Below are 57671 nucleotides of genomic sequence, written 5' to 3' on the forward strand. Positions count from 1 at the left end.
CTGCTCACGACCGGCGGGCGCACGATCTGAGGCTAGAGCTCACAGCCCTGTCGGCCAGAGTGCTGACCCGCCGGCCGCTACCAGCGCCGAGCCTTCCATGCGAACCCGGCACCCCCCATTAGTCGGCGTAGTCCGGGGCCCGGCCCTGGGCGAAGGCGGTGACGGCCTCGGTGAGGTCGTCGGAGATCAGCGCCGAGGCGTTCCACGTCGCGATCTGGTCGAGGCCGTCGGCGATCGTGTGGTCGCGGGCGTAGGTGATGGCGTGCTTGGTCCCGCGCAGGGCCAGCGGCGACTTGGCGGCGAGGCCGCGGGCCACCTCGGTGACGTGGGCGAGGAGGGCCTCGGGGTCCTCGGTGTCGACGCACGCGTTGACCAGGCCCATGGTCTCGGCCTCGCCGCCGCGCACGTCACGGCAGGTGTAGGCCATCTCGCGGGCCCGGCCCTCACCGACGATCCGCGGCAGGCGCTGGAGCACGCCGACGTCGGCGGCGAGCCCCATGTCGACCTCCTTGAGCGAGAACTTCGTGCGCGGGGTGGCGTAGCGCAGGTCGCACACCACGGCGAGGTCGAGCCCGGCGCCGACGCACGCCCCCTGGATCGCGGCGAGCACCGGCACCCGGCAGCGCTCCACGGTGGTCAGGACGTCCTGCAGGTCGAGGATCAGGCGGCGCAGCGCCTCGCGCGCCCGGCCCGGGTCGGCGCCGGCCGGGGCCATGCCCTGGATCTCGGCGAGCATCGAGAGGTCGATCCCGGCGCAGAAGTGGCGGCCCGCGCCGGTGAGCACCACCGCGCGCACCCCGGGATCGTCGTCGAGCGCGCGGAAGGTCGCGCGCAGCTCGTGCCACAGCGTGCGGTCCAGCGCGTTCGCCGCCTGCGGGCGCTCGAGGCGCACCGTCGCGACGCCGCCGTCGCGGGTGACCGAGAGTGCCGTCGTCGCGTCCGCGTCCACCGTGCTCACGTGCCGTGCTCCCTTCGCCGTTCACCCGGAGTTCGCCGAGCACGTTCTCACGTCCGGAACGCCGGGGCCCGGTCCGAGGTTGAGCAGGTGGACGCCACCCCACCCCGGAGGAGCCCGATGTCCGTCGCACCCTCGCGCACCGCCGACCGCACGGGGCGGGCGCTGCTGGTCCTCGCCGCCGTCGCGTCGGTCGGGGCGTTCGCCGACGGGCTCGCGGCGATCGCGGCGGCGTCCCCGGTGCTCTGCCGCGGCTGGCTGTCGTGGACGGTGTGGCGCGAGGCGCCCGCGCGCGGCGTCGCGTGACCGTGGGTGGTGGGATGGTGACGCAGGTCTCGCCTCCGTAGCACAACGTACGTTATGGTCGCCCGCGCGGCCCGGGGCGAGAGCTGCCCACGAGGACACCACCCGCGAGGAGGCACCGATGAAGATCAACGTGGACTGGGACAGGTGCACGGGGATGGGCATGTGCGAGTCGCTCGCCCCCGACGTGTTCGAGGTCGACGACGACGGCTCGCTGATCGTGCACGCCGAGGAGGTCCCGGAGGGGATGGAGAGCGACGTCCGCGAGGCCGTCGCCGCCTGCCCGACCGAGGCCCTGTCGCTCGAGGGCGAGTGAGCGCGTGACGCACCTGGTGGTGGTCGGGGCGTCGCTGGCCGGGCTCCGGGCGGTCGAGGCCGTCCGGCGCGACGGCTTCGACGGCGACGTGACCCTGGTCGGGGCCGAGGAACACCTGCCCTACGACCGGCCCCCGCTGTCGAAGGAGTACCTCTCCGCCGACGAGATCGCCGACCCGCGCTACCGCGAGGAGGAGACCTTCGCCGGCGACCTCGACGTCGAGCTGGTGCTCGGCACCCCGGCCACCGCCCTGGACACCGCGGCCCGCACCGTGACCGTCGGCGACCGCATGCTGTCCTACGACGGGCTGGTCGTCGCCACCGGCGCCCACGCCCGGACCCTGCCGGGCACCGAGGACATCGGGGGCGTGCACACCGTGCGCACCCTCGACGACGCGATCGCCCTGCGCGCGGCCCTGCGCGCGGAGCACGCCCGCCGGCTCACCGTCGTCGGCGCCGGGTTCATCGGCTCCGAGGTGGCGGCGGTCGGGCGGAAGCTGGGCCTCGAGGTGACGATCCTCGAGGCGCTCGAGACCCCGCTGGCCCGCGCGGTCGGCGAGCGGATGGGCCGCGCGCTGACCCACCTGCACCGCAAGCACGGCACGGACGTGCGCACCGGCGTGGCGGTGGAGGAGGTGCTGGCCGAGGACGGCCGCGTCGTCGGTGTGCGTCTCGGCGACGGCACCGAGGTGGCGACCGACGTGCTCGTCGTCGGCATCGGGGCCCGGCCCGCCACCGACTGGCTCGAGGGCTCCGGGCTGACGATCGACGACGGCGTGGTCGCCGACGAGACCCTCGCCGCCGCACCGGGCGTGTACGTGGCGGGCGACATCGCGCGCTGGCCGAACGCGCTGTTCAGCGACGTCGCACCGGGCACCATGCGCCTCGAGCACTGGACCTCGGCGGCCGACCAGGGTGGACGCGCCGCCCGCCACGCCGTCGACCCGGGCGCCGCGAAGGCCTACGAGACCGTCCCCTACTTCTGGTCGGACTGGTACGACGGCCGCGTCCAGTTCGTCGGGATCGCGGCGGGCGACCACATCGAGGTCGTGGCCGGCGACGACACCGAGGGCGGCCCGTTCACCGCCATCTACCGCGCCGGCGACCGGATCGTCGGCGCCCTGGCCGTCGACATGCCGGCCGAGGTCATGAAGTACCGGCGCCTCATCGGCGCGCGCAAGACGTGGGACGACGCGCTGGAGCTCGCCGAGCAGCGCCGCGCGCAGCGCGCCGAGAAGGCCCGACAGCGAGCCGAGGGAGCCAGCACGTGACCACCACGGCCGACCGGCCCGACCTCGATCCCCTCGACCTGTCGTCCCTGGACTTCTGGGGCCGGCCGATGGCCGAGCGGGACGCCACGTTCGCCGAGCTGCGCCGCGAGCGCCCGGTCTCCTGGCACCGGCCACCGGAGGGCATGCTCATGCCCGGCGAGGACGACCCGGGGTTCTGGGCCGTCGTGCGCCACTCCGACATCGGCCACGTCAGCAAGAACGCGAAGCTCTTCTGCTCGGGGCAGGGCGTGCAGTTCCAGGACGCGCCGCCGGAGCTCCTGGAGGCGACCCAGTCGTTCCTCGCGATGGACGCGCCTCGCCACACCAAGCTGCGCAAGATCGTCAGTGCGGCGTTCACCCCGAAGCAGGTCGCCCGCGTCGAGGACCGCATCGCGGCGCGCGCCCGCACGATCGTCGACCAGCTCCTCGAGCACCTCTCCGACGGCTCCGACGGCGACTTCGTGCAGCTGGTGGCCAAGCAGCTGCCCATGGGCACGATCTACGACCTCATGGGCGCGCCCGAGGAGTACCAGGACTCGCTGGCCGAGGCCGCCGACCTGCTCGTCGCGACCAACGACCCGGACGTGCTGGAGCACCTGGGCCTCGAGGACCCGCTCGCCGCCGCCGGGCAGGCGCTGGCGAACCTGCTGGGCCCGGCGACGGAGCTGATCGAGGCCCGGCGCCGGGACCCCCGCGACGACCTCATGACCAACCTCGTGTCGGCCGAGGTCGACGGCGAGAGCCTCACCGACCAGGAGATCGGCGCGTTCTTCGTGCTCCTGTCGGTGGCCGGCAACGACACCACCCGCAACACGATCGCCCACTCGATGCTGCGGCTCACCGAGCACCCCGACCAGCGGGCGTGGCTCGCCGAGGACCTCGACGGCCGGATGCGCACCGCGGTCGAGGAGTTCGTCCGGCACGCCTCGCCGGTGCTGACGTTCCGCCGCACCGCGCTCGAGGACACCGAGCTGCGCGGGCAACGGATCGCCGCCGGCGACAAGGTCGTCATGTTCTACGAGTCGGGCAACCGGGACGACGAGGTCTTCACCGACCCGCAGCGTTTCGACCTGTCGCGCGACCCGAACCCGCACGTCGGCTTCGGGGGTGGCGGACCGCACTTCTGCATGGGCAACATGCTCGCGCGCACCCAGTTGCGGCAGATCTTCGCGCAGCTCCTCACGCGGGCCCCGGGCCTGACGGTGGGGCCGCCCGAGATGCTGCGCAGCAACTTCGTGCACGCGGTGAAGACCATGCCCTGCTCGCTCGGGGGCTGAGCTCGTCCCCCACGGGGCGGTGAGGGGACGCGGAGTGTCGTCAGTGGTGCCGACGCTGGTCCTGTCCGGGGCACGGTCCCGGGTGGAGCGCGAGCTGGTCCGACGCTGGGCGGAGTCGACGTACGGCGACGATCCCGTCCGGGTCGTCCCCGACGACGGCCGCGAGCTCGCCGGCGCCCTCGACGGCGCCGGGCCGGACACCACCGTCGTGCCCGTGCGCGTCGTGTGGCCGCCCGCCGAGCGGGACTCCTCGGACTCGCCGGCCCTCACCGACCTGCTCTCGCTGAGCGCCCGGCGCCGGACGCTGCGGCACGCGCACGCCCGCGTGCGGGGCTGGTCGGACGCGCGCGGGCGGGTGGTCGCGGGCGACGCGGCGACGCTGGCCCAGCTGCGCCGCGAGGGCGACCGCGAGCTCGGCAGCCCCGACGGCGCCGGCTTCGTGGCGTTCGTGCGCCGCCGCGCCACGCTGGCGTGCGACCGCGCGGAGCGCCGGCTCACCGGCGACCGCTACAAGGTCCCGCGACTCATGGCCGAGCAGATCGTCGCGTCGGCCGCGGTCCGGGAGCGGGCGGCGGCGCTTGCCGGCGAGCTGGATCTGTCGGTCGACGAGGTGCTCACCCGCACGTCGTCGTGCCTCACCGAGATGGCCGCGGTCCAGAGCCCGCCGGCCATCGAGGCGTTCCGGTCGGTGATGAGCCCGCTGCACCGGCGGGCGTGGGAGCTCGACGTCGACACCACGAGCCTGGGCGACCTGCGCGAGCAGGGCCGCGCCCGCCCGCTGGTGTTCCTCCCGTCGCACCGCAGCTACGCCGACCCGCTGGTGCTCGCCGAGGTGCTGCACGCCCACGACTTCCCCCGCAACCACGTCCTCGGCGGCAACAACCTCGCGTTCTGGCCGCTCGGCACGCTCGGGCGCCGGGCCGGGATCGTGTTCATCCGGCGCAGCTTCGGCGACGACGCCGTCTACAAGTTCGCGGTCCGCGAGTACTTCGGTCACCTGCTGGACAAGCGCTTCAACCTCGAGTGGTACATCGAGGGCGGCCGCACGCGGACCGGGAAGCTGCGCCCGCCGAAGTACGGGCTCCTGCGCTACCTCGTCGACGCCGCCGACCAGCTGCCCGGGGACTCGCCGGGCCGCGACCCGCTGCTCGTCCCGGTGTCGCTGCACTACGACCAGCTCCACGAGGTGGGCGCCCTGGCCGCCGAGCAGGGCGGCGCGGGCAAGAAGGCCGAGGGGCTGGGCTGGCTCGCCGGCTACATGCGCGACCAGCAGCGCCGTATCGGTTCGGCGCGCATCCGTTTCGGCGAGCCGATCGCCCTGCGCGAGGCGCTGCGCGACGCCGGCGAGGGCTCGGCGCAGCTGGAGAAGGTCGCCTTCCGCGTCTGCCTGGGGATCAACCGCGCCACCCCGGTGACGCCGACCTCGGTGGTCACGTTCGCGCTGCTCGGCGCGGGCGGGCGCGCGCTGACCTTCGAGCAGGTCCGCGACGTCGTCGCGCCGGTGCAGGGGCTGCTCGCCGACGAGCCCGCGACCGGCGATCTGGACACCGACGACGGGGTCGCCGAGACCCTCGACCGCCTCGTGTCGGTCGGCGTCGTCGAGCGCTTCGACGGCGGCCCGCAGACGGTGTGGTCGATCGGGCCCGACCGCCACCACGTCGCCGCGTTCTACCGCAACGGCGTGCTGCACCACCTGCTCAACCGGGCCGTGCTGGAGATGGCGCTGCTCGCCGTCGTCGACTCCGGGCGCGAGCTCGCCCACGACGAGGTGCTGGAGGCCAGCTGGGAGGCGGCGCTGGCCCTGCGCGACCTGCTGAAGTTCGAGTTCTTCTTCCCCCGCAAGCGCGAGTTCCGCGACGAGCTGCTCGCCGAGCTCGACCGCCTCGCGCCCGGCTGGGCGGGCACGCCGGCCTCGGCCGGCGGTGCCGCGGCGCTGCTCGGGCAGGCCGACCTGCTCGTCGCGCCCCGTACGCTGCTGCCGTTCGTCGAGTCGCAGTGGGTGGTGGCGACGGTGCTGGCCGACCACGCCGGAGCGCTGGAGGACCGCGGCCCGTTCCTCGACGCGTGCACGGGGCTGGGCCAGCAGTGGTGGCGCCAGCAGCTGCTCCAGGGCGCCGACGTCGTGTCCCGCGAGCTGTTCACCACGGCGCTGCGGGCCGCCGACAACCGCGGGCTGCTCGGCGCCGACGCGACACCGCAGGCCCGCGCGGCGTGGCGCGACGAGGTTGCCGCCGTCCGCGACCGGCTGCGCCGCGCCGGCCGGCGCGAGGGCGAGCTGCGGGCCGACGTGTTCGGAGGGGTGCCCGGTGCCGCGCAGCAGTGAGCTGGACGCCCGGCGCGCCGCGATCCGGGCCGCGCCCGCGGGCAGCGTCGCGGTGGTCGACGAGACGGCGTTGCTGGCGAGCTCCGCGGTGGCCGCGCACGCGGGCGAGGCGCTGCGGTCGGGGCGCACCGCGTGGCGCGCGGTGCCCGGCGACGTCGCCCTGCTCGCGGGGGCCGGCGACGACGAGGACGCGGTCCGCCGGCTGGTCGCGGGCTGGGCCGGCGAGGACGAGGAGACCCTCGCGCGCCGCGCCCGCACGCTCCTGCGCGACGAGCTGGGCGCCTCGCTGCGCCCGGAGGTCTGGTCGCTGGTGCTCGAGCACCGCCGCGCCGGGCACCACGTCGTGCTCACCGGGCACGCGCCGCGCCCGGTGCTCGCCCCGATCGCCGACGACCTCGGCGCCGACGAGCTGGTCGCGACCGAGGTGGCGCTCGGCGAGGGCACGCTCACCGGCGAGGTCGCGGGGCCGGTGCTCCTCGACGGCCGCGGCGAGCGCAAGGCGGCCGCGCTGGGCGGGCGGACCGTGGCCTTCGCCTACGCCGGCCCGAGCTCGGAGGCCCTGCTGGCCACCGCCCGGCACCCGCTGGTGGTGTCGGCGACCCCGCACCAGGGCGGGCACCCGGTGCTGCCCGTCGAGCCCCGCGGCGGCACGCTCGCCACGCCCGGCGACGTCCTGCGCACCGCCGGGTTCTACGGAGCGCTGGTCGGCGCCGCGGGCACCGCCGCCGCGGTCGGGCTCGCCCGCCGCTCGCGCCGGCAGATGGTCGACCTGACGTGCTCGGTCACCGGCGACCTCGGGCTCGCGCTGGCCGGCATCGACGTCGAGGTCACGGGCGCCGAGCACCTGTGGTCGGCGCGGCCCTGCGTGTTCGTGTTCAACCACCAGTCCAAGATCGACGTCGCCCTGCTCATGAAGCTGCTGCGCGGCGGGTTCACCGGCGTCGCCAAGGCCGAGGCCGCGTCGATCCCGCTGTGGGGCGCGATGTTCAAGCTCGCCGGGGTGGCGTTCGTCGACCGCGGCAACACCAGCCAGGCGAGGGAGGCCCTCGAGCCCGCCGTGCGCAAGCTGCGCGACGAGGGCTGGTCGCTGGCGATCGCGCCCGAGGGCACCCGCTCGCCCACCCCGCGGCTCGGGCGGTTCAAGAAGGGCGCGTTCCACATCGCGATGCAGGCGGGCGTGCCGATGGTCCCGATCGTCATCCACGACGCCGGCGAGGTGATGTGGCGCGGGCACCAGACGCTGCGCGGCGGCACCGTGCACGTCGACGTGCTGCCGCCGATCGACACCTCGGACTGGACCGTCGCGACGATGACCGAGCACGTCGAGGACGTCCGGAACCGCTTCGTCGAGGTCCTGGAGGGGGCGCGATGAGTCCGGACCCGACCCCGCCCCGCAGCGACGACGGCCGCCTCCTGTGGTCGCGCTCGGAGGAGCTCACCGGCTTCGAGGCCCTGATGTGGCGCGTCGAGGCGGACCCGCGGATGCGCTCGACCGTCGTGCTCGTCGAGACCCTCGACCGCGAGCCGGACTGGGAGCGCTTCGTCGCCGCCACCGACTGGGCCTCGCGGGTGGTGCCCCGGTTCCGGGAGCGGATCGTCACCCCGTTCCTGGGGGCGGGCACGCCGCACTGGGCGCTCGACCCCGACTTCGACCTGCACTACCACCTGCGCCACCTCGCGCTCCCCGACGGCGCCGGGACGCCGGGGCTGTTCACGCTCGCCGAGCAGCTCGCGATGACCCCGCTCGACCCGTCCCGGCCGCTGTGGGAGGCGACGCTCGTCGGTGGCCTGCCCGACGGTGGGGCGGCGCTGCTGTTCAAGCTCAGCCACGTCCTCTCCGACGGCATGGGGCTCGCCCAGCTACTGGCCGGGCTGCACTCGCGCACCCGGGAGCCGATGACCGACAAGCCCCAGCCCCCGCCGCCCGAGGCGGCACCGCGCGGGCTGCCGGGCGAGGTGGCGCGCCAGGTCCGCAGCGACATCGGCCTGGTCGGCGGGGCGGCGCGCAGCCTGCTGGGCGTGGCGGCGACCCTGGTGCGGCCCGACCACGCGGTCCGCGACGCCGCCGCCTACCTGGTCTCGGCCGCCCGGGTGCTCTCGCCGCCGCCCGCGCCGCCGCTGCCGGTGCTCGCCCACCGCAGCCCGTCGTGGCGCTTCCGCACGCTCGACGTGCCCTTCGCCGACCTGCGCGCGGCCGGCAAGTCGGTCGGCGGCTCGGTCAACGACGCCTACGTCGCCGGCCTCCTGGGGGCCTTCCGTCGCTACTCGGAGCGCCGCGGCGAACCGCTGCCGCCGGACCGGCTCATGCCCGTCACGCTGCCGGTGTCGATCCGCCGCGAGGAGCACGAGCCCGGCGGCAACCACTTCGCGCCGGCCCGCCTGTCGGCGCCGGTGGGGATCGTCGACCCGGCCGCGCGGGTGATCGACGTGCGCCGGCGGATGAAGGTCGCGCTCGGCGAGCCGGCCCTGGAGAGCGTCGAGATCGTCAGCGCGTGGCTCGCCCGGCTGCCCGGCGCGGTCGTCGCGAACCTCGGGGGCGGCGCGACGAGGAGCAACGACCTGCAGGCCAGCAACATCCCCGGGCTGCGCGAGGACGCGTACCTGGCCGGCGCGCGGATCCTGCGCAGCTACCCGTTCGCGCCGCTGCCCGGCTGCGCGGCGATGATCGCGATGGTGACCCACGGCGACACGTGCTGCGTCGCCGCGAACCTCGACGCGGCGTCGTTCACCGACCTCGCCGGCTTCGAGCAGGACCTCGCCGACGGGTTCGCCGAGGTGCTCGCCCTGGGGGCGGGCGCATGAGCGGCGAGCCGCTGGTCCTGCTGCACGGGGCGAGCATGTCCGCGCGCGCCTGGGACCCCGTCCGGTCGGCGCTCGAGGCGCACCACGAGGTGCTCGTCCCGACGATGGCCGGGCACCGCGGCGGGTCGAGCTGGCCCGACGGCGAGCCGGTCGGCGTCGCCGGGATCGTCGACGACGTCGAGACCCTCATGGACGACGCGGGCATGCCGACCGCGCACCTCGTCGGCAACTCCCTGGGCGGCTGGGTGGCGCTCGAGCTCGCACGACGCGGCCGGGCCCGCACGGTGGTGGCGCTCTCGCCGGCCGGCGGCTGGGGCTCGGCGTGGGACCTGCGCCGGCTGGTGTGGTCGTTCCGGCTGGGCTCGGCGCTGGCCGGCTCGGAGACGCTGCGCGCCGCGGCCCGCCGGCCGTGGGTGCGCCGGGTGCTGCTGTCCCGGGTGCTCGAGCGCGGCGACCGGGTGCCGACCGCCGACGTCGGCGAGCTCTTCGACGACCTCGCCGGCTGCGTGATCCTGCACGAGCTGCTCGACGGGGCCGCCGAGCACGGCGGCGTCGCGCCCTTCCCCGACCTGCCCTGCCCCGTGCGCGTCGCCTGGTCCGGCCGCGACCGCCTCATCCCCTGGCGCCGCCACGGCGTCGCGCTGCGCGAGCGCCTGCCCGGCGCCGAGTTCGTGCGCCTGCCGCGCGTCGGCCACGTGCCGATGTGGGACGACCCCGACCTGGTGGTCGACACCGTCCTCGGTGTCACCGCCGCTCACCGAGCCCTGGAGACGCCAGCATGATCGGCACCGAGACCGACCTCGAGATCGACGGCACCCGCGGGCGCGTCGTCGTGCGCCGCCGCGACCCCGACGGCGCGCCGCGGCGGGTCGTGCTCGTCGCGCACGGCTACGGCGAGCACTCCGGGCGCTACGCCCACGTCCTCGACCGCCTCGCCGGCGACGGCTCCGTCGTCTACGCCCCCGACCACCAGGGCCACGGGCGCTCGGAGGGCGAGCGGGTGCTCGTGCACGACATCGAGGAGGTCGTCGAGGACCTCGACCAGGTCCGCCGCGTCGCCCGCAACGAGCACCCCGACCTGCCGATCGTGCTGCTCGGGCACTCGATGGGCGGGCTCATCGCCGCGCGCTACGCCCAGCGCTACCCGGACGTGCTCGCAGGGCTGGTGCTCACCGGGCCGGTCGTCGGCGGGAGCCCGGGCATCTTCGGGCTGCTCGAGTACGACCCCATTCCCGAGGTGCCGATCGACCCCGCGGTGCTCTCCCGCGACCCCGCCGTCGGCGAGGCCTACGCGGCCGACCCGCTGGTGTGGCACGGGGCGTTCAAGCGCCCGACGCTCGAGGCGTTCGTGGCCTCGGTGGAGGCGATCGCCGCGGGCCCGGGGTTCGGCGAGCTGCCCGTGCTCTGGGTGCACGGCGAGGACGACCAGCTCGTGCCGCTGGACTCCACCCACCCGGTGATGGAGAAGCTCGCCGGCAGCGACCAGACGACCCGGATCGACCCCGGCGCCCGCCACGAGATCCTCAACGAGACCCACCACGACGAGGTCCTCGACGACGTCGTCGCCTTCGTCGCGCGGGTCACCTAGGCCGGCGCGGGCTCGCCCTCGCCGGTGAGCGCCCGGCGCAGCAGGTGCATCGCGAGCACGACCGAGCGCTCGCGGATGTCGCCGCGCTCGCCCGGCAGCACCGGGTCGCGGGCCAGCGTGCGCCCGTCGGCGGTGCGCACGCAGAAGCAGACGTAGCCGACGGGCTTGGCCTCGGTACCCCCGCCCGGCCCGGCGACACCGGTGATCGCCACCGCGATCGTCGCGCCGAAGCGGGCCAGCGCCCCGTCGGCCATGGCCTCGGCGACCTGCGGCGACACCGCGCCGTGCTCCTCGATCAGCTCGCGGGGCACGCCGAGCACGTCGGCCTTGGCGTCGTTGGAGTACGAGACGACGCCGCCGGCGACGTGCGCGGACGCCCCGGCCGGCGCGGTCAGCCGCCCGGCGAGCAGCCCGCCGGTGCACGACTCGGCGGTGGCGACGACCTGGCCGTCGAGCAGCTCGAACAGGAGCTCGTCGATCGTCTGCCCGGTGCGGGAGAAGATCGTGCGCCCGTGGCGGCGGTCGATCTCGGCGACCACCGCGTCGCGCGCCGTCGCCGCGGCCGTCGAGCCGGGGGCGTGGCGCAGGTCGACCTCGAGGGTGAAGTCGCGCAGGCACGTGGTGATCTCGAGCGGGGTGAGGTCGGTGCCGGCGCCGACGTCGCGCAGGGTCGCGGCGATCTCGGACTCGGGCACCCCGAACAGCCGCAGGTGGGTCTCGGTCCACGGCGAGGTGCGCGCGAGGACCTCCTGCACCGGCGCGCTCGCGAGCGCCTCGTCCCACATCGCGCGGACCTCGCGCGGCGGGCCGGGCAGCACCAGGATCGTCGGGCCGCCGCGCTCCGGGTGCGGCGGCACCGCGAGCCCGGGTGCCGTGCCGGCCGGCCGGATCGGCGTCGCCCCGCGCGGCACCATCGCCTGCTTGCGGTTGGCGGCGGCGAGGGCGTCGGCGTCCCACCGCAGGCGGTCGGCGAACTTGCTGATGATGTCGCCGACCACCTTCTCCATGTGCTCGTCGAGCTCGAGCGGCCGGTCGGTCTCGGCGGCCACGACCTCGGCGGTGAGGTCGTCGGCGGTGGGACCGAGCCCGCCGGTGGTGACGACGAGGTCGATGCCGTCACCGGCGAGGAAGCGCAGCGCCGCCGCCATGTCCTCGCCGCGGTCGCCGACGAGCACGAGGTGGGACACCTCGACGCCGAGCTCGCCGAGACGTTCGGCCACCCAGGGCCCGTTGCGGTCGGTGATCCGCCCGGTCAGCAGCTCGCTGCCGGTCGCCACGATCCCGGCCCGCACCCCGTTGACCGTCCCGCGCCCCTCGTCGGCCACGTCGCACTCCGCTCCTGGTCCGCTGCCTGCCCTGCCCCGTCATCCCACCAGAGCGGGGCGGTCCCGGCCTTCCGGCGGGGGACGGCGATGGGCCGGTCGGGTGGTTCTCCGCCGAACGACACCGAAGGAGTGCGTCGCTGTGCACATCTGTACCGGTGGGTCATCGTTGGAGGGGGTACAGGGTGCATAGTGGTCCGGGCGAGTGACTACTCGGCCGTCAAGTGATCACAGTTCGTCGCCGACCGTGAACGCGGCGAGGATGCGGTCGGCGGCGCCGCCAGCCACGCGACGGCGTGGCCCGGGTCCGGCGACCGTCGGGGGACGACCGGGAAGGGGAGTGGTGCCGTGAGCCACGACCCCGTGGCGTCCCTCTCGCTCGCCGCGCCCGGCGAGGTCTCGTCCGCGGCCGTGTCCGTCCTCGGCGTCCTGCTCGTCCTGGTGGTCGTGGGCTCGGTGGCCGGCCTGCTGGTCCAGTGGGTCCGCCGCCGCCGGCACGACCTCGCCGCCGCGGAGCTCGCCGACCGGCTGCGCCGCGACGCCCACCGTGACCCGCTGACCGGGCTGCTCAACCGCGAGGGCTTCCTGCACGCCGACCCCGCTCCGGGCAGCGCGGTGGCCGTCGTCGACCTGCGCCTGCTCGGCCAGGTCAACGACACCCTCGGCCACGCGCGCGGCGAGGTGTTCGTCCGGCTCGCGAGCGAGCGCATGGTCAGCGTGCGCCTGCCCGTCCTCACCGGCGACGCGCCCGTGGCGGCCCGGCTCGAGGGCGACACCTTCGCCGTGCTCCTGCCCGGGGTCGACGGCCACGAGGCCCACACCGCCGCGGAGGACCTGCGCGAGCGCCTCCTCGCCCCCTACCTCGTGGAGGGCGTGCGCTTCGAGCCCCCGGTCGTCGTCGGCGTCGCCGCGGACGGCCCGTGGCTCGCCGACGTCCCCGCCGGCCCCGAGCGCACGGCCGCGCTCCTGCGCCGCGCCGACGTCGCGCTCGCCGCCACGCGCGACGGCGGCGACCCGGTCCGCTGCTACGAGCCGAGCATGGGGGAGCGGGCGGCGCGCCGCCTGCGGCTCATCCGCGGCTTCTCGGCCGCCGTCGCCCGCCACGACGTCCGCGTCGACTTCCAGCCCGTGGTCTCGCTGGGCGAACGCACCGTGATCGGCGTCGAGGCGCTGGCGCGCTGGGACCACCCCGAGCTCGGCCTGCTGCTGCCCGACGAGTTCGTCCCCGTCCTCGAGGCCACCGGCCAGATCGCCGAGCTCACCTCGTTCGTCCTCGATGAGTCGCTCGCGGCCGCCCGCCGCTGGCTCGACCGCGGGATGCGCCTGTCGGTGGCGGTCAACGTCTCGGTCGGCAACCTCGCGGCGGCCGACTTCCCCGACGAGGTGGCGACGCTGCTCGCCGCCCACCGGGTCCCCGCCGAGCTGCTGACGCTCGAGCTCACCGAGTCCGGGGTGTCCTCGGAGCGGGAGGTCGCGCTGCCCGTGCTGCGCCGGCTGCACGCGCTGGGCTGCCACCTCGCCGTCGACGACTTCGGCACCGGACAGTCGTCGCTGGCCCACCTGCGGCGCCTCCCCGTCGACCAGGTCAAGATCGACAAGAGCTTCGTGCTGGGGATGGGCACCGAGTACGGCGACGTGGCCGTCGTCCGCGCCATCGTCGAGATGGGCCACACGCTCGGGCTGACGGTGGTCGCCGAGGGTGTCGAGCAGGCGGCCGTGCGCGTCGCGCTCGCCGAGATGGGCTGCGACGTCGCGCAGGGCTACCTGGTGTCGCGCCCGCTGCCCGCGCGGTGCTTCGAGCGCTGGCTCGACTCGCTCGACGTGCACCCGGGCGAGCCCGGCGCCGCGGCCGGACCCCGGACGCTCATCGCGTGACGGGCCCTGTAGTCTTGTCCGTGGCCCTCCGGGGCAGGCCCCTTTAGCTCAGTCGGCAGAGCGTCTCCATGGTAAGGAGAAGGTCTACGGTTCGATTCCGTAAAGGGGCTCTCGGTGAGCAGGCCGGCGAACTGATGGTTCGTCGGCTTCGTCGTGTGACGGGCGCTCGCCGCGGCGGTGTAGCTCAGTCGGTAGAGCAAACGGCTCATAATCGTTGTGTCGCCGGTTCAAGTCCGGCCACCGCTACCACCAAGATCGCGGGTTCCGTCCCGCGGTCGCGGCTGCAACACCGTGACGAGAGGAACCTCCGTGGCCACCACCGACATCCGTCCGAAGATCACGCTGGCCTGCGAGGAGTGCAAGAACCGCAACTACATCACGCGGAAGAACCGGCGGAACGACCCCGATCGCCTCACGATCAAGAAGTTCTGCCCGCACTGCGGCACCCACCGCGGCCACCGCGAGACCCGCTGACGCTCGCCCGTGCCGCTCGACGCGTCGTTCGTGGGCCGGACCTGGCCCGCGGAGACCTACGAGGTCTCGCTGGAGAAGATCCGGGAGTTCGCCACGGCCATCGGTGCCGACGACCCCGTGCACCACGACCGTGACGCCGCCCGGGAGGCGGGCCACCCCGACGTCGTCGCCCCGACGACGTTCCCGGTGGTCTTCACCTGGCCCGCGACGCGGCGCGTGGTCGACGACCCGGCGCTCGGCCTCGACTTCACGCGCGTCGTGCACCGCGACCAGTCCGTCGAGGTGACCCGCCCGCTCCACGCGGGCGACGTCGTCACCTCCGTGGTGGCCGTCGACGACATCCGCGACCTGGCGGGCAACGACGTCATCACCTTCCGCGTCGACGTCACCGACGCCGACGGCGCCACGGTGCTGACCACCCGCGCGACCCTCGTCGGGCGCGCCGAGCCCGAGGGCGCTGCGTCGTGAGCGCCCTGACGGACGCGGGCGCCGGCGACCAGCTCGAGCCGCGCACGGTGACGATCACCCGTGCCGACCTCGTCGCCTACGCCGGCGCCTCCGGCGACCTCAACCCGATCCACTGGAACGAGCGCGTCGCGCTCGAGGTCGGGCTGCCGGGCGTCATCGCCCACGGCATGTTCACGATGTCGCTGGCGGCCCGCTACGTCGGCGACCTGGCCGGCGACCCCGCCGCCGTGGTGGCCTTCTCCACCCGCTTTACGCGCCCCGTCGTCGTCCCCGACGACGACGCCGGCGCCACCGTCGAGCTCGGCGCGAAGGTCACCGACGTCGCCGACGACGGCACGCGCACCGTGAGCGTCACGGCCACCCACGAGGGCAAGGGCGTCCTGGGCAAGGCCGTCGCCACCGTCCGCCCCCGCTAGGCACCCCCCCTCCGCTCGCCCCCGCCCTTCCCGCAGCGAACGCGCTGTTCGCTGCTTCTAGGCGCGCGAAGTCCCCGTTCGCGAACGGACGAGGCGCGCGTCGCGATCGCGAACGGGGAGTTCGGACGCCTAGAAGCAGCGAGATACCCGTTCGCTGCAACGTGGGGGACGGACTCAGGCGGGGGTCGGGACGCCCAGGGTGGCGAGGACCGCGCGGGACATCGCCGCCGACCCGAGCGCGTTGGGGTGCACCGGCGCCGCGGGGGCGGTCGGGACGAGGCCCTCGATCCAGCGCTCCCCGGGCAGCGCGCACACGTCGTGGCCCAGGGTCGGCGTGCGCGTGTCCACGTAGGTCGCGTCGCCGTCGGCCGCGGCGTCGGCGATCTCGCCGTTCAACTGGTCCAGCACGCCGCGCAGGTACTCGACGTCGCCCGGGGTGTAGGGCACGACCGGGTAGCAGCCCGGGCCCTGCGCCGGCAGCACCGAGGGGTAGCCGACGAGCAGGACGCGGGCGTCCGGGGCGCGGCGGTGGACCTCGTCGAGGACGTCGTCGAGACGGTCGCCGAGGTCGTCGATGCGCGCCGCGAGCTCGTCGTGGGGACCCTGGGTGTAGCGGTCCCGGCAGGGCGTGCCGAACGGCGTCGGGCTCACGCAGGCCTGCACGATCTCGGAGAACCCGATGTCGTTGCCGCCGATCCCGACGGTGACGAGCTGCGTGCCGGCCCCCAGCGCGTCGTACTGCGGCGGGTTCTCGCCGCCCTGCACCGGCTGCGGGGCGGCGAAGTCGCGGGTCCGGGCGCCGCTGCAGCTGACGTCGGTCAGCTGTGCGGCGGTGCGCTCGGCGACCAGGTGCGGGTAGTTGTTCGCCGAGCGCAGGCACCCCGGCGGCGGACCCGCCGGGGCACCGGTCAGCGGCGAGGCCGTGTAGGAGTCGCCGAGCGCGACGTAGGCCTGCCCGGCGGCCGTCGGGGCGCCCAGCGCCACCGGCGCGAGGACGACTCCGAGGAGCCCGACGGTGAGGGCGACGAACAGGCGCAGGACGATCGGCGGTCTCCAGGGTCGAGTTCTGCTGCGCTGCATCTCCCGGCCGACCACCGGCACTCCTCGGATGAGTTCGAGGTCCCGGCGGGACCGACGCGTCGGATGATGATCCCCGGTCCTACTTCGCCTCGGCCAGCAGGTCGGCCATGCGGGTGACGCCGGTGCGCAGGTCGTCGTCGCCGAGGGCGTAGGACAGCCGGAAGTACCCGGGGGTCCCGAACGCCTCGCCGGGCACGACGGCCACCTCGGCGTGCTCGAGCACGAGCGCGGCGAGGTCGACGCTGGTCCGCGGGCGCTCGCCGCGGATCTCCTTGCCGAGCAACCCGGCCACCGACGGGTAGGCGTAGAACGCGCCGCGCGGGACGGGGCACGTGATGCCGTCGATGCCCGAGAGCAGCTCGACGATGAGCCGGCGGCGCCGGTCGAACGCCTCGCGCATCTCGGCCACCGCGTCCAGCGGGCCCGTGACGGCCGCGAGCGCCGCGCGCTGGGCGACGTTGCAGACGTTCGAGGTCAGGTGCGACTGCATGTTGATCCCGGCCGCGACGACGTCGGCGGGGCCGATCATCCAGCCGACCCGCCAGCCGGTCATGGCGAACGTCTTCGCGACGCCGTTGAGCACCACGCAGCGGTCGGCGATCTCGGGCACCGCCACCGGCATCGAGACGTGCTCGGCGCCGTCGTAGACGAGGTGCTCGTAGATCTCGTCGGCGATCACCCAGATGCCGTGCTCGGCGGCCCAGCGCCCGACGGCCTCGACGAGCTCGCGCGGCGCGACCGCCCCGGTGGGGTTGGACGGCGAGCACCACAGCAGCGCCTTGGTGCGCGGCGTGCGGGCGGCCTCGAGCGCCTCGACGGTGGGCAGGAAGTCGGTCGACTCGTCGGTGTCGATCTGCACCGGGTTCCCGCCGGCCATGCGCACGGCCTCGGGGTAGGTCGTCCAGAACGGCGCGGGCAGCAGCACCTCGTCGTCCGGGTCGATCAGCGCCGCGAACGCCTCGAACACTGCCTGCTTGCCGCCGTTGGTGACGAGCACCTGGCGCGCCTCGACCTGCCACCCCGAGTCGCGGGCGGTCTTCGCGGCGATCGCGTCGCGCAGCTCGGGCAGCCCGGCGGCGGGGGAGTAGCGGTGGTTCTTCGGGTCCGAGCACGCCGCGATCGCGGCCTCGACCACCGGCTGCGGCGTGGGGAAGTCGGGCTCGCCGGCGCCGAAGCCGATCACCGGGCGCCCGGCCGCCTTGAGCGCCTTGGCCTTCGCATCGACCGCCAGCGTCGCCGACTCCGCGATCCCGCCGACGCGGGCCGAGATGCGGCGGTCGGTCGCGGAGGGGTGCAGGGAAGCCGAGGACGACGACGTCATGTCCCGGTATCCTAGGAGAAGGCCCCAGCTCGTCTCGCCGCCCGGGCGCCGCTGCTGCCCCGGCGCCGTCGACGTCTCGGCCTTGACGTAGCATTGCTCACCGGGACGGATCGTCCGTCGCTCCCGCGCGCTCGTCGCCGTGTGGATCGACCTCGGCCCGGCCCACGGCGTCCTCCCGGGGACGCCACAGGGGCGTAGCTCAATTGGCAGAGCAGCGGTCTCCAAAACCGCAGGTTGCAGGTTCAAGTCCTGTCGCCCCTGCACCGCGACGGTGAGGCCCGCCGACCAGGCGGGGTGTGGACGAGGACGGTGAGGACGGCGCAGTGAGCGAGGACAGCAGCCGGCGTCGGCGCGCGAGCGACGACGACGACGCGCGTCCGGTCACCGCCGCCGGCCGTCGACGGCGCGCCGACGCGGCCGGCAACGGCAGTGGCGGGGACGCGACGGACACCGACGGCGCCCGCTCGTCGGGCAAGGGCTCGGGCAAGGGCACGGCCACCCCGACGCGGGACCGCACCCAGGAGTCGCAGGGGTCGCTGTTCGCCCGCCTGCGGCGGTTCCTCCGCGAGGTGGTGGCCGAGCTCCGCAAGGTGCACTGGCCCACCCGCCGGCAGATCGTGGTCTACACGTTCGTCGTCCTCGTGTTCGTGTCGTTCATGGTGGCGCTGGTGGCAGGCCTCGACTGGGTGTTCGCCAAGGCCGTGTTCGCCCTCTTCGGCTGACCGTTCCGCCGAGCGGCCGGCCGGGCACCGCGCCGCGGTGCCCGCCGTGCAAAGGAAGTGAGTGAGAAGTGACCTCCGCAGGATCCGGCGCAGAGCCCGAGAACGGCACCCCCGACGGCGGCGAGCCCGAGCTCGTGGCCGAGTCCCGCACGCGCGGCGTCATGGTGCGTGAGGGCAGCGGCACGTACGGGGACCTCAGCACCGAGGAGAACCCGGCCACCCTCAGCGACGCCGAGGTGGCCCGCGCGGCCCAGGAGGCGCGCGAGGCCGAGGACGCCGGGGCCTCCGACGGCGACGACGACTCCGACGACGCGGTCGACCCCGAGGCCGACCTGCAGGCCGCCCGCGCCGCCCTCGGCGCCCCGGCGGACGAGGACGACTCCGACCTCCCCGAGGAGTCGGCGGGCGCGGGCGACATCGCGGCCCGCGACGACACCGAGGACGACCTCCGCGTCGACGAGGCGCCGGTCGCCGAGGAGGCCGCCGAGGTCGAGGAGGAGGAGGTCGACCCGGCGCAGGCCCTCAAGGACTCGCTGCGTCTGGCCCCCGGCGACTGGTACGTCGTGCACTCCTACGCGGGCTACGAGAACAAGGTGAAGGCCAACCTCGAGACCCGTGTCCAGACGCTGGACGTCGAGGAGTTCATCTTCCAGGTCGAGGTGCCCACCGAAGAGGTCACCGAGATCAAGAACGGGCAGCGCAAGCAGGTCCAGCGCAAGGTGCTGCCCGGCTACATCCTCGTGCGGATGGACCTCAACGACGCCTCGTGGAGCGCGGTGCGCAACACCCCGGGTGTCACCGGTTTCGTCGGCGCCACCTCGCGCCCGTCGCCGCTGACCCTCGACGAGGTCGTCAAGTTCCTCCTGCCCCGCCAGGAGACGCCGAAGAAGGCCAAGGGCGCGGAGAAGGCCGGCGCCGACGACACCGCCGGCAAGCCCGCCGTCGAGGTCGACTTCGAGGTCGGCGAGTCGGTCACCGTCATGGACGGCCCGTTCGCGACGCTCCCGGCGAGCATCTCCGAGGTCAACGTCGACGCCCAGAAGCTCAAGGTGCTCGTCTCGATCTTCGGCCGGGAGACCCCGGTCGAGCTCGGGTTCAACCAGGTCTCCAAGATCTAGAACCCGGAAACCACCAGCAACAACGAGGAAGTCATGCCCCCGAAGAAGCGACGGCTCTCCGCGGTCGTCAAGCTGCAGATCAGCGCCGGTGCGGCGACGCCGGCCCCGCCGGTCGGCCCGGCCCTGGGCCAGCACGGCGTGAACATCATGGAGTTCTGCAAGGCCTACAACGCGGCCACCGAGGCGCAGCGTGGTCAGGTCGTGCCGGTGGAGATCTCGGTCTACGAGGACCGGTCCTTCACCTTCGAGCTCAAGACCCCGCCGGCGGCCAAGCTGCTGCTCGCGGCGGCCGGTGTGAAGTCCGGCAGCCCGACGCCGCACAGCAAGAAGGTCGGCTCGGTCACCGCCGAGCAGGTCCGCGAGATCGCGCAGACCAAGATGCAGGACCTCAACGCCAACGACCTCGACCAGGCGTCGAAGATCATCGCCGGCACCGCCCGGTCGATGGGTCTCACCGTCTCCGAGTGACCGCGTCGGCCGACCTCCGTCGGCCGGCACCCGTGGGAGGGCCGCGCAGCCCTGACCACACCTGATCCGTTCGAGAAGGACAGAGAATGAAGCGCAGCAAGGCCTACCAGAAGGCCGCCGAGAAGGTGGACTTCGACAAGCTCTACAGCCCCCTCGAGGGCATCGGCCTGGCCAAGGACACGACGACCACGTCGATGGACGCGACCGTCGAGGTCGCCATGCGGCTGGGCGTCGACCCCCGCAAGGCCGACCAGATGGTCCGCGGCACCGTGAACCTGCCGCACGGCACCGGCAAGACCGCCCGCGTCATCGTGTTCGCCACCGGCGACAAGGCGCGCGAGGCCGAGTCGGCCGGAGCCGACGTCGTGGGGTCCGACGACCTCATCGAGCGCATCCAGGGCGGCTGGCTCGAGTTCGACGCCGCCGTCGCGGCGCCCGACCAGATGGCCAAGGTCGGCCGCGTGGCCCGCATCCTCGGCCCCCGCGGGCTCATGCCCAACCCCAAGACCGGCACCGTCACCCCGGACGTCGCCCGCGCCGTCGGCGACATCAAGGGCGGCAAGGTGAACTTCCGCGTCGACAAGCAGGCGAACCTGCACCTGATCATCGGCAAGGCCAGCTTCGACACCGAGAAGCTCGTCGAGAACTACGGTGCCGCGCTGGACGAGATCCTCCGGGCGAAGCCGGCCGCCGCCAAGGGCCGCTACGTCAAGAAGATCACCGTCACCACGACGATGGGCCCGGGCATCCCGGTCGACCCGAACCGCACGCGGAACCTCCTGGCCGCCGAGGGCTAGTCGCGACGGTCCCCCTGGTGCGCAGGCGCTCCGGGGGGACCGCGTAGACTGATCCGCAGATCGAACCCCGATCCACCGAAGACCGCAGGTCGCCGCCCGAGCCCCGCTCGGACGGACGAAGGCCCCGCACGGGGCGCCCGCGCAGGAGGACGAGGGTCGTGACGCCCCGCCGGGCCCTTCGTGCCCGCGCCGTCCGACGCCCCGTGCACCTGTGCACGGGGCGTTTCGTCGTTCCGGGCCCCTGAGAGCACCACGCGGTCGCCCGAGTACGAGAGAGGAGGCGCGCATGGCTGCAGATGAGACGAGAGCTCCGGCTGCCGACAAGGTGGCCGCGGTCGCCGAGATCGCCGCGGAGTTCCGCGACGCCTCGGCGATGGTCGTCACCGAGTACCGCGGCCTGTCGATGAAGCAGATCTCGCAGCTGCGTCGTTCGCTGGGCTCGGACGTGACCTACACGGTCGCCAAGAACACCCTGGTCAAGCGGGCTGCCGCCGACGCCGGGGTCGAGGGACTCGACGACCTGCTCGTCGGCCCGACGGCCATCGCCTTCGTCAGCGGGGAGCCCGTGGACGCCGCCAAGGCGCTCCGCGACTTCCAGCGCGACAACAGGGCCCTGATCGTCAAGGGCGGGTACATGGAGGGCCGCGCGCTCTCCGCCGCCGAGGTCACCCAGCTCGCGGACCTCGAGTCCCGCGAGGTGCTGCTGGGCAAGCTGGCCGGCGCCATGAAGGGCAACCTGGCCAAGGCCGCCGGGCTGTTCAACGCCCCGGCCTCGCAGATCGCCCGCCTCGCGGCCGCCCTGCAGGACAAGCGTGCGTCCGAGGGCAGCGCGAGCACCGAGGAAGCCGTCGCCGCCGTCGAGTCCGCCGACGCCGAGGCCACCGCCGAGGCCTGACGGCCTCACCGATCCCCACCCCCTTTACCTGATAGGAGCCGCCACCATGGCGAAGCTGTCCACCGACGAGCTGCTCGACGCCTTCAAGGACATGACCCTCATCGAGCTCTCCGAGTTCGTGAAGAAGTTCGAGGACACCTTCGAGGTCACCGCGGCCGCGCCGGTCGCCGCCGCTGCCCCGGCCGCCGGCGGCGCCGGCGCGGCCGCCCCCGCCGAGGAGGAGAAGGACGAGTTCAACGTCGTCCTCGAGGGCGCCGGCGACAAGAAGATCCAGGTCATCAAGGTCGTCCGCGAGGTCGTCTCGGGCCTGGGCCTCAAGGAGGCCAAGGAGCTCGTCGAGAGCGCCCCGAAGCCCATCCTCGAGGGCGTCAACAAGGAGGCCGCCGAGGCCGCCAAGGCGAAGCTCGAGGAGGCCGGCGCGAAGATCAGCCTGACCTGATCTCGCGCGCGAGCGCAGCACCGCACGCACGGGGCGGGGACCTTCGGGTCCCCGCCCCGTCGTCGTCTCCGGGCCCTCCGGCCGGAGGGTGACGCGCACCACACGGCGCCGTTCGCGGACGGGTGTCCCCCGGCGGAGCGGCGAGGCGCCGTGCCGGGCCGTGAGCGGTCGCCGGGGTTCCACCGAACGCGTGGCAACAGCCGTTCGGCGCCACCCGAGAGATGCAACGCGGCGCCGTGACCGGCCGAGAGGGACCCGGCGGCTGCGCTGGTTTCCGGGTCAGTAACCTCCGCTGTCGGACGTCGTTGAGGACGTGATGCTCCCGACGGGGAGCGCCGCCTCTATGACGTCGACAACAGGCGTCGCCCATGACGCGTCGACATCACGGCGAGCGGAGGAAGTGCATGGCCGGCGTCGAGGTCGGGATCAAGAACCTGTCGAAGTCCTTCGGCAGCTCCAACATCTGGTCCGACGTCACGCTCACCCTCCCCGCCGGCGAGGTCAGCGTCCTCCTCGGCCCGTCGGGTACGGGTAAGTCGGTGCTCCTCAAGTCGATCATCGGTCTCCTCAAGCCCGAGAAGGGCTCGATCTTCATCCACGACACCGACCTCGTGCGGTGCTCGGAGTCGAAGCTCTACGAGATCCGCAAGCTGTTCGGGGTGCTGTTCCAGGACGGCGCGCTGTTCGGCTCGATGAACCTCTTCGACAACATCGCGTTCCCGCTGCGCGAGCACACCCGCAAGGGCGAGTCCGAGATCAAGGACATCGTCATGGAGAAGCTCGACCTGGTCGGGCTCGGCGGCGCGGAGGACAAGCTCCCCGGCGAGATCTCCGGCGGGATGAAGAAGCGCGCCGGCCTGGCCCGCGCGCTGGTGCTCGACCCCGAGATCATCCTGGTCGACGAGCCCGACTCGGGCCTGGACCCGGTGCGCACGGCGTACCTGAATCAGCTGATCGTCGACCTCAACGCCCAGCTCGACGCGACGATCCTCATCGTCACCCACCACCTGGGCACGGCGCGGTCGCTGCCGGACAACATCGGCATGCTGTTCCGCAAGAACCTGGTGATGTTCGGCCCGCGCGAGGTCCTGCTGACCTCCGAGGAGCCCGTCGTCCAGCAGTTCCTCCAGGGCCGTCGCATCGGCCCGATCGGCATGTCCGAGGAGAAGGACTCGGCCCAGATGGAGGCCGAGATGGAGGAGCTGAAGAAGAAGGGCGGGACGGCGGAGTCCGAGGAGTCGTTCATCGACCCGCAGCTCGAGGTCAGCGAGGGCGTCCCCGAGCGCAAGGCGGTGCAGCGGCGCAAGGACCGCGTCATGCAGGTCCTGCACACCCTGCCGCCGAAGGCGCAGACGGCGATCCTCGAGCAGCTCACCGAGGCCGACCAGGAGCGCTACGGCATCTCCCGGGACCAGGACCGCACCGAGCTCATCGAGATCACGCGCAACCAGCCGCCGGAGGACGCCGACCCGTTCGGCTACCAGGCGATGGCCGAGGCCGAGGACAACTCGCTCGTCGAGGGCGGGTCCCGCGAGGGCGAGGGCGAGGGCAGCCAGGCCGGCAGCGGCGACCCGGACGCCGACGCCGAGGCGCGCAAGGCCCCGCCGGCCGACCCGGAGTCCGACGAGCCGCTGGTGGGCGTGCCGGTCGACGAGGACGCCGGCGGCACCGTGGTGCTCCCGCAGGCCGGTGAGCACACCAAGGAGGACGGCGAGCAGTCCGACGAGTCCGGCCAGTCCCCCGAGCAGCAGGACCAGCAGGACCAGGACGACCCGCCGACCGAGCAGTTCCAGGCCGTCGACGACTCCGGTCAGCAGCAGGACCAGCAGACCGAGCAGTACCAGACCCAGGACCAGCAGACCCAGGATCAGCAGGGGAGCGGGCAGGCTGCCGCGGCGGGTGCCGCCGGCGCGGCCGGCGCCGCGGCCGCGGGTCGCCACCGCTGGCGCGACGACCCGCCGCAGCAGCCGGAACAGACCGGCGAGCAGGGCGTCGCCGGGCTCGTGCCGATGGCCGCCCGTCCCGCCCGGGAGGGCGACGAGCAGCAGGGCCAGCAGCAGCAGGCTCAGCAGCAGTCGAGCCCTCGCCAGCCCTCGCGCTCCGGCTGGACCGCGCCGAACCCCGGCCAGGACGCCGCGCCCGACCCCCAGGGCGACGCCGCCGCCGACCCGCCCGCCGAGGGTGGCCCGGGCTCGCAGGAGCAGGCGCCGCCGGCCGGTGACGTCACGGGTCGCGGGCCCTCCGACCAGCAGCAGGGCGTGCCGCGCGGGCGCGAGGACAACGACGAGGGCGTCCTCGGCGGCCTGCGCCGCATGTTCCGGCGGGGCGACTCGTGAGCAACCGCATCGCGGCCGGCAACTTCCCCGGTGCGGGGGCGCTGTCGTCGACGGGCAAGCTCTTCGCCCTGGGCCTCGACGTCGTCGTCGGGATCTTCCAGCGGCCGTTCCAGACCCGCGAGTTCATCGACCAGTGCTGGTTCATCTCGCGCGTCTGCATCCTCCCCGCGGCGCTCGTGTCGATCTCGTTCGGTTCGGTCATCTCGCTGCAGCTGGGGTCGCTGATCCGGCAGTTCGGTGCGCAGTCGTTCTCCGGCGCGGCGAGCACGCTGGCGGTCATCCAGCAGGCGGCCCCCGTCATCTGCGCGCTCCTCGTGGCCGGGGCGGGCGGGTCGGCGATCTGCGCCGACCTCGGCGCCCGCACCATCCGCGAGGAGATCGACGCGATGGAGGTGCTGGGCATCAACCCCATCCAGCGCCTCGTGGTGCCCCGGGTGCTCGCGTCGATCCTCGTGTCGGCGCTGCTGTTCGGCCTCGTCTCGATCGTCGGCGTCGCCGGCGGCTACTACTTCAACGTCGTGCTGCAGGGCGTCACCCCGGGCGCCTACGTGCAGGGCTTCTCGGCGCTGTCGAAGCCGACCGACCTGCTGGTCGGCTTCATCAAGGCGGCCCTGTTCGGGCTGGCCGCCGGCATCGTCGCCGCCTACCGCGGGCTCAACCCCGCCGGCGGGCCGAAGGGCGTGGGGGACGCGGTCAACCAGGCCGTCGTCATCACGTTCATCCTGCTGTTCGCGATCAACGTGATCGTGACGGCCGTGTACCTCAACCTCGTTCCCCCGACCAAGTTCTGAGTGCCCCGACAGTTCTGACCAAGGTCTGACCAGTTCTGACCGCCGCTCCCCAGGCCAGGATTCGATGACGATCACTTCTCGCGCACGTCGTGCCGTCGACGCGCCGCTCGGTGTCCTCGACACCCTCGGCGACCAGGCGTCCTTCTACGCGCGCACCCTCGGGTGGATCCCCAAGTCGGTGACCCGCTACCGGCGCGAGGTCCTCCGGCTGCTCACCGAGGTGGCGTTCGGGTCGGGCGCGCTCGCGCTCATCGGCGGCACGGTCGTCATCGTCGCGACGCTGACCTTCTTCACCGGCTCGGTCGTCGGCCTGCAGAGCTACTCGGCGCTGAACCAGATCGGCACGTCGGCCTTCTCGGGCTTCGTCACCGCGTACTTCAACACCCGCGAGGTCGCGCCGCTGGTGTCGGCGCTGGCGCTGTCCGCGACGGTCGGCGCCGGCTTCACCGCGCAGCTCGGCGCGCAGCGGGTGTCGGAGGAGATCGACGCCCTCGAGGTCATGGCGGTGCCCTCGCTGCCGTTCCTGGTGACGACGCGCGTGGTCGCCGGCTTCATCGCGGTCATCCCGCTCTACGTCATCGGCCTGGTGGCGTCCTACCTGGCGGCGCGGCTGCTGGTCACGAACTTCTACACGCAGTCGCCGGGCACGTACGACCACTACTTCAACCTGTTCCTGCCCCCGCAGGATGTCCTGTACTCGTTCGGCAAGGTGCTGGTGTTCGCCCTGGCGATCATCCTCATCCACTGCTTCTACGGCTACAACGCGAGCGGCGGGCCCGCCGGCGTGGGCGTCGCGGTGGGCAACGCGGTGCGGAACTCGATCGTCATCTTCACCGTCCTGGACAACCTGCTGACCCTGGCCATCTGGGGCACGACGACCTCGATCCGGATCGCCGGATGAGCGCCCCGACCCAGGTCCAGGAGCGGCCGGACCCGCCGCAGATCAAGGACAAGCGCCCGCCGCTGAGCCCGACGCGCCGCCGGCTCATGGGCGTCGCGATGCTGCTGGTGATCGCGCTGGTCGTGGGGATCTGCCTGGCCAACTTCAACAAGGTCTTCAAGTCGACCGAGACCGTCTACCTGCGCACGGAGACCGTGGGCAACCAGCTCTCCAAGCAGGGCGACGTGAAGGTCCGGGGCGTCATCGTCGGCGAGATCACCTCGGTCGACTCCGACGGGTCGGGCGCCGTCGTCGAGATGGCGATGGACCCCGACTTCCTGCCGACGATCCCCAGCAACACGACGGCGACCCTCATCCCGAAGACGCTCTTCGGTGAGCGCTACGTGTCGCTGGCGATCCCGCCGAACGCGAGCTCGCGGCCGCTGCAGGAGGGCGACACGATCGCCCAAGACCGCTCGGAGAACGCCACCGAGACCGAAGAGGTCCTCAACAACCTGCTGCCGGTGCTCACCGCGGTGCAGCCGGAGAAGCTCTCCGACACCCTCGGCGCGATCTCGCAGTCCCTGTCGGGCCGCGGCGAGCAACTGGGCGACACGCTGGTGCTGCTCAACCAGTACGTGGAGGGCCTCCAGCCGGCGCTGCCCGACCTGCAGGCCAACCTGCGGGCCCTGGCGCCGACGGCGGACATCTACAACCAGGCGGCGCCGGATCTGATTCTGGCGCTGGACAACCTGGTGACGACGAGCCGGACGCTGGTCGAGCAGCGCGCGGCATTCGAGGCGACGTTCCGGTCGGTGACCTCGGCGTCCAACGTGACGACCGACTTCCTCCGCGCGAACCGGGACAACATCATCGCGCTCGCGGCGTCGGCGCGGCCGACGCTCGAGACCCTCGCGCGGTACAGCTCGGAGTTCCCGTGCCTGCTGCGCCAGCTGACCGACGTCACGCCGGACATCAACAACGTCCTGAGCCCGACGACCGGTGTCCTCATCGAAGCCGAGATCACGATCGACAACGGCAAGTACGTGCCCGGCGAGGAGCCGCAGTACCTCGACGACCGCGGTCCGCGCTGCTACCAGATCGAGGGCCAGGCGCCGCAGTTCCCGCCCGGTGGCCCGATCCGTGACGGGTCGATCCCGCCCGACCCCTCGCGCGGGACACAGGACGCGTACGCGGGCGGTCAGGCCGGTGAGATCGACGAGGACTCGCAGACCGGGGACGACACGCAGGCCTCCGCGCGCCGGTCCTCCGGCGGCGGGCAGACCACCGGCCAGGCCGCGTCCGGGCGCGTCGACGGCGCCAACATCGGCCTGCCCAACACCCCCAACTCGCCCGAGGAGCGGCAGCTGGTGACCGAGGTGACGGCCATGCAGATGGGCGTGCGCCCGGCCGAGGTGCCGTCCTTCGCGCCCTACCTGTCCGCGGCGACGCTGCGCGGTGCCCAGGCGGTGGTCCGGTGAGGGGGCTGGCCGCACCGCTGATCAAGCTGGGCATCTTCACGGTCGTCACCATCCTGTCGGTGGCGCTGCTGCTCACCGCCATCCAGAACACCTACTTCGGCAGCACCGAGGACTACACGGCGCGCTTCACCGACGCCTCCGGCCTCATCGCCGGCAGCGACGTCCGGATCGCCGGCGTCCGCGTCGGCCAGGTCACCGACGTGCAGCTCGTCGACCGCAACGTCGCCGAGGTGTCGTTCAAGGTCGACGAGACACGGCGCCTGCCGGTCGGGTCGATCTTCTCGATCAAGTACCAGAACCTCGTGGGCCAGCGGTACCTCGAGGTCGCCCGCGGCAACGGGCCGATGAACGCGATGCTGCAGCCCGGCGCGACGATCCCGGTGAACCAGACGCGCCCGCCGCTCAACCTCACCGTGGTGTTCAACGGCTTCAAGCCGCTGTTCCAGGCGCTGAGCCCGAACGACATCAACCAGCTGTCGTTCGAGATCATCCAGGTGCTCCAGGGCGAGGGCGGCACGGTCAACTCGCTGCTCTCGCGCACCGCCTCGCTGACCGCCACGATCGCCGACCGCGACGCCGTGATCGGCTCGCTGATCAACAACCTGAACGCGGTGCTGGACACGGTCAACGCCCGCGACGAGCGCCTGTCCGGGCTGATCGTGTCGCTGCAGCAGCTGGTCAGCGGGCTCGCGGCCGACCGCGTGCGCATCGGCGAGACCCTGCAGCCGATCGCGGACCTGACGACGGCCACGGCCGGGCTCCTCGACGAGGCGCGGCCGCCGCTGCGGGACGACATCGTCCAGCTGGGCCTGCTCTCGGACAACCTCAACGACAACCGCGGGCTCGTGGAGAACTTCCTGCGCCTCACGCCGCAGAAGGCCAACAACTTCGGGCGGGCCGGCAGCTACGGCTCCTGGTTCAACTTCTACCTCTGCGCTGTGGGCGGCACCGTCAGCTTCGACCCGCTGCCCCTGCCCCCCATCGACCTGGGATCCACCATCCAACTCCCGGATACGGCGAACCGATGCAACGGATGAAGCCGTTCCGCAAGCGGAACCCCCTCCCGATCGGCGCCGCCAGCATCGTGATCCTGCTGCTGCTGACCGCCGCGTCCCTGAACATCAGGGACCTGCCCCTCATCGGTCAGGGCGCGACCTACACGGCGCGCTTCAGCGAATCGGCCGGCGTGCAGCCCGACGACGACGTCCGCATCGCGGGCATCCGGATCGGGACGGTCACCGACCTCACGCTCGAGGGCAACGACGTCGTCATCTCGTTCAAGGCCCCGGACGCCTGGATCGGCGACCGCACCACGGCCGCCATCGAGATCAAGACGGTGCTCGGGCAGAAGTACATCGCGCTCGAGCCGGCCGGTGACCGTCCGCTGGACCCCGACCAGGGCATCCCGCGGTCGCGCACCCGTGCGCCGTTCGACGTGATCCAGGCGTTCTCGCAGCTCTCGACCACCGTCGAGGACATCGACACGAACCAGCTCGCCCAGAGCCTGGGGGTCCTGTCGGACACGCTCGACGGGGCCGCGGGTCCGGCGCGGGGCGCGCTCGTCGGGCTGAGCCGGCTGTCGCGCACGATCTCCTCGCGCGACCAGGAGCTCGCCCGGCTGCTGGCCAACACCCGGACCACCACCCAGGTGCTGGCCGACCGCGACGGCGAGATCGAGCGGCTGATCAACGACGGCAACCTGCTGCTCTCCGAGCTGCGCGCCCGCAAGGCCGCCATCGACAACCTGCTCAACGGGACGATCGCGCTGGCCGCCCAGCTGCGCGGGCTGGTCGCCGACAACGAGGCGACGCTGCGGCCGACGCTCGAGTCGCTCGACGGCGTGCTGCGGACGCTGGAGGAGAACTCCGCGAACCTGGAGAACGGGCTGCGCCTCCTGGCGCCGTTCGTCCGGGTGTTCGCCAACGTCGTCGGCAACGGCCGCTGGTTCGACGCGTACATCTGCAACTTCGACCCGCCGGGCGACCAGAACTGCGACCCGGGCTCGAGTCTGGACCCCGCGAGCCTGGCCGGGCTGTTCAACCCGCAGCTGCTCCAGCAGATCCTGCAGAACGCGCTGGCTCAGCTCGCGGTCCCGGGGCTGCCGACGACGGCGGACCTGCCGGCCGTCATCGCGGGTCTGAGCCCGGCGCAGCTGACCCAGCTCCAACAGCTGCTCGGCAGCCAGGACACCCCGGGTGCCCTGACGCCCCAGCAGCTCCAGATCCTCTTCCCGAACGGAGTGCCCGACGTGGCCGCGCTGACCGACGCGCTGACGCAGGGGGCCGGCGGCGGGCTCCTGCCCGCGGGTGCGGCGCCCGCCGGCGGCGCAGGTGGTGGCAACTGATGTCGAACCGTCTCGTCACGTTCTTCGAGAGCGCAGCCCGCACGCTGTCGGTCGCGCTGGTCCTCGCGCTCCTCGCGACCGCGGGCCTCTGGTACGCCCTGCAGCGCGGGAGCCAGCGCACCGTCACGGCCTACTTCGACAACACCGTCGGCCTCTACATCGACAACGAGGTGACGATCCAGGGCATCCCGGTCGGGTCGGTCGACGACATCATCCCGCAGGGCGACATCGTCCGGGTGGTGCTCAAGGTCGACAACGAGGCACCGGTGCGCGCCGACGCGCAGGCCGTCATCGTCGCTCCGACGCTGGTCAGCGACCGGTACGTCCAGCTCGGCCCGACCTACGAGGGCGGGCCGCAGCTGGCCGACGGCGCGGTCATCCCGGTGGAGCGCACGGGCACGCCCGTCGAGCTCGACCGCGTGTACCAGAGCCTCGACACCATCGCGCGCTCGCTCGGGCCGAACGGGGCCAACCAGACCGGCGCCCTCAACGATCTGTTGCGCTCGTCGGCCGGCGCCCTCGGCGGCAACGGCGAGCTGCTCAAGAGCACGATCACCGAGCTCGGCGGCGCCGTCGGCACGCTCGCGGACAACCGCGACAACCTGTTCGCGACGGTCGACAACCTCGGCCAGTTCACGAACATGCTCGCCCGCAACGACGGCGCGGTGCGCACGCTCAACGACCAGCTCGCCGACATCTCGGCGTTCCTGGCCTCGGAGCGCGGCAACCTGTCGACGGTGCTGGCGACGTTGCCGCCGGCGCTCGACGACGTCGCCCGGTTCATCCGGGACAACCGCGACATCCTCCGGACCGACGTCGGCCGCCTGGCCAACATCACCGACATCCTCGTGCGCCAGCGCCGCGCGGTCACCGAGTTCACCAACGTCGCCCCGCTGGCGCTGGGCAACCTGACGAACTCGTACAACGCGCGGTCCGGCACGCTCGACGTGCGCCCTGTCATCGCGCCGGAGCTCCTCGGTGCCGGCTTCGACCCGCGCGCCCTGCTCTGCAGCCTGCTGGCCAACCAGCCGGGACTGCCGAACGCGCTGGCGGCGCCCGCGGACCCGCTCCTCACGGACGTCGCCCGGGCATCGGTGGTCTGCGGCGCGATCCTCGGCGGGACCAACGCGGAGGGCGAGGTCGTCAACACCTCGGCGCTGGGGCTGTCTCTGGCCCCCATCCAGAACCTGTTGGAGCTGCTCAACAACCAGCCGACCCTCGACGCGCTGGTGCCGATCACGGCACTGCCGGGCGGCGCCGCTCCGGGCGCCGCTCCGGGCGCCGCGCCGGCGACGGGTGCGGACGGCGGGACGGCCGGCGAAGGCACCGGCGACGCGGCACCGACCCAACCGGGGAGCGGCATCCTCGGCTTCGAGACCGTCGGGAGTGACCGATGAGCGCGTCCCGCACGACACCCCGCGCGCTGTCCCGCTCCGCGCGCGTGGTCACGCTGCTGGTCGCGGCGCTCTTCGCCCTCACCGGCTGCGGCCTCCAGTCGATCCAGGACGTCGCCCTCCCGGGTGGTGCGGCCCTGGGCCCGGAGCCCTACACGGTCACTGCGCAGTTCACCAACGTCGTCGACCTCGTCGCCAACAACAGCGTGCGGGTCAACGACGTCCCGGTCGGCGTGGTCCGTGACGTGTCGCTCGCCCCGGACGGCTGGACGGCCCAGGTCGTGGTCGAGGTCAACGGGGCGGTGGTGCTCCCGGCCAACGCCACGGCCCGTCTGCGCCAGACCAGCCTCCTCGGTGAGAAGTTCGTCGAGCTGATGCCCTCGCCGACCGCGCAGCCGCAGGGGCGTCTCGCGGCCGGCGCCGTCATCCCCGTCGACCGCACCGACGTCGGCGCCCAGGTCGAGGAAGTCCTCGGGGCGCTGTCGCTGCTGCTCAACGGCGGCGGCGTCGAGAAGATCCAGACCATCGCCCGCGAGGTCAACGCGGCGACGTCGGGCAACGAGGCGCAGCTGCGCTCGCTGCTGAACAACCTGGACACGCTCGTCGGGACCCTCGATCGGCAGAAGGCCGACATCGTTCGGGCGATCGACTCGCTCGAGCGCCTCACGCGCACGTTGGTCGACCAGCGTGCCCGGATCGCCAACGTCATCGACAACCTCGGCCCGGGCCTCGACGTGCTCAACCAGCAGCGCGGCCTCCTCGTGGAGACTCTGCAGTCGCTGAAGCGGCTCTCCGAGGTCGGCACCGACGTCATCCGGCGCAGCCAGGCCAACACCGTGGCCGACCTGCGCGCGCTCCAGCCGATCCTCCGGAACCTCGTCGAGGCCGGGGACGCGCTGCCGGGCTCGCTGCAGATCCTGCTGACCATCCCGTTCGCCGACAACTCGCTCAACGTCATCAAGGGCGACTTCGCGAACATCGACGTCAGCCTGCAGATCAACCTCCAGAGCCTGCTGACGACGCTGTTGAACTCCGACCAGGTGCCGGGCGTCGACGCGATCTTCAAGTTGCTGCAGCAGCCCGGCACCACGCCGCAGGCCGGTGATGCGGCCGCGGGCGGCGGAGCCGGACAGCGCGGCTCCCAGAACACCGCCGGTCTGGTTCCCCAGCTGCCCGGTCTCGGAGGGAACGGCGGATGATCGGCACGAAGACGCTGCGCCTGGTGGCGCTGTTCGCGGTCATCTCGATCGTGGGCATCGTGTACGTCGGCCTGCGATACGTCGGCGCCGACGCCCTCATCGGCCTGGGGCCCTACACGGCGAAGGTCGAGCTCGCCGACTCCGGCGGGATTTTCCCGGACGCCTCGGTGAGCTACCGCGGCGTCGAGATCGGCAAGGTCGGCGACATGCGGGTCACCCCGCAGGGTCTCGAGGTCGACCTCGAGATCGAGCAGGACTCGCCCGACATCCCGGCGTCAGCGATCGCGGTGATCGCCAACCGGTCGGCGGTCGGCGAGCAGTACGTCGACCTGCGGCCGCCGAACAACGCCGGGCCCTACCTCGACGAGGGCTCCGTCATCCCGATGGAGAACACCCGCACCCCGGTGCCGGTGGACCAGCTCCTCGCGGACGTCAACGCGCTGGCGACCTCGGTGCCGCTGCCCGAGCTCCGGACGACCGTCGACGAGCTCTTCAACGCGTTCGACCGGACCGGCCCGGACCTCCAGCGCCTGCTCGACGGCACGAACGCGCTGGTCCCCGCCGCGATCGCGAACCTGCCCACGTTCCGCCAGCTGCTGCGTGACGGCCGGATCGTGCTCAACACCCAGGCCTCGCTCGGACCGCAGATCATCTCGTTCAGCCGCGACCTCCAGCTGTTCACCGCGCAGCTCAAGGCCGACGACCCGAACCTGCGGCGCCTGGTGCAGTCCGCCCCGCCGGCGGCCCAGCAGATCGAGGGCCTGATCCGCGACGTCGGCCCCGACCTGAGCCGCGTGATCGCGAACCTGCTGACGGTGTCGCGCATCCTCGAGCCCCGGCAGTCGGCGATCGAGCAGGTGCTCGTCACGTATCCGGCTCTGTCGGCGGCGGCGCCGTCGGTGCTCCAGGACGCGGAGGACTCGGGCCCGGACGGGCGCGTGCACTTCGGCCTGGTCCTGAACATCGCCGACCCGCCGTACTGCACCGAGGGCTACCTCCAGCCCGACGCGGGCTGGCGGCCGGCCACGGCGAAGGACTTCATCCCCATGGACACCAGCGTCCGGTGCAACGAGGCGCCGCCGATCAACGTCCGCGGCGCCCAGAACCTCCCCGCGCCGTACGACTCGGAGAACCAGCGAGGACCCGCCGAGGCCGGCGGATCCGGTCTCTCGCAGAATGACCAGCAGGACAACGCCGCGCTGGCCGCGCTGCCGGCGAGCGGTGTCCTCGAGGGCAGCACGCGCGGAGCCCCGCCGGTGATCATCCCGGGGCTCGGCAGCGACTGACCCCGTGCACGACCCCGCCGGCGCTCCCCCTTGCCCGGCGGACGACCTGAGGAGCTGAGCGCCACGTCCCCGACGACGGCCCAGAAGGCCCCCGAGAACGACGAGGCCACGAAGAAGAAGGCGGCGACCCCCGAGCAGCGCCGCCGGCGTCTGGTCACCGTGCTCGCCGTGCTGACGGTCGTGGCGCTCGCCGCCGCCGTCGCCAGCGGCGTGTACTGGTGGACCGGGACGCAGAGCGACGACGCGAACGCCGCGGCCATGCGCGACGAGGCGATCGACGCGGCCGAGCAGATCGTCGTCAACATCAACACGGTGCGGCCGTCGACGCTGGACGCGGACCTCGAGGCCGCCCAGTCGTCGCTGACGGAGCCGATGCTCGGTGAGTACCAGCGGGTCCGGCAGCAGTTCGCCGAGAACCTGCGCCAGTCGCAGGCCGAGGTCATCGCGACCCCGGTCTCCGCGGCCCTGACCGCCTTCGATCCCGCGCACGAGCCGCCCACGGCCTCGGCGGTCGTGGCGATCGACGTCAACGCCCGCAGCGCCACCGCGCAGCCCCAGTCCAAGCAGCAGCTGTTCCTCGTCGAGATGGTCCGCACGCCGGACGGCTGGAAGGCCGCCAAGGCGACGCCCTCGACCGGACAGCAGTAGCCGCGGCCGACCAGAAGAAAGGGGGAGTGACCGTGCCACCCCGCTCCCGCACCAAGCCCGGTTCCACGAACCGCCGCCCGAAGGTCGCCGGACTCCGCCAGCACGCCCACGCGGGCGCCGGGGCGCCGCCGATCGACGACGTCGCGTCGCCGGAGCTCGAGGACCGCCTCGAGACGCCGGTGGCGTCGCCGGCGGAGCCGGTCGAGGCGCCCGCGGCCACGCCGGCCGAGGTCACCCCGGAGCCCGCACCGTCGACGGACGACGCGGCCCCGGTGGCCGAGCCCGACACGCCCGCTGCCGAGCCCGACGCCGCCACCGCGACGGCCGACACGACGGCCCTGCCGGCCCCGGCCACCCCCGACGCCGGCGAGCAGGCGGACGACGCGACGGACTCGACCGACGCGACGGACTCGACCGACGCGACGGACTCGACCGACGCGACGGACTCGGCCGACGCGAAGACCGCCGCCGCGACGACGGTGGCGGCCCCGCGGACCAACCGCGCCCGGCGGGGGACGCGGATGACCCCGCGCGCCGTGCCGGCCGAGGAGGTCGAGACGGCGCGGCCGACGCGCGCCGCCAGGCCCACCCGGGTCCGGAAGGGCGAGCCGGAGTCGGCCCCGCGGCGCTTCGTGCGCCAGCGGGAGGCCCTGGGCCGCTTCGCCGGGTCGCGGGCGCTGCCGATCACCCTGGTCGTCGCGATCGTGCTCTGCCTCGTTCTGGGCGGGCTGGCGTTCTGGAAGGGCCGCGAGGCATGGACGAGCGGACCCGTGAGCAACGGGGCCGTCGTCGACGTCGGCGGCACCGCGGAGCTCGTCGGGCAGAGCCGCGAGGCGATCGAGAAGATCTTCTCGTACGACTTCTCCCGCCTCGACGACTCGGCCGACGCCGCGCGGACCATGTCGACGGGCCAGTTCTCCCAGCGGTACATGTCGGTGTTCGACCAGACGATCCGGCAGCCGGCCCAGCAGCAGCAGCTGCGCCAGACGGCCACCGTGGTGAACATCGGCGTGACCGAGATGCGCGACGACCGGGCGACCGTCATGGCGCTCACCCAGTTCTCCGCTCAGCGCACCACGACCGGCCAGTCGACGAATGCCCCCGGCCTCCTGCGCCTCGACATGGAGCGTGTCGACGGGCGCTGGAAGCTGGCCGAGCTGACGCCCCTGACGGCCAACCGCTAGATCCGTTCCACGACGCGCCGGGCGGGCCACGACCTGATCGTGGCCCGCCCGGCGCGTTCGCATATGTCCTGACCTGCGCCGGGTCCACTCTGCTGGCCGGGCGACACCCAGCGAGTCCCACTTGACTCCGGGGGCACGGGCGGTCACTCTGTTCGCAGCGCGGCGCCCCTGCGTCAGACCCCGGAGGTCGATCCCGCTTCGTGCGGACGCTCCTCCTCCGGCGCGTCACGAGGGGGGCCGTTCGACAGGTGCCACCATGCGTGGCTAGACTGTCGGATCGCGCTGCCCTACGTCTGTTTCGCTCACCCGTGTGCCGACGCCCGGGCCGCGTCCACGCCGACCGGGGCGCTGCGCTGCCCTCCGGACGGTGAAGCTACTGACAGCGTTCAGACAGCGTTGTTCCGGAAGGACGCATCTTGGCAGTTACCCGCGCCACCAAGGTCTCGAACCACCACGCGTCGTTCCCCGGGGCGCCCACCCGGGTCTCTTTCGCCAAGCTGGACCAGCCTCTCGAGGTTCCCGACCTGCTCTCCCTGCAGACCCAGTCGTTCGAGTGGCTGGTCGGCAGCGAGGAGTGGTTCGAGCGTCGCGTCGAGGCGGGTGAGGATCTCCCCGTCGGTGGCCTGGAGGAGGTCCTCTCCGAGATCTCCCCGATCGAGGACTTCTCCGGCTCGATGAGCCTGTCCTTCTCCGACCCGCGCTTCGACGAGGTCAAGGCCTCCGTCGAGGAGTGCAAGGACAAGGACATGACGTACTCGGCGCCGCTCTTCGTCACCGCCGAGTTCACCAACAACACCACCGGCGAGATCAAGAGCCAGACGGTCTTCATGGGCGACTTCCCCGTGATGACCGACAAGGGCACCTTCATCATCAACGGCACCGAGCGCGTGGTCGTCTCGCAGCTCGTCCGTTCCCCCGGGGTGTACTTCGACCGCTCGGTCGACAAGACCACCGACAAGGACGTCTTCAGCGTCAAGATCATCCCCAGCCGCGGTGCGTGGCTGGAGTTCGACGTCGACAAGCGCGACACCGTCGGTGTGCGCATCGACCGCAAGCGCCGCCAGCCGGTCACCGTGCTGCTGAAGGCGCTGGGCTGGACGACCGAGCAGATCCAGGAGAAGTTCCACTTCTCCGAGACGCTGCTGGCCACCCTGGAGAAGGACTCCACCGCCGGGCAGGACGAGGCCCTGCTCGACATCTACCGCAAGCTGCGTCCGGGCGAGCCGCCGACGCGCGAGAGCGCCCAGACGCTCCTGGAGAACCTGTTCTTCAAGGACAAGCGCTACGACCTGGCCAAGGTCGGCCGCTACAAGGTCAACAAGAAGCTGGGGTCGGACGTCGAGCCGTCCACCGGCACGCTGACCGAGGACGACATCATCAACACGATCTCCTACCTCGTGCGCCTGCACGCGGGGGAGACCGAGGTCGAGGCCCCCGACGGCTCCGGTGAGATCCCGGTCGAGACCGACGACATCGACCACTTCGGCAACCGCCGCCTGCGCACCGTCGGCGAGCTCATCCAGAACCAGATCCGGGTGGGTCTCTCCCGCATGGAGCGCGTCGTGCGCGAGCGCATGACGACCCAGGACGTCGAGGCCATCACGCCGCAGACCCTGATCAACATCCGGCCCGTCGTGGCCGCGATCAAGGAGTTCTTCGGCACCTCGCAGCTCTCGCAGTTCATGGACCAGACCAACCCGCTCGCGGGCCTGACCCACAAGCGCCGGCTCTCGGCGCTGGGTCCGGGCGGTCTGTCGCGTGAGCGCGCGGGCATGGAGGTCCGCGACGTCCACCCGTCGCACTACGGCCGCATGTGCCCGATCGAGACGCCGGAAGGCCCGAACATCGGCCTCATCGGCTCGCTGTCGAGCTTCGCGCGGGTCAACCCGTTCGGCTTCATCGAGACGCCGTACCGCAAGGTCGTCGAGGGTGTCGTCACCGACCAGATCGACTACCTGACCGCGGACGAGGAGGACCGCTTCGTCGTCGCGCAGGCCAACGCGCCGCTCGACGACGACGGCCACTTCACCGAGGACCGCGTCCTGGTCCGCCGCAAGGGCGGCGACGTCGACCTCATCGCGCCGGCGCGCGTCGACTACATGGACGTCTCGCCGCGCCAGATGGTGTCGGTCGCGACGGCCATGATCCCGTTCCTCGAGCACGACGACGCCAACCGCGCGCTGATGGGTGCCAACATGCAGCGCCAGTCGGTGCCGCTGCTGCGCTCGGAGTCGCCGCTGGTGGGCACGGGCATGGAGCTGCGGGCCGCCGTCGACGCCGGTGACGTCATCGCCACCGACCGCGCCGGTGTGGTCGAGGAGCTCTCCGCGGACTACATCACGATCATGGACGACGAGGGGCAGCGCACCACCCACCGTCTCCACAAGTTCACGCGGTCCAACCAGGGCACCTGCATCAACCAGAAGCCGATCGTCTCCGAGGGCGACCGCGTCGAGGCCCGCCAGGTCCTCGCCGACGGGCCGTGCACCGAGGACGGCGAGATGGCCCTCGGGAAGAACCTCCTGGTGGCGATCATGCCGTGGGAGGGCCACAACTACGAGGACGCGATCATCCTGTCGCAGCGCCTCGTGCAGGACGACGTCCTGACGTCGATCCACATCGAGGAGCACGAGATCGACGCCCGCGACACCAAGCTGGGCGCCGAGGAGATCACCCGGGACATCCCGAACGTCTCCGAGGAGGTCCTGGCCGACCTCGACGAGCGCGGCATCATCCGCATCGGTGCCGAGGTCGCGGACGGCGACATCCTCGTCGGCAAGGTGACGCCGAAGGGCGAGACCGAGCTGACGCCGGAGGAGCGCCTGCTGCGCGCGATCTTCGGTGAGAAGGCGCGCGAGGTGCGCGACACCTCGCTGAAGGTCCCGCACGGCGAGACCGGCAAGGTCATCGGCATCCGGGTGTTCTCCCGCGAGGACGACGACGAGCTGCCGCCCGGGGTCAACGAGCTGGTCCGCGTCTACGTGGCCCAGAAGCGCAAGATCTCTGAGGGCGACAAGCTCGCCGGCCGCCACGGCAACAAGGGCGTCATCGGCAAGATCCTGCCGGTCGAGGACATGCCGTTCCTCGCCGACGGGACGCCGGTCGACATCGTCCTCAACACCCACGGTGTGCCGCGACGGATGAACATCGGCCAGGTGCTCGAGACCCACCTCGGGTGGATCGCGAAGAGCGGCTGGGAGGTCGACCCGGACAACACGGCCGAGTGGGCCGTGACCATGCCCGACGACATGCGCCGGGTGGAGCCCGACACGAACACCGCGACGCCGGTGTTCGACGGTGCCCGCCAGGCCGAGATCTCGGGTCTGCTCGGGTCGACGCTGCCCAACCGCGACGGCGTGCGACTGGTCGGCGAGGACGGCAAGGCGCAGATCTTCGACGGACGTACCGGCGAGCCCTACCCGCACCAGATCGCGGTGGGCTACATGTACATCCTCAAGCTGCTGCACCTGGTGGACGACAAGATCCACGCCCGGTCGACCGGGCCGTACTCGATGATCACCCAGCAGCCGCTGGGCGGGAAGGCGCAGTTCGGCGGTCAGCGTTTCGGCGAGATGGAGTGCTGGGCCATGCAGGCCTACGGCGCGGCCTACACGCTGCAGGAGCTGCTGACCATCAAGTCCGACGACGTGCTCGGCCGCGTGAAGGTCTACGAGGCCATCGTCAAGGGCGAGAACATCCCCGAGCCGGGCATCCCCGAGTCGTTCAAGGTGCTGCTCAAGGAGCTCCAGTCGCTCTGCCTCAACGTGGAGGTGCTGTCGTCCGACGGCGCCGCCATCGAGATGCGCGACGGCGACGACGAGGACCTCGAGCGCGCGGCCGCGAACCTCGGCATCAACCTGTCCCGCAACGAGTCGCCGTCGGTCGACGACGTCGTGAACTGACCTCGCTCGCCGGCCCCGGGGTCACCTCGGGGCCGGCCTGTGGGCCCCTCTAGAAAACAGCTCACCCATCCAGGGGAGAACCTTTGCTCGACGTCAACTTCTTCGACGAGCTGCGGATCGGTCTGGCCACCGCCGACGACATCCGCCAGTGGTCCTTCGGCGAGGTCAAGAAGCCCGAGACCATCAACTACCGCACGCTCAAGCCCGAGAAGGACGGCCTCTTCTGCGAGAAGATCTTCGGCCCCACTCGGGACTGGGAGTGCTACTGCGGTAAGTACAAGCGCGTCCGCTTCAAGGGCATCATCTGCGAGCGCTGCGGCGTCGAGGTGACCCGCGCCAAGGTGCGCCGCGAGCGCATGGGCCACATCGAGCTGGCCGCGCCCGTCACGCACATCTGGTACTTCAAGGGTGTCCCGTCGCGTCTCGGCTACCTGCTGGACCTGGCGCCCAAGGACCTCGAGAAGATCATCTACTTCGCTGCCTACGTGATCACCGAGGTGAACACCGAGCAGCGGCACAACGACCAGTCGACGCTCGAGAACGAGATCTCGGGCGAGCGCAAGCGTCTCGAGACCCAGCGCGACAACGACCTCGAGGCCCGCGCCCAGAAGCTCGAGAGCGACATCGCCGAGCTCGAGGCCGAGGGCGCGAAGTCCGACGTGCGGCGCAAGGTCAAGGAGGGCGGCGAGCGCGAGATGCGCCAGCTGCGCGACCGTGCGCAGCGGGAGATCGACCGCCTCGACGAGGTCTGGACCACGTTCACCAAGCTCGACCGTGGCCAGCTCATCTCCGACGAGACGCTGTACCGCGAGCTCTACGACCGCTACGCGGACTACTTCACCGGCGCCATGGGTGCCGAGGCGATCCAGAAGCTCCTGGAGACCTTCGACATCGACGCCGAGGCCGACAACCTCCGCGAGACCATCCGCAGCGGCAAGGGGCAGCGCAAGCTGCGCGCGCTCAAGCGGCTCAAGGTCGTCGCGGCGTTCCAGGCCACGGGCAACCGCCCCACCGGCATGGTGCTCGACTGCGTCCCGGTCATCCCGCCGGACCTGCGCCCGATGGTGCAGCTCGACGGTGGCCGCTTCGCGACGTCGGACCTCAACGACCTGTACCGCCGGGTCATCAACCGCAACAACCGCCTCAAGCGACTGATCGACCTCGGCGCGCCCGAGATCATCGTCAACAACGAGAAGCGGATGCTGCAGGAGGCCGTCGACGCGCTGTTCGACAACGGCCGCCGCGGCCGGCCGGTCACCGGCCCGGGCAACCGCCCGCTGAAGTCGCTGTCCGACCTGCTCAAGGGCAAGCAGGGCCGGTTCCGTCAGAACCTGCTCGGCAAGCGCGTCGACTACTCCGGCCGTTCGGTCATCGTCGTCGGCCCGCAGCTCAAGCTGCACCAGTGCGGCCTGCCCAAGCAGATGGCGCTCGAGCTGTTCAAGCCGTTCGTCATGAAGCGGCTGGTCGACCTCAACCACGCCCAGAACATCAAGTCCGCGAAGCGGATGGTCGAGCGTCAGCGCGGCCAGGTCTGGGACGTGCTCGAGGAGGTCATCAACGAGCACCCGGTGATGCTCAACCGGGCGCCCACGCTGCACCGCCTCGGCATCCAGGCCTTCGAGCCGCAGCTGGTCGAGGGCAAGGCCATCCAGCTGCACCCGCTCGTCTGCGAGGCGTTCAACGCCGACTTCGACGGTGACCAGATGGCGGTCCACCTGCCGCTGTCCGCCGAGGCGCAGGCCGAGGCCCGCATCCTCATGCTGTCGGCGAACAACATCCTGTCGCCGGCGTCGGGCAAGCCGCTGGCCATGCCCCGCCTCGACATGGTGACGGGCCTGTACTACCTGACCCAGCGTCGCGAGGGCACCACCGGCGAGGGCCAGGCGTTCTCGTCGCCCGCCGAGGCGATCATGGCCTACGACCTGGGGTCGCTCGACCTGCAGGCGCCGTGCCGGATCCGCGTCGACGGCTCGGTCGTGCCCGGTCCCGGGATGACCAACGGGGAGTACGAGCCGGGCAAGCCGTGGCTCGCCGACACCACGCTGGGCCGGGTGCTCTTCAACGAGCTGCTGCCGGAGGACTACCCCTTCGTCAACGACCAGCTCCCGAAGAAGCGCCAGGCCGCGATCATCAACGACCTCGCCGAGCGCTACTCGATGACCGAGGTCGCGATGACCCTGGACCGGCTCAAGGACGCCGGTTTCCACTGGGCCACGCGCTCCGGGGTCACCATCGCGATCGACGACGTCGTCGTGCCCCCGCGCAAGCAGGAGATCCTCGACGAGTACGAGGGTCGCGCGGAGCAGGTCAACAAGCGCTACCAGCGCGGTGCGCTCTCCTACCAGGAGCGCAACGACGAGATGGTGCGCATCTGGGGCCAGGCCACCGAGGAGGTGGCCAAGGCGATGGAGGACAACTTCCCCGCGGACAACTCGATCTCGCGGATCGTCGCCTCCGGCGCGGCCGGCAACATGACCCAGGTGCGCCAGCTCGCGGGCATGAAGGGCCTGGTCGCGAACCCCAAGGGTGAGTTCATCCCGCGGCCGATCAAGTCCAACTTCCGCGAGGGCTTCTCGGTGGTCGAGTACTTCATCTCGACCCACGGCACGCGCAAGGGTCTCGCCGACACCGCGCTGCGCACCGCCGACTCGGGCTACCTGACCCGGCGCCTGGTCGACGTCTCGCAGGACGTCATCGTCCGCGAGATCGACTGCGGCACCGAGCGCGGCATCCCGATGCCGATCGGCGAGGAGGGCCCGAACGGGCTCGTCCGCGACGTGCACGTCGACACCAGCGTCTACACCCGGACGGCGGCCTCGGCCGTCACCGACGACGCCGGCAACGTGCTGCTCGACCGCGGCGCCGACATCGGCCAGCAGGCGATCGACGCCCTCCTGGGCGCCGGCGTCGGCAAGGTCCGTGTCCGCAGCGTCCTGACCTGCGACTCGGCCCAGGGCGTCTGCGCGATGTGCTATGGCCGCTCGCTGGCGACCGGCAAGCTCGTCGACGTCGGCGAGGCGGTCGGCATCGTCGCCGCGCAGTCGATCGGTGAGCCCGGCACGCAGCTCACGATGCGCACCTTCCACACCGGTGGCGTCGCGGGCGAGGACATCACGACCGGTCTGCCGCGTGTCCAGGAGCTCTTCGAGGCCCGCGTCCCGAAGGGCAAGGCGCCCATCGCCGACGTGGACGGCCGCATCCAGCTCGAGGACGGCGACAAGTTCTGGAAGATCACCCTCATCCCGGACGACGGGAGCGAGGAGGTCGTCTACGACAAGCTGTCCAAGCGCCAGCGGCTCGCGACCCTCACGGTCGACGGGTCCGAGCGCCCGCTGCAGGACGGCGACCACGTCGGCGTCGGGCAGCAGCTGCTCGAGGGCACGGCCGACCCGCACGAGGTCCTGCGCGTGATGGGCCCGCGCGAGGTGCAGCTGCACCTCGTCGACCAGGTGCAGAAGGTGTACCGGTCGCAGGGTGTGTCCATCCACGACAAGCACATCGAGGTCATCGTCCGGCAGATGCTCCGCCGGGTGACGATCATCGACTCGGGTGCCACCGAGTTCCTGCCCGGTGGTGTCGTCGACCGCGCCGAGTTCGAGGCGGCCAACCGCAAGGTGGTCTCCGAGGGCGGCGACCCGGCGGCGGCCCGCCCGGTGCTCATGGGCATCACGAAGGCCTCGCTGGCCACCGAGTCGTGGCTGTCCGCCGCCTCCTTCCAGGAGACGACGCGCATCCTGACCAACGCGGCGATCGAGGGGAAGTCCGACAGCCTCGTGGGGCTGAAGGAGAACGTCATCATCGGCAAGCTGATCCCGGCCGGCACCGGCATCAACCGGTACCGGAACATCCAGGTCCAGCCGACCGAGGAGGCGCGCGCGGCGGCCTACGCCCTGCCCAGCTACGACGACGGGTACTACGCCCCCGACGTCTTCGGCTCGGGCACCGGCGCGGCGGTGCCGCTCGACGACTACGACTTCGGCCAGTTCCGCTGACCCCGTAGTCCCGCACGACACCGGAGGGCGTCCCCGCTGCTGGCGGGGGCGCCCTCCGTCGTGTGCGGGGGAGTCGCGTGCGGGGGAGTTGTGCGGGGAGGTTCTGAGCGAAGGGGCCCCTGGCTCGATCTACCGAGCGAGAGGTGCCCTCCGCCGGATCGCGTGCCGGCTGCTGATCTCCCGGCGACCCGGGGCGGCGCCGACCGCGGCGGAGCTCCCGAGATCACGGGCACGCCGTGCACCCGGGGCGGCGGTCCGACGTGGACCAGGTGCCCGTGATCTCGCCACGGCGACGCGCCGCCCAGTGTTCCGAGCGAAGGGCACCTTCGCTCGGATCGGGAGGGCGGCGAACCCCGCCGAACCCCGGCGAGGCGGGGCGAGGGCGTCCCTCGCTGCCCGGACGGTCCCGCACGCGCACCGGGAATCGCCGGGGCCCGGACGGCGTTGTATCGGTCACGAGGACACGGGTCGCGGGCGGGTTGCGGGTCGGGCGCGCCGCGGTATCCTCGCCTCCAGTCCGGTCGGTGCGGTGCAGTCACCCGCGTCGGCATGGCCACCCGCGAGGGCAGGTCGAGGACGACCGAGGGGCCGCGGCGAGGACACCGACGGCGTCGCCGGGCCGCTGCAGGCGGCGTCCGGCACCCGGATCCGACCCGCTGCGTCGTGCCCGCACGCACGCGCGTACCCTGGTGTCCAGTGCCCGACGTGGTCGGGTCGCTCCGCGTGCCCCGGATGTGCGGTGCGCCGGTCCGAGAACCCCGAGGACCTCGGCGCCCCCCGTGTGGCCGGTCGGTACGTCAGACGTGCCGGACGCGGAGCAGCAGCCCGATCAGACAGCAGCAGAGGAACGGAAACAGCCGGTCGATGCCCACCATCCAGCAGTTGGTCCGCAGGGGCCGCGAGGACAAGGTCGAGAAGACCAAGACCGCGGCCCTCAAGGGGAGCCCGCAGCGCCGCGGCGTCTGCACGCGCGTCTACACCACCACGCCGAAGAAGCCGAACTCCGCGCTGCGCAAGGTCGCGCGCGTCCGGCTCTCCAACGGCATCGAGGTCACGGCCTACATCCCCGGTGAGGGCCACAACCTGCAGGAGCACTCGATCGTGCTCGTGCGCGGCGGTCGTGTGAAGGACCTGCCGGGCGTTCGCTACAAGATCATTCGCGGTGCGCTGGACACGCAGGCGGTCAAGAACCGCAAGCAGGCCCGCAGCCGCTACGGGACGAAGAAGGACAAGAGCTGACATGCCGCGCAAGGGACCCGCTCCGAAGCGTCCGCTCGTCGCCGACCCGGTCTACGGGTCGCCGCTCGTGACGCAGCTGGTGAACAAGGTGCTCGTCGACGGCAAGCGCTCGCTGGCCGAGCGCATCGTCTACGGGGCGATGGAGGGCTGCCGGGAGCGCAACGGCGCCGACCCCGTCGTCACGCTCAAGCGGGCGCTGGACAACGTCAAGCCGGCCCTCGAGGTCCGCAGCCGCCGCGTCGGTGGCGCGACCTACCAGGTGCCGATCGAGGTCCGCGCCGGCCGCTCGACCACGCTCGGGCTGCGCTGGCTGATCACCTACTCCCGGGCCCGCCGGGAGAAGACGATGATCGACCGGCTCACCAACGAGCTGCTCGACGCGTCGAACGGCCTCGGCGCGGCCGTGAAGCGCCGCGAGGACACCCACAAGATGGCGGAGTCGAACAAGGCGTTCGCGCACTACCGCTGGTGATCCGGCCGAGCGCCCGGGTGCGAACCATCCGGGGCTCGGAGGACCCGAGAAACATCCGCCGCGGGACCCGCGGCGACGACCCGACGGGAAGAGGAATCTCGTGGCACGCGACGTGCTGACCGACCTGGGCAAGGTCCGCAACATCGGGATCATGGCCCACATCGACGCGGGCAAGACCACCACGACCGAACGCGTCCTGTTCTACACCGGCATCAACTACAAGATCGGTGAGGTCCACGACGGCGCGGCCACGATGGACTGGATGGAGGAGGAGCAGAAGCGCGGCATCACGATCACGTCCGCCGCGACGACCTGCTTCTGGAAAGACCACCAGATCAACATCATCGACACGCCGGGTCACGTCGACTTCACGGTCGAGGTGGAGCGCTCCCTGCGCGTCCTGGACGGCGCCGTCGCCGTCTTCGACGGCAAGGAGGGCGTCGAGCCGCAGTCCGAGACGGTGTGGCGTCAGGCCGACACCTACAACGTCCCGCGCATCTGCTTCGTCAACAAGATGGACAAGCTCGGCGCGGACTTCTACTTCACCGTGCAGACCATCAAGGACCGCCTCGGCGCCAAGCCGCTGGTCCTGCAGCTGCCGATGGGGTCGGAGTCGGAGTTCTACGGCGTCATCGACCTGGTGCGCATGCGCGCGCTGACCTGGCGCGGCGAGGTCTCCAAGGGCGAGGACTACGCCGTCGAGGAGATCCCGGCCGACCGCGCCGACGAGGTCGAGGAGTACCGGACCGCCCTCATCGAGGCCATCGCCGAGAACGACGAGGCGCTCATGGAGCGCTACTTCGCCGGCGAGGACCTCACGGTCGAGGAGATCGAGCACGGCATCCGCGCCGTGACGGTCACCGGCGACTACTACCCGGTCATCTGCGGCTCGGCGTTCAAGAACAAGGGCGTCCAGCCCATGCTCGACGCCGTCATCGCCTACCTCCCGGCGCCGACCGACGTGCCCGCCGTCAACGGCACGCTGCTCGACGGCGAGACCGCGGTGCAGCGGCACGCCAGCACCGACGAGCCCTTCTCGGCGCTCGCGTTCAAGATCGCCGCGCACCCGTTCTACGGGAAGCTGACCTACGTCCGCGTGTACTCGGGCAAGCTCGCCCAGGGCACGCAGATCATCAACTCGACCAAGGACCGGAAGGAGCGCATCGGCAAGCTGCTGCAGATGCACTCCAACAAGGAGAACCCGGTCGACGAGGCCCGCGCCGGCCACATCTACGCGGTGGTGGGCCTGAAGGACACGACCACGGGCGACACCCTCTGCGACCCGCAGAACCCGGTGATCCTCGAGTCGATGACCTTCCCGGAGCCGGTCATCTCCGTCGCGGTCGAGCCGAAGTCGAAGGCCGACCAGGAGAAGCTCTCCACGGCCATCCAGCGCCTCGCCGACGAGGACCCGACCTTCCGGGTCAACCTCGACGAGGAGACCGGCCAGACGATCATCTCGGGGATGGGCGAGCTCCACCTCGAGGTGCTGGTCAACCGGATGAAGTCGGACTTCAAGGTCGAGGCCAACATCGGCAAGCCGCAGGTGGCCTACCGCGAGACCATCCGGCAGACGGTCGAGAAGTACGAGTACACGCACAAGAAGCAGACCGGTGGCTCGGGGCAGTTCGCCCGCGTCATCATCAAGCTCGAGCCGCTCGAGAAGACGGCCGACGGCCCGCTCTACGAGTTCTCCAACAAGGTGACCGGCGGCCGCGTCCCGCGGGAGTACATCCCGTCGGTGGACGAGGGCGCCCAGGACGCGATGCAGTACGGCATCGTGGCCGGCTACCCGATGGTCGGGCTCAAGCTGACGCTGCTCGACGGGCAGTACCACGAGGTCGACTCGTCGGAGATGGCGTTCAAGGTGGCCGGGTCGATGGCGCTCAAGGAGGCGGCCCGCAAGGCCGACCCCGCGCTGCTCGAGCCGGTGATGGCCGTCGAGGTCAACACGCCCGAGGAGTACATGGGCGACGTCATCGGCGACCTCAACTCCCGCCGTGGCCAGATCCAGGCCATGGAGGAGCGGGCCGGCGGCCGCGTCGTGCGCGCGATCGTCCCGCTCTCGGAGATGTTCGGCTACGTCGGCGACCTGCGGTCGCGGACCCAGGGCCGGGCGAACTACTCCATGCAGTTCGACTCCTACGCGGAGGTCCCGGCCAACGTGGCCAAGGAGATCATCGCCAAGGCGACCGGCGAGTGACGCCGGTCCGTGACCCGGGTGCGAGCCCGGGTCGCGGACCAGGTCGCGGGCCGTCGCGGGGCTTTCGCTAGCCTCGTGTCGGCCCTCTCGGTCCTCCGAGACACGGCAGGACCCACACCGACGAGCACCATCCGTTCCGTCCCATCACCAGGGGCGGGCGGGAGAACAGAAGTCCAGGAGGACGAGAGCAGTGGCGAAGGCCAAGTTCGAGCGGACCAAGCCGCACGTCAACATCGGCACGATCGGTCACATCGACCACGGGAAGACGACGCTCACCGCGGCGATCACCAAGGTGCTGCACGACAAGTTCCCGGACCTCAACCAGGCCTCGGCGTTCGACATGATCGACAAGGCCCCTGAGGAGCGGCAGCGCGGCATCACGATCTCGATCGCGCACGTCGAGTACCAGACCGAGAAGCGCCACTACGCGCACGTCGACTGCCCCGGGCACGCCGACTACGTCAAGAACATGATCACCGGTGCCGCCCAGATGGACGGCGCCATCCTCGTGGTGGCCGCCACCGACGGCCCCATGCCGCAGACCCGCGAGCACGTGCTGCTCGCCCGCCAGGTCGGCGTCCCCTACATCGTGGTGGCGCTGAACAAGGCGGACATGGTCGACGACGAGGAGATCATGGAGCTCGTCGAGATGGAGGTCCGCGAGCTGCTGAGCTCGCAGGACTTCCCCGGCGACGACCTCCCCGTGGTCCGCGTCTCGGCGCTGAAGGCGCTCGAGGGCGACGCCGAGTGGGCCGACGCGATCGTGTCGCTGATGGACGCCGTCGACGACAACATCCCGTCGCCGGAGCGTGACACCGACAAGCCGTTCCTCATGCCCGTCGAGGACGTCTTCACCATCACCGGTCGCGGCACCGTCGTCACCGGCCGCGTCGAGCGCGGCATCGTCAAGGTGAACGAGGAGGTGGAGATCATCGGCATCCGCGCGAAGTCGACGAAGACCACCACCACGGGCATCGAGATGTTCCGCAAGCTGCTCGACGAGGGTCGCGCCGGCGACAACGTCGGCCTCCTTCTGCGCGGCATCAAGCGCGAGGACGTCGAGCGCGGCATGGTCATCGGCAAGCCCGGTTCGATCACCCCGCACACCGAGTTCGAGGGCCAGGTCTACATCCTGGGCAAGGACGAGGGCGGACGGCACACGCCGTTCTTCAACAACTACCGCCCGCAGTTCTACTTCCGGACGACCGACGTCACCGGCGTCGTGACGCTCCCGGAGGGCACCGAGATGGTCATGCCCGGTGACAACACCGAGATGTCCGTCCAGCTGATCCAGCCGATCGCCATGGAGGAGGGCCTCCAGTTCGCCATCCGTGAGGGTGGCCGGACGGTCGGCGCCGGTCAGGTCATCAAGATCAACAAGTAAGACCCGGGGGCCCCGGTGCACGGGCGCGAGAGCGCGCGTGCGACACTGGACTCCTAGCTCGCACGGGGCGGCCGGCTCATGCGGTATCGAGCCGGCCGCCCTGCTGTGAGCAGGGGTCCGAGAGCCACACCGTGGGCCCGGGCCGACGGCCACGTGCCGGAGGTCCACCGTGCCGCCCCCCTCGCGGGTGCGGGACGGACACACGTTGAACAGCGCGGGGTCCGCGGGGCCGCAGCGTGCGACAGCGCGCGGCGGAGCCTGCCGACGGATTCGACACGCCCGACCGCGTGGACCGGAGACGGTCCTGCTCGGGTGGGGGTCCGGCCGGTATGAGCACCGGGGCGTCTCGAGAACCTGGCCAGCCACCGGGGGTGCACACCCCCGGCGGGACGAGAAGAGGAACGGCAAAGCCACCATGGCGGGACAGAAGATCCGCATCCGGCTCAAGGCCTACGACCACGAAGCGATCGACGCGTCGGCTCGCAAGATCGTCGAGACCGTGACGCGCACCGGCGCCTCCGTGGTCGGGCCCGTGCCGCTGCCGACCGAGAAGAACATCTACTGCGTCATCCGCTCGCCGCACAAGTACAAGGACTCGCGCGAGCACTTCGAGATGCGCACGCACAAGCGACTGATCGACATCGTCGACCCCACGCCGAAGACGGTGGACGCGCTCATGCGCATCGACCTGCCGGCGAGCGTCGACGTGAACATCCAGTGAGGTCGGAGATGACTGCAGCACACTCCCCGGCCAAGCCGGAGCGGAAGATGAGCGGCGTCCTCGGCACCAAGGTCGGCATGACCCAGGTCTTCGACGAGGCGAACCGCATCGTCCCGGTGACCGTCGTCAAGGCCGGCCCCTGCGTCGTCACGCAGGTGCGGACGCCCTCGGTCGACGGCTACAACGCCGTGCAGATCGCCTACGGCGCGATCGACCCGCGCAAGGTGAACAAGCCCGAGACGGGCCACTTCGCCAAGGCCGGTGTCACCCCGCGGCGCCACCTCGCCGAGCTCCGCACGAGCGACGCGAGCGACTACGAGGTCGGCCAGGAGGTCACCGCCGAGGCGTTCTCCGCCGGCAACGTCGTCGACGTCTCGGGCACGAGCAAGGGCAAGGGCACCGCCGGTGTCATGAAGCGCCACGGCTTCGGCGGCCTCGGGGCCAGCCACGGCACGCAGCGCAAGCACCGCTCGCCCGGCTCCATCGGCGGCTGCGCCACCCCGGCGCGCGTCTTCAAGGGCACGCGCATGGCCGGCCGCATGGGCAACGTCAAGACCACCACCCAGAACCTGACCGTGCACGGCGTCGACGCCGACGCGGGCCTGCTGCTCATCCGCGGCGCCGTTCCGGGCCCGCGCGGCGGCCTCGTCCTCGTGACCTCGGCCGCGAAGGTCGACCCCGCGAAGGGCGGTGCCCAGTGACTTCCCCCGATTCCTCCAAGGCCGCCGACGGCCACACCCCCGGCGTGACCGACACCGAGGGCCACGACGGCGGCGAGCAGGTCTCGGCGCCGACGAGCTCGGCGACGGCCGCCGCCACGGCGACGCTGCAGGCCTCCGCGCCGCAGACCGCGCGCCGCTCCGGCTACTCGGCCGGCGAGGCCCGTCGCCTCGCCCGCCGTGACGCCCACGCGCAGGCCGGCGGCGAGACCCGCACGGTCTCGGTGCACACGCCCACCGGCGGTACCGACGGCACCGCGGAGCTCCCGGGCCAGCTGTTCGACGCCCCGGCGAGCACCGCGCTCATGCACCAGGTCGTCACCGCGCAGCTCGCGGCGGCCCGCCAGGGCACGCACGACACCAAGACGCGCGGCGAGGTCCGCGGTGGCGGCAAGAAGCCGTACCGCCAGAAGGGCACCGGCCGCGCCCGCCAGGGCTCGGTGCGCGCCCCGCAGTTCGTCGGCGGCGGCACCGTCCACGGGCCGACGCCGCGCGACTACGACCAGCGGACCCCCAAGAAGATGAAGGCGGCCGCCCTGCGCGGCGCGCTGTCGGACCGCGCCCGCCACGAGCGCATCCACGTCTTCTCCGCGCTGGTCGACGGCGACGCGCCGTCCACCAAGGGCGCGCGCACCGCGCTCGAGGGCGTCGTGACGCCGAGCCGTGACCACCGCCTGGTCCTCGCGGTCATCACCCGCGACGACGAGGCCGGCCGCCGCAGCGTGGCCAACCTGCCGGCCGTGCACCAGATCACGCCGGACCAGCTGAACACCTACGACGTCCTGCGCGCCGACGACGTGGTCTTCACGACCGCGGCGCTCGAGGCGTTCGTGGCCGCCCGCACCGCGGGTGGACAGGAGGCCGAGAAGTGATCGCCGACCCGCGAGACGTGATCATCGCGCCGGTCATCTCCGAGAAGAGCTACGGGCTCCTCGAGGAGCGCCAGTACACGTTCCTGGTGCGCCCGGACGCGAACAAGACGCAGATCAAGATCGCCGTCCAGGAGATCTTCGACGTGCAGGTGGCCAGCGTGAACACGCTGAACCGCGAGGGCAAGCGCAAGCGCTCCCGCCGCGGCTTCGGCAAGCGCAAGGACACCAAGCGCGCGGTCGTGACGGTGACGCCCGAGAGCCGGACCATCGACGTGTTCGGCGCGCCCGGGGCAGGGAGCTGACCAATGGGAATCCGTAGGTACAAGCCGACGACCGCCGGGCGGCGTGGCGCGAGCGTCTCGGACTTCGCCGAGATCACGCGCGACCACCCGGAGAAGTCGCTGGTCCGTCCGCTGCACAACAAGGGCGGCCGCAACGTCACCGGGCGCATCACCACCCGGCACCAGGGCGGCGGCCACAAGCGGGCCTACCGGCTCATCGACTTCCGTCGCCACGACAAGGACGGCGTGCCGGCCAAGGTCGCGCACATCGAGTACGACCCCAACCGCAGCGCCCGCATCGCCCTGCTGCACTACGCCGACGGCGAGAAGCGCTACATCATCGCGCCGGAGCGTCTGGCCCAGGGCGCCACGGTCGAGGCCGGCCCCAAGGCCGACATCAAGCCGGGCAACAACCTGCCGATGCGCAACATCCCCACCGGCACGGTGATCCACGCGATCGAGCTCCGCCCCGGCGGCGGCGCGAAGATCGCGCGCTCGGCCGGCGCGCGCGTCCAGCTGGTCGCGAAGGACGGGCCGTACGCGCAGCTGCGGATGCCCTCGGGCGAGATCCGCAACGTCGACGTCCGCTGCCGCGCCACCATCGGCGAGGTCGGCAACGCCGAGCACTCGAACATCAACTGGGGCAAGGCGGGCCGCAACCGCTGGCGGGGCAAGCGCCCCACCGTCCGCGGTGTCGTCATGAACCCGGTCGACCACCCGCACGGCGGTGGCGAGGGCAAGACCTCGGGTGGTCGCCACCCGGTCAACCCCGCCGGCACGCCGGAGGGCCGTACCCGAGGCCGGAAGGAGAGCGACTGCATGATCGTGCGTCGCCGCCGCACCGGCAAGGGCAAGAAGAAGCGCTGACGGAGCAGGAGGGAGCGAAGCGATGCCACGCAGTCTCAAGAAGGGCCCGTTCGTCGACGACCACCTGCTCAAGAAGGTGGACGCGCTCAACGAGGCCAACCGCAAGACCGTCATCAGGACTTGGTCCCGTCGGTCGACGATCATCCCGGACATGATCGGCCACACGCTGGCCGTGCACGACGGGCGCAAGCACGTCCCGGTGTTCGTCTCGGAGTCCATGGTCGGGCACAAGCTCGGCGAGTTCGCCCCGACCCGCACGTTCCGCGGGCACGTCAAGGAGGACCGCCGCTCCCGTCGTCGCTAGGACGACGCGGAGCGCGGGACCCCCCATGGCTCGAGACAAGGAAGGTACGTCCCAGATGGCTGCACCAGCCGACACCGACACGGCCCCCCGCGGTGCCGTGGCGCGGGCGCGCTACGTGCGCATGTCGCCGATGAAGGTCCGCCGCGTGGTGGACCTCGTCCGCGGCATGCCGGTCGGCCAGGCCGCCTCGGTGCTGGAGTTCGCCCAGCAGAAGGCGGCCGGCCCGGTGGCCAAGGTCGTCGCCAGTGCGGTGGCCAACGCCGAGAACAACGTCGACCTGGACCCGGCGAACCTGGTGATCTCCACGATCACCGTCGACGAGGGTCCGACCATGAAGCGGTTCCAGCCCCGCGCGCAGGGCCGGGCCTACCGCATCCGGAAGCGGACCAGCCACATTTACGTCGAGGTGACCGAGGTGGCCCCGGCGCAGGGCGGCCGTTCGCGCGCGAAGAGGAGTGGCCGCTGATGGGCCAGAAGATCAACCCGCACGGCTTCCGCCTCGGTATCACCACCGACTGGAAGTCGCGCTGGTACGCCGACAAGCAGTACGCGGACTACGTCGCCGAGGACGTCAAGATCCGTCGCATGCTCTCCAAGGGCATGGAGCGCGCGGGCATCTCGAAGGTCGAGATCGAGCGCACCCGCGACCGCGTCCGCGTCGACATCCACACCGCGCGTCCCGGCATCGTCATCGGTCGCCGCGGCGCCGAGGCCGACCGCCTGCGCGGCAACCTCGAGAAGCTGACCGGCAAGCAGGTCCAGCTGAACATCCTCGAGGTCAAGGGCGCCGAGGCGGACGCGCAGCTCGTCGCGCAGGGCGTGGCCGAGCAGCTGTCCAACCGCGTGTCGTTCCGTCGCGCGATGCGCAAGGCCATGCAGTCGGCCATGCGCTCGCCGGGCGTCAAGGGCATCCGGGTGCAGTGCTCCGGCCGGCTCGGTGGCGCCGAGATGTCGCGCTCGGAGTTCTACCGCGAGGGCCGCGTGCCCCTGCACACGCTCCGCGCCGAGATCGACTACGGCCTGTTCGAGGCCCGGACCAACTTCGGGCGCATCGGCGTGAAGGTCTGGATCTACAAGGGCGACGTCGTCGGCGGGAAGCGCGAGTCGGAGCGCCAGGCCGCGCTCGACGCCGCGACCCGTGACCCGCGTGGTGGCCGTGGCCGCGGTGGCGGCAACGACCGCCCGCGCGGCCGTCGTTCCGGCTCGTCGGGCACGACCGGGACCAGCACCGAGGCCGGGCGCGCCGCCGCGGAGCAGGCCGCCGCCGGTGCCAGCACGGGCGGCGCGCCGGCCGGTGCCGCCCCCGAGGCGACCACGCAGACGGAGTCCTGACCCATGCTGATCCCCCGCAAGGTCAAGTACCGCAAGCAGCACCGGCCGGACCGGACGGGCGCCGCCAAGGGCGGCACCCAGATGTCCTTCGGCGACTACGGCATCCAGGCCCTGGAGCACGCCTACGTCACCAACCGGCAGATCGAGTCCGCCCGTATCGCCATCACGCGGCACATCCGCCGTGGCGGCAAGGTGTGGATCAACATCTTCCCGGACCGGCCGCTGACCAAGAAGCCGGCCGAGACCCGCATGGGTTCCGGCAAGGGCTCGCCCGAGAAGTGGGTGGCGAACGTGAAGCCGGGCCGGGTCATGTTCGAGATGAGCTACCCCAACGAGGCCACGGCCCGCGAGGCCCTGCGCCGCGCGCAGCACAAGCTGCCGATGCGCTGCCGCATCGTGAGCCGTGAGGAGACCTTCTGATGGCCGCCGGAACCCCCGCCAGCGAGCTGCGCGAGCTCACGAGCGAGGAGCTCGTGGCCCGGGCGCGCGAGGCCAAGGCCGAGCTGTTCAACCTTCGCTTCCAGATGGCGACGGGGCAGCTGGACAACAACCGTCGACTGCGGACCGTGCGTCACGACATCGCGCGCATCTACACGGTGATGCGCGAGCGCGAGCTCGGCCTGTCGGTCGCCCCCGATGAGGAGGGAGCGGCATGAGCGAGCCGCAGACCAGCTCGGGGGCGACGGCCCCGGAGCGCGACGAGCAGGAGCAGGTCCGCGCCGAGCGCAAGCAGGGCGAGAACGCCCAGCAGAGCCCGGCCGAGGCCCGCAACGACGACCGCGGCCTGCGCAAGGTGCGTGAGGGCCTGGTCGTCTCGGACAAGATGGCCAAGACCATCGTCGTCAGCCTCGAGGACCGGGTGAAGCACCCGCGCTACTCGAAGGTCATCCGGCGCACGAAGAAGGTCAAGGCGCACGACGAGGACAACACGGCCGGCCCCGGCGACCGCGTGCTCCTGATGGAGACGCGGCCGCTGTCGGCCACGAAGCGGTGGCGGCTCGTCGAGATCCTCGAGAAGGCCAAGTAATCCCACCCCGAAACCATCCGCCACGGTGCGGATAGGTCAGGAGAGAAGCAGTGATCCAGCAGGAGTCGCGGCTCCGGGTCGCCGACAACACGGGCGCACGGGAGATCCTGTGCATCCGTGTGCTCGGTGGCTCCTCCCGCCGGTACGCGGGCATCGGAGACGTCATCGTGGCGACGGTCAAGGAGGCCATCCCGGCCTCCGGCGTCAAGCGCGGTGACGTGGTGAAGGCCGTCGTCGTGCGCACCCGCAAGGAGAAGCGCCGCCCGGACGGCTCGTACATCAAGTTCGACGAGAACGCCGCCGTCATCATCAAGAACGACCGTGAGCCCCGCGGGACCCGCATCTTCGGCCCGGTGGGCCGCGAGCTGCGCGACAAGAGGTTCATGCGGATCATCTCGCTCGCGCCGGAGGTGCTGTAGCAGATGAAGGTCAAGAAGGGCGACACGGTCGTCGTCATCGCCGGCAAGGACAAGGGCGCCAAGGGCAAGGTCATCCAGGCCTACCCCGACCGCGACAAGGTCCTCGTCGAGGGCGTCGGTCGCGTCAAGAAGCACACCGCCCAGTCGGCCAACCAGCGCGGTGCCCAGAGCGGCGGGATCGTCACGCAGGAGGCGCCCATCCACGTCTCGAACGTGATGGTCGTCGACGCCGACGGCAAGCCGACCCGCGTCGGCGTCCGTGAGGGCGGCGAGGGCGAGCAGAAGCGCGTGCGCATCTCGCGCCGCACCGGGAAGGACCTCTCGTGACCAGCCCAGAAACTGTCGAGGCAGCTCCCGAGACGACCCGTCCGCGGCTGCAGCAGCGGTACCACGACGCGATCAAGCCGGCGCTCTCCGAGCAGTTCGGGTACGCGAACCCGATGCTGATCCCCGGCGTCGTCAAGGTCGTCGTCAACATGGGTGTCGGCGAGGCCGCGCGCGACTCGAAGCTGATGGAGGGCGCGGTCCGCGACCTCACCCTCATCGCCGGCCAGAAGCCGGAGATCCGCAAGGCCCGCAAGTCGATCGCGCAGTTCAAGCTGCGCGAGGGCATGCCGATCGGGGCCCGCGCCACCCTGCGGGGTGCGCGCATGTGGGAGTTCCTGGACCGGCTCCTGACCATCGGCCTGCCGCGCATCCGCGACTTCCGCGGCCTGTCGCCGAAGCAGTTCGACGGGTCCGGCAACTACACGTTCGGTCTCTCGGACCAGACGATGTTCCACGAGATCGATCAGGACTCGATCGACCGGCCGCGGGGGATGGACATCACCGTGGTCACCTCCGCGACGACCGACGAGGAGGGCCGGGCGCTGCTCCGTCAACTCGGCTTCCCGTTCAGGGAGAACTGAGATGGCGAAGAAGGCACTGGTCAACAAGGCCGCACGCAAGCCGAAGTTCGCGGTGCGCGGGTACACGCGCTGCAACCGCTGCGGGCGCGCCCGCGCGGTCCTGCGGAAGTTCGGGCTCTGCCGGGTCTGCCTGCGCGAGATGGCGCACCGGGGCGAGCTCCCGGGCGTGAGCAAGGCTTCCTGGTGAGCGCGGCGAACACCTCAGCGCACACCTCCGAGGCTCCCGTGACTCCGGAGGCCACGGGCGACGGGCACATCGACCCCGAGCTCCTGCGCCTCATCCAGCGCGTCGCCCACCGCGAGCACCTGCTCGACGGCTCGGTCCCCACGCGCGTCCGTACCACCGCTGACAGCAGCTCCACACGCCGCAGGCCCGCCATCGGGAGCGCGCGTCCGCGCGCCACCCGGGGAACCACGGCGAGGAAGGTGACCTGGTCATGACGATGACCGACCCGATCGCGGACATGTTGACGCGCATCCGCAACGCCAACTCGGCGTTCCACGAGAGCGCGACCATGCCGCACAGCAAGCTCAAGGCCCACGTGGCGCAGGTCCTGCTCGACCAGGGCTACATCGCCGGCTACCGCACCGAGGCCGCCACCGTGGGTCAGTCCCTCGTGGTCGACCTCAAGTACGGCCCGAACCGTGAGCGCAGCATCGCCGGCATCAAGCGCGTCTCGAAGCCGGGCCTGCGCATCTACGCGAAGTCGAACGAGCTCCCGCGGGTGCTCGGCGGCCTCGGCGTCGCGATCATCTCGACGTCGTCCGGGCTCCTGACCGACCGGCAGGCCCACCAGCGACGGATGGGCGGGGAAGTCCTCGCCTTCGTCTGGTAGCGGGAAGGGGAACCGAACCATGTCACGCATCGGCAAGGCCCCGATCACCGTGCCGTCGGGCGTCGACGTCACCGTCGACGGGCAGAACGTCACGGTCAAGGGCCCCAAGGGCACCCTGAGCCACCAGGTCGACGAGCCGATCACGGTCTCGGTCGACGACGGTGTGCTCTCGGTGCAGCGCCCCGACGACGAGCGGGAGAGCCGCGCGCTGCACGGCCTGTCGCGCTCGCTGCTCAACAACCTGGTGCAGGGCGTCTCGCAGGGCTACGAGCGCAAGCTCGAGATCCACGGCGTCGGCTACCGCGTGCAGCTGCGGGGCTCCGACCTCGAGTTCGCGCTCGGCTTCAGCCACCCGGTGAAGATCACCCCGCCGGACGGCATCACGTTCGCGGTCGAGAGCCCGACCCGGTTCTCGGTCCAG

Annotated in this window: 55 protein-coding genes, 3 tRNA genes and 2 pseudogenes (1 of these 60 running past the window's edge); 56 read left to right on the forward strand and 4 right to left on the reverse strand. The window is 71.9% G+C overall.

The window, feature by feature from the left end; all coding sequences use genetic code 11:
- Positions 1–118: 118 nt before the first annotated feature.
- The gene (locus ACFPK1_RS31345; protein WP_378024875.1) at positions 119–958 is read right to left on the reverse strand and encodes a crotonase/enoyl-CoA hydratase family protein; all 840 of its coding nucleotides are present in this window, start codon (positions 956–958) and stop codon (positions 119–121) included.
- A gap of 117 nt (positions 959–1075) precedes the next feature.
- Between ACFPK1_RS31345 and ACFPK1_RS31350 the strand changes: the two genes are divergently transcribed.
- The 9 genes from ACFPK1_RS31350 (at position 1076) to ACFPK1_RS31390 (ending at position 10834) form a co-directional block, all read left to right on the forward strand.
- Positions 1076–1261, forward strand: a complete 186-nt coding sequence (locus ACFPK1_RS31350) for a hypothetical protein (protein ID WP_378024876.1) — start codon at positions 1076–1078, stop codon at positions 1259–1261.
- A gap of 118 nt (positions 1262–1379) precedes the next feature.
- Positions 1380–1574, forward strand: coding sequence for a ferredoxin (locus ACFPK1_RS31355; RefSeq protein WP_274280567.1), 195 nt, complete (start codon positions 1380–1382; stop codon positions 1572–1574).
- Positions 1575–1578: 4 nt separating this feature from the next.
- Positions 1579–2844, forward strand: coding sequence for an NAD(P)/FAD-dependent oxidoreductase (locus ACFPK1_RS31360; RefSeq protein ID WP_378024877.1), 1266 nt, complete (start codon positions 1579–1581; stop codon positions 2842–2844).
- Entirely contained in the window at positions 2841–4121 is a 1281-nt protein-coding gene (locus tag ACFPK1_RS31365; RefSeq protein ID WP_378024878.1) for a cytochrome P450, read from the forward strand. Before ACFPK1_RS31360 ends, ACFPK1_RS31365 begins: the two co-directional genes overlap by 4 nt.
- Positions 4122–4167: 46 nt before the next feature.
- Positions 4168–6444 (forward strand): glycerol-3-phosphate 1-O-acyltransferase, encoded by a 2277-nt coding sequence (locus ACFPK1_RS31370; RefSeq protein ID WP_378024879.1) that lies wholly within the window; start codon positions 4168–4170, stop codon positions 6442–6444.
- Positions 6428–7816 (forward strand): 1-acylglycerol-3-phosphate O-acyltransferase, encoded by a 1389-nt coding sequence (locus ACFPK1_RS31375; protein ID WP_378024880.1) that lies wholly within the window; start codon positions 6428–6430, stop codon positions 7814–7816. Before ACFPK1_RS31370 ends, ACFPK1_RS31375 begins: the two co-directional genes overlap by 17 nt.
- The gene (locus ACFPK1_RS31380; protein WP_378024881.1) at positions 7813–9246 is read left to right on the forward strand and encodes a wax ester/triacylglycerol synthase domain-containing protein; all 1434 of its coding nucleotides are present in this window, start codon (positions 7813–7815) and stop codon (positions 9244–9246) included. The genes ACFPK1_RS31375 and ACFPK1_RS31380 overlap by 4 nt, the downstream gene beginning before the upstream one ends.
- Entirely contained in the window at positions 9243–10028 is a 786-nt protein-coding gene (locus ACFPK1_RS31385; protein WP_378024882.1) for an alpha/beta fold hydrolase, read from the forward strand. Before ACFPK1_RS31380 ends, ACFPK1_RS31385 begins: the two co-directional genes overlap by 4 nt.
- A complete protein-coding gene (locus ACFPK1_RS31390; RefSeq protein ID WP_378024883.1) occupies positions 10025–10834 on the forward strand; it encodes an alpha/beta hydrolase in 810 nt (269 codons plus the stop codon). The genes ACFPK1_RS31385 and ACFPK1_RS31390 overlap by 4 nt, the downstream gene beginning before the upstream one ends.
- Here ACFPK1_RS31390 and ACFPK1_RS31395 read toward each other — a convergent pair.
- Positions 10831–12159, reverse strand: a complete 1329-nt coding sequence (locus ACFPK1_RS31395) for a competence/damage-inducible protein A (RefSeq protein ID WP_378024884.1) — start codon at positions 12157–12159, stop codon at positions 10831–10833. The genes ACFPK1_RS31390 and ACFPK1_RS31395 overlap by 4 nt on opposite strands.
- Before the next feature lie 345 nt (positions 12160–12504).
- Here ACFPK1_RS31395 and ACFPK1_RS31400 point away from each other — a divergent pair, with 345 nt between their 5' ends.
- The 6 genes from ACFPK1_RS31400 to ACFPK1_RS31425 all read left to right on the forward strand — a co-directional run bounded on the left by ACFPK1_RS31400 (position 12505) and on the right by ACFPK1_RS31425 (position 15389).
- On the forward strand, positions 12505–14031 hold the full coding sequence (locus tag ACFPK1_RS31400) for a putative bifunctional diguanylate cyclase/phosphodiesterase (protein ID WP_378024885.1): 1527 nt from the start codon (positions 12505–12507) through the stop codon (positions 14029–14031).
- Positions 14032–14068: 37 nt separating this feature from the next.
- A tRNA-Thr gene (locus ACFPK1_RS31405) sits at positions 14069–14141 on the forward strand.
- A gap of 63 nt (positions 14142–14204) precedes the next feature.
- Positions 14205–14280 (forward strand) — tRNA-Met (locus ACFPK1_RS31410).
- Positions 14281–14340: 60 nt separating this feature from the next.
- A complete protein-coding gene (rpmG, locus tag ACFPK1_RS31415; RefSeq protein ID WP_116708438.1) occupies positions 14341–14505 on the forward strand; it encodes a 50S ribosomal protein L33 in 165 nt (54 codons plus the stop codon).
- A gap of 9 nt (positions 14506–14514) precedes the next feature.
- Positions 14515–14973, forward strand: coding sequence for an FAS1-like dehydratase domain-containing protein (locus ACFPK1_RS31420; protein WP_378024886.1), 459 nt, complete (start codon positions 14515–14517; stop codon positions 14971–14973).
- A gap of 5 nt (positions 14974–14978) precedes the next feature.
- Positions 14979–15389, forward strand: coding sequence for a MaoC/PaaZ C-terminal domain-containing protein (locus ACFPK1_RS31425; protein WP_378024924.1), 411 nt, complete (start codon positions 14979–14981; stop codon positions 15387–15389).
- A 174-nt stretch (positions 15390–15563) separates the two neighbouring features.
- Here the strand turns inward: ACFPK1_RS31425 and ACFPK1_RS31430 are convergent, their stop codons facing one another.
- Together ACFPK1_RS31430 and ACFPK1_RS31435 are read right to left on the reverse strand one after the other, a co-directional pair.
- Positions 15564–16484: an SGNH/GDSL hydrolase family protein gene (locus ACFPK1_RS31430; protein WP_378024887.1), complete on the reverse strand. Its 921-nt coding sequence runs from the start codon at positions 16482–16484 to the stop codon at positions 15564–15566.
- Positions 16485–16548: 64 nt separating this feature from the next.
- Entirely contained in the window at positions 16549–17790 is a 1242-nt protein-coding gene (locus ACFPK1_RS31435; RefSeq protein WP_378024888.1) for a pyridoxal phosphate-dependent aminotransferase, read from the reverse strand.
- A gap of 188 nt (positions 17791–17978) precedes the next feature.
- On the opposite strand from ACFPK1_RS31435, the gene ACFPK1_RS31440 reads away from it, so the two are divergent.
- The 41 genes and pseudogenes from ACFPK1_RS31440 to rplF form a co-directional block, all read left to right on the forward strand.
- Positions 17979–18051 (forward strand) — tRNA-Trp (locus tag ACFPK1_RS31440).
- Positions 18052–18113: 62 nt separating this feature from the next.
- Positions 18114–18512 (forward strand): preprotein translocase subunit SecE, encoded by a 399-nt coding sequence (gene secE / locus ACFPK1_RS31445; protein ID WP_378024889.1) that lies wholly within the window; start codon positions 18114–18116, stop codon positions 18510–18512.
- 68 nt (positions 18513–18580) lie between these two features.
- Entirely contained in the window at positions 18581–19630 is a 1050-nt protein-coding gene (gene nusG, locus ACFPK1_RS31450) for a transcription termination/antitermination protein NusG (protein ID WP_417281746.1), read from the forward strand.
- A 33-nt stretch (positions 19631–19663) separates the two neighbouring features.
- Positions 19664–20098 carry a 50S ribosomal protein L11 gene (gene rplK / locus ACFPK1_RS31455; RefSeq protein ID WP_378024890.1) on the forward strand — a complete coding sequence of 145 codons (435 nt, stop codon included), beginning with the start codon at positions 19664–19666 and terminating at the stop codon, positions 20096–20098.
- Positions 20099–20184: 86 nt separating this feature from the next.
- A complete protein-coding gene (rplA, locus tag ACFPK1_RS31460) occupies positions 20185–20895 on the forward strand; it encodes a 50S ribosomal protein L1 (protein ID WP_274280583.1) in 711 nt (236 codons plus the stop codon).
- Between the two features lie 286 nt (positions 20896–21181).
- On the forward strand, positions 21182–21790 hold the full coding sequence (rplJ, locus tag ACFPK1_RS31465; protein WP_378024891.1) for a 50S ribosomal protein L10: 609 nt from the start codon (positions 21182–21184) through the stop codon (positions 21788–21790).
- Between the two features lie 46 nt (positions 21791–21836).
- Complete coding sequence (gene rplL, locus ACFPK1_RS31470) at positions 21837–22229, forward strand: 50S ribosomal protein L7/L12 (RefSeq protein WP_378024892.1); 393 nt, start codon at positions 21837–21839, stop codon at positions 22227–22229.
- Positions 22230–22633: 404 nt separating this feature from the next.
- Positions 22634–23632 (forward strand): annotated as a pseudogene (locus ACFPK1_RS31475) (ABC transporter ATP-binding protein); the annotation flags it as partial.
- A gap of 929 nt (positions 23633–24561) precedes the next feature.
- Positions 24562–25356 carry an MlaE family ABC transporter permease gene (locus ACFPK1_RS31480; RefSeq protein ID WP_378024893.1) on the forward strand — a complete coding sequence of 265 codons (795 nt, stop codon included), beginning with the start codon at positions 24562–24564 and terminating at the stop codon, positions 25354–25356.
- Positions 25357–25420: 64 nt separating this feature from the next.
- Complete coding sequence (locus tag ACFPK1_RS31485; protein ID WP_378024894.1) at positions 25421–26257, forward strand: MlaE family ABC transporter permease; 837 nt, start codon at positions 25421–25423, stop codon at positions 26255–26257.
- Positions 26254–27717: an MCE family protein gene (locus ACFPK1_RS31490; RefSeq protein WP_378024895.1), complete on the forward strand. Its 1464-nt coding sequence runs from the start codon at positions 26254–26256 to the stop codon at positions 27715–27717. Before ACFPK1_RS31485 ends, ACFPK1_RS31490 begins: the two co-directional genes overlap by 4 nt.
- Positions 27714–28754, forward strand: a complete 1041-nt coding sequence (locus ACFPK1_RS31495; protein ID WP_378024896.1) for an MCE family protein — start codon at positions 27714–27716, stop codon at positions 28752–28754. Before ACFPK1_RS31490 ends, ACFPK1_RS31495 begins: the two co-directional genes overlap by 4 nt.
- A pseudogene (locus tag ACFPK1_RS31500) lies at positions 28751–29710 on the forward strand (MCE family protein); the annotation flags it as partial. The gene ACFPK1_RS31495 and the pseudogene ACFPK1_RS31500, both read left to right, overlap by 4 nt.
- Positions 29711–30060: 350 nt before the next feature.
- Positions 30061–31458, forward strand: a complete 1398-nt coding sequence (locus ACFPK1_RS31505) for an MCE family protein (protein WP_378024897.1) — start codon at positions 30061–30063, stop codon at positions 31456–31458.
- On the forward strand, positions 31455–32654 hold the full coding sequence (locus tag ACFPK1_RS31510; protein ID WP_378024898.1) for an MCE family protein: 1200 nt from the start codon (positions 31455–31457) through the stop codon (positions 32652–32654). Before ACFPK1_RS31505 ends, ACFPK1_RS31510 begins: the two co-directional genes overlap by 4 nt.
- Positions 32651–33940, forward strand: coding sequence for an MCE family protein (locus tag ACFPK1_RS31515; protein WP_378024899.1), 1290 nt, complete (start codon positions 32651–32653; stop codon positions 33938–33940). Before ACFPK1_RS31510 ends, ACFPK1_RS31515 begins: the two co-directional genes overlap by 4 nt.
- A gap of 30 nt (positions 33941–33970) precedes the next feature.
- The gene (locus tag ACFPK1_RS31520) at positions 33971–34588 is read left to right on the forward strand and encodes a hypothetical protein (RefSeq protein ID WP_378024900.1); all 618 of its coding nucleotides are present in this window, start codon (positions 33971–33973) and stop codon (positions 34586–34588) included.
- A gap of 32 nt (positions 34589–34620) precedes the next feature.
- Positions 34621–35772 (forward strand): hypothetical protein, encoded by a 1152-nt coding sequence (locus tag ACFPK1_RS31525; protein ID WP_378024901.1) that lies wholly within the window; start codon positions 34621–34623, stop codon positions 35770–35772.
- Positions 35773–36188: 416 nt separating this feature from the next.
- Complete coding sequence (gene rpoB, locus ACFPK1_RS31530) at positions 36189–39674, forward strand: DNA-directed RNA polymerase subunit beta (protein WP_378024902.1); 3486 nt, start codon at positions 36189–36191, stop codon at positions 39672–39674.
- Positions 39675–39757: 83 nt separating this feature from the next.
- Complete coding sequence (locus ACFPK1_RS31535) at positions 39758–43666, forward strand: DNA-directed RNA polymerase subunit beta' (RefSeq protein WP_378024903.1); 3909 nt, start codon at positions 39758–39760, stop codon at positions 43664–43666.
- Between the two features lie 864 nt (positions 43667–44530).
- Complete coding sequence (rpsL, locus tag ACFPK1_RS31540) at positions 44531–44905, forward strand: 30S ribosomal protein S12 (RefSeq protein ID WP_116708457.1); 375 nt, start codon at positions 44531–44533, stop codon at positions 44903–44905.
- Between the two features lies 1 nt (position 44906).
- Positions 44907–45377: a 30S ribosomal protein S7 gene (gene rpsG, locus ACFPK1_RS31545; protein WP_274280597.1), complete on the forward strand. Its 471-nt coding sequence runs from the start codon at positions 44907–44909 to the stop codon at positions 45375–45377.
- A gap of 100 nt (positions 45378–45477) precedes the next feature.
- The gene (gene fusA / locus ACFPK1_RS31550; protein ID WP_378024904.1) at positions 45478–47580 is read left to right on the forward strand and encodes an elongation factor G; all 2103 of its coding nucleotides are present in this window, start codon (positions 45478–45480) and stop codon (positions 47578–47580) included.
- Between the two features lie 190 nt (positions 47581–47770).
- Complete coding sequence (gene tuf / locus ACFPK1_RS31555) at positions 47771–48964, forward strand: elongation factor Tu (protein ID WP_378024905.1); 1194 nt, start codon at positions 47771–47773, stop codon at positions 48962–48964.
- A gap of 415 nt (positions 48965–49379) precedes the next feature.
- Complete coding sequence (gene rpsJ, locus ACFPK1_RS31560) at positions 49380–49685, forward strand: 30S ribosomal protein S10 (RefSeq protein ID WP_116708461.1); 306 nt, start codon at positions 49380–49382, stop codon at positions 49683–49685.
- 47 nt (positions 49686–49732) lie between these two features.
- The gene (gene rplC / locus ACFPK1_RS31565) at positions 49733–50386 is read left to right on the forward strand and encodes a 50S ribosomal protein L3 (protein ID WP_465252235.1); all 654 of its coding nucleotides are present in this window, start codon (positions 49733–49735) and stop codon (positions 50384–50386) included.
- 242 nt (positions 50387–50628) lie between these two features.
- The gene (gene rplD / locus ACFPK1_RS31570; protein ID WP_378024926.1) at positions 50629–51276 is read left to right on the forward strand and encodes a 50S ribosomal protein L4; all 648 of its coding nucleotides are present in this window, start codon (positions 50629–50631) and stop codon (positions 51274–51276) included.
- Positions 51273–51578, forward strand: a complete 306-nt coding sequence (gene rplW, locus ACFPK1_RS31575; protein ID WP_274200572.1) for a 50S ribosomal protein L23 — start codon at positions 51273–51275, stop codon at positions 51576–51578. Before rplD ends, rplW begins: the two co-directional genes overlap by 4 nt.
- A gap of 3 nt (positions 51579–51581) precedes the next feature.
- Positions 51582–52424: a 50S ribosomal protein L2 gene (gene rplB / locus ACFPK1_RS31580; protein WP_378024907.1), complete on the forward strand. Its 843-nt coding sequence runs from the start codon at positions 51582–51584 to the stop codon at positions 52422–52424.
- A gap of 22 nt (positions 52425–52446) precedes the next feature.
- On the forward strand, positions 52447–52728 hold the full coding sequence (rpsS, locus tag ACFPK1_RS31585; RefSeq protein WP_116708465.1) for a 30S ribosomal protein S19: 282 nt from the start codon (positions 52447–52449) through the stop codon (positions 52726–52728).
- A 55-nt stretch (positions 52729–52783) separates the two neighbouring features.
- Positions 52784–53194 (forward strand): 50S ribosomal protein L22, encoded by a 411-nt coding sequence (gene rplV, locus ACFPK1_RS31590; RefSeq protein ID WP_378024908.1) that lies wholly within the window; start codon positions 52784–52786, stop codon positions 53192–53194.
- Positions 53194–54060, forward strand: a complete 867-nt coding sequence (rpsC, locus tag ACFPK1_RS31595) for a 30S ribosomal protein S3 (RefSeq protein ID WP_133829615.1) — start codon at positions 53194–53196, stop codon at positions 54058–54060. Before rplV ends, rpsC begins: the two co-directional genes overlap by 1 nt.
- Positions 54061–54063: 3 nt before the next feature.
- On the forward strand, positions 54064–54480 hold the full coding sequence (rplP, locus tag ACFPK1_RS31600; protein WP_133829614.1) for a 50S ribosomal protein L16: 417 nt from the start codon (positions 54064–54066) through the stop codon (positions 54478–54480).
- Complete coding sequence (gene rpmC, locus ACFPK1_RS31605; RefSeq protein WP_133829613.1) at positions 54480–54716, forward strand: 50S ribosomal protein L29; 237 nt, start codon at positions 54480–54482, stop codon at positions 54714–54716. The genes rplP and rpmC overlap by 1 nt, the downstream gene beginning before the upstream one ends.
- A 128-nt stretch (positions 54717–54844) precedes the next feature.
- Complete coding sequence (gene rpsQ / locus ACFPK1_RS31610; RefSeq protein WP_274200624.1) at positions 54845–55087, forward strand: 30S ribosomal protein S17; 243 nt, start codon at positions 54845–54847, stop codon at positions 55085–55087.
- Between the two features lie 50 nt (positions 55088–55137).
- A complete protein-coding gene (gene rplN / locus ACFPK1_RS31615) occupies positions 55138–55506 on the forward strand; it encodes a 50S ribosomal protein L14 (RefSeq protein WP_116708470.1) in 369 nt (122 codons plus the stop codon).
- A 3-nt stretch (positions 55507–55509) separates the two neighbouring features.
- Positions 55510–55833 carry a 50S ribosomal protein L24 gene (gene rplX / locus ACFPK1_RS31620; protein ID WP_378024909.1) on the forward strand — a complete coding sequence of 108 codons (324 nt, stop codon included), beginning with the start codon at positions 55510–55512 and terminating at the stop codon, positions 55831–55833.
- Positions 55830–56414, forward strand: a complete 585-nt coding sequence (rplE, locus tag ACFPK1_RS31625) for a 50S ribosomal protein L5 (RefSeq protein WP_378024910.1) — start codon at positions 55830–55832, stop codon at positions 56412–56414. Before rplX ends, rplE begins: the two co-directional genes overlap by 4 nt.
- A 1-nt stretch (position 56415) precedes the next feature.
- Positions 56416–56601, forward strand: coding sequence for a type Z 30S ribosomal protein S14 (locus tag ACFPK1_RS31630; RefSeq protein ID WP_116708473.1), 186 nt, complete (start codon positions 56416–56418; stop codon positions 56599–56601).
- Positions 56602–56851: 250 nt separating this feature from the next.
- Positions 56852–57250: a 30S ribosomal protein S8 gene (gene rpsH / locus ACFPK1_RS31635; RefSeq protein WP_337714733.1), complete on the forward strand. Its 399-nt coding sequence runs from the start codon at positions 56852–56854 to the stop codon at positions 57248–57250.
- Between the two features lie 19 nt (positions 57251–57269).
- A protein-coding gene (rplF, locus tag ACFPK1_RS31640; RefSeq protein WP_378024911.1) for a 50S ribosomal protein L6 crosses the window boundary here: on the forward strand, positions 57270–57671 show its 5' portion. The gene runs 135 nt beyond the window's last position; the window shows 402 of its 537 coding nt (coding positions 1–402); the start codon lies at positions 57270–57272; the stop codon falls past the right edge of the window.

The organism is Actinomycetospora rhizophila, from assembly GCF_042657905.1.
Lineage (GTDB): Bacteria > Actinomycetota > Actinomycetes > Mycobacteriales > Pseudonocardiaceae > Actinomycetospora > Actinomycetospora rhizophila.

What these genes read in the sequence shown, in the direction of transcription:
- ACFPK1_RS31515 (WP_378024899.1), top strand. Translation starts at nt 32,651, where the DNA reads ATGATCGGCACGAAGACGCTGCGCCTGGTGGCGCTGTTCGCGGTCATC.
- rplL (WP_378024892.1), top strand. Translation starts at nt 21,837, where the DNA reads ATGGCGAAGCTGTCCACCGACGAGCTGCTCGACGCCTTCAAGGACATG.
- ACFPK1_RS31390 (WP_378024883.1), top strand. Translation starts at nt 10,025, where the DNA reads ATGATCGGCACCGAGACCGACCTCGAGATCGACGGCACCCGCGGGCGC.
- ACFPK1_RS31385 (WP_378024882.1), top strand. Translation starts at nt 9,243, where the DNA reads ATGAGCGGCGAGCCGCTGGTCCTGCTGCACGGGGCGAGCATGTCCGCG.
- ACFPK1_RS31350 (WP_378024876.1), top strand. Translation starts at nt 1,076, where the DNA reads ATGTCCGTCGCACCCTCGCGCACCGCCGACCGCACGGGGCGGGCGCTG.
- ACFPK1_RS31510 (WP_378024898.1), top strand. Translation starts at nt 31,455, where the DNA reads ATGAGCGCGTCCCGCACGACACCCCGCGCGCTGTCCCGCTCCGCGCGC.
- rpsL (WP_116708457.1), top strand. Translation starts at nt 44,531, where the DNA reads ATGCCCACCATCCAGCAGTTGGTCCGCAGGGGCCGCGAGGACAAGGTC.
- rplX (WP_378024909.1), top strand. Translation starts at nt 55,510, where the DNA reads ATGAAGGTCAAGAAGGGCGACACGGTCGTCGTCATCGCCGGCAAGGAC.
- rplC (WP_465252235.1), top strand. Translation starts at nt 49,733, where the DNA reads ATGAGCGGCGTCCTCGGCACCAAGGTCGGCATGACCCAGGTCTTCGAC.
- rplP (WP_133829614.1), top strand. Translation starts at nt 54,064, where the DNA reads ATGCTGATCCCCCGCAAGGTCAAGTACCGCAAGCAGCACCGGCCGGAC.
- rpsH (WP_337714733.1), top strand. Translation starts at nt 56,852, where the DNA reads ATGACGATGACCGACCCGATCGCGGACATGTTGACGCGCATCCGCAAC.
- rplJ (WP_378024891.1), top strand. Translation starts at nt 21,182, where the DNA reads ATGGCTGCAGATGAGACGAGAGCTCCGGCTGCCGACAAGGTGGCCGCG.
- rpsJ (WP_116708461.1), top strand. Translation starts at nt 49,380, where the DNA reads ATGGCGGGACAGAAGATCCGCATCCGGCTCAAGGCCTACGACCACGAA.
- ACFPK1_RS31485 (WP_378024894.1), top strand. Translation starts at nt 25,421, where the DNA reads ATGACGATCACTTCTCGCGCACGTCGTGCCGTCGACGCGCCGCTCGGT.
- ACFPK1_RS31380 (WP_378024881.1), top strand. Translation starts at nt 7,813, where the DNA reads ATGAGTCCGGACCCGACCCCGCCCCGCAGCGACGACGGCCGCCTCCTG.
- rplB (WP_378024907.1), top strand. Translation starts at nt 51,582, where the DNA reads ATGGGAATCCGTAGGTACAAGCCGACGACCGCCGGGCGGCGTGGCGCG.
- rpsS (WP_116708465.1), top strand. Translation starts at nt 52,447, where the DNA reads ATGCCACGCAGTCTCAAGAAGGGCCCGTTCGTCGACGACCACCTGCTC.
- rplV (WP_378024908.1), top strand. Translation starts at nt 52,784, where the DNA reads ATGGCTGCACCAGCCGACACCGACACGGCCCCCCGCGGTGCCGTGGCG.
- ACFPK1_RS31630 (WP_116708473.1), top strand. Translation starts at nt 56,416, where the DNA reads ATGGCGAAGAAGGCACTGGTCAACAAGGCCGCACGCAAGCCGAAGTTC.
- rplA (WP_274280583.1), top strand. Translation starts at nt 20,185, where the DNA reads ATGAAGCGCAGCAAGGCCTACCAGAAGGCCGCCGAGAAGGTGGACTTC.
- rplK (WP_378024890.1), top strand. Translation starts at nt 19,664, where the DNA reads ATGCCCCCGAAGAAGCGACGGCTCTCCGCGGTCGTCAAGCTGCAGATC.
- rpsG (WP_274280597.1), top strand. Translation starts at nt 44,907, where the DNA reads ATGCCGCGCAAGGGACCCGCTCCGAAGCGTCCGCTCGTCGCCGACCCG.
- rpsC (WP_133829615.1), top strand. Translation starts at nt 53,194, where the DNA reads ATGGGCCAGAAGATCAACCCGCACGGCTTCCGCCTCGGTATCACCACC.
- ACFPK1_RS31505 (WP_378024897.1), top strand. Translation starts at nt 30,061, where the DNA reads ATGTCGAACCGTCTCGTCACGTTCTTCGAGAGCGCAGCCCGCACGCTG.
- rpmC (WP_133829613.1), top strand. Translation starts at nt 54,480, where the DNA reads ATGGCCGCCGGAACCCCCGCCAGCGAGCTGCGCGAGCTCACGAGCGAG.
- ACFPK1_RS31435 (WP_378024888.1), bottom strand. Translation starts at nt 17,790, where the DNA reads ATGACGTCGTCGTCCTCGGCTTCCCTGCACCCCTCCGCGACCGACCGC.
- ACFPK1_RS31355 (WP_274280567.1), top strand. Translation starts at nt 1,380, where the DNA reads ATGAAGATCAACGTGGACTGGGACAGGTGCACGGGGATGGGCATGTGC.
- ACFPK1_RS31490 (WP_378024895.1), top strand. Translation starts at nt 26,254, where the DNA reads ATGAGCGCCCCGACCCAGGTCCAGGAGCGGCCGGACCCGCCGCAGATC.